The organism is Streptomyces physcomitrii (assembly GCF_012273655.1).
GTDB lineage: Bacteria > Actinomycetota > Actinomycetes > Streptomycetales > Streptomycetaceae > Streptomyces > Streptomyces physcomitrii.
Genome location: NZ_JAAWWP010000021.1, coordinates 19,882 through 75,528 on the forward strand (window position 1 = coordinate 19,882; position 55,647 = coordinate 75,528).

54 protein-coding genes (1 of these 54 only partly in view) are annotated in these 55,647 nt (G+C 73.4%); 21 read left to right on the top strand and 33 right to left on the bottom strand.

What is annotated here, in order from left to right; translation table 11 throughout:
- The coding region (locus tag HFV08_RS31210; protein ID WP_376770726.1) for a hypothetical protein at window positions 1–647 on the top strand (647 nt) is incomplete at its 5' end.
- Window positions 648–1,180: 533 nt separating this feature from the next.
- On the opposite strand, the gene HFV08_RS26275 is transcribed toward HFV08_RS31210, so the two are convergent.
- Window positions 1,181–1,942 (bottom strand): phosphoglyceromutase, encoded by a 762-nt coding sequence (locus tag HFV08_RS26275; RefSeq protein ID WP_168542948.1) that lies wholly within the window; start codon window positions 1,940–1,942, stop codon window positions 1,181–1,183.
- 398 nt (window positions 1,943–2,340) lie between these two features.
- On the opposite strand from HFV08_RS26275, the gene HFV08_RS26280 reads away from it, so the two are divergent.
- The 5 genes from HFV08_RS26280 (at window position 2,341) to HFV08_RS26300 (ending at window position 6,635) form a co-directional block, all read left to right on the top strand.
- Window positions 2,341–3,711, top strand: a complete 1,371-nt coding sequence (locus tag HFV08_RS26280) for an MDR family MFS transporter (RefSeq protein ID WP_168542949.1) — start codon at window positions 2,341–2,343, stop codon at window positions 3,709–3,711.
- 36 nt (window positions 3,712–3,747) lie between these two features.
- On the top strand, window positions 3,748–4,389 hold the full coding sequence (locus HFV08_RS26285; RefSeq protein ID WP_168542950.1) for an HAD family hydrolase: 642 nt from the start codon (window positions 3,748–3,750) through the stop codon (window positions 4,387–4,389).
- Window positions 4,390–4,408: 19 nt separating this feature from the next.
- Entirely contained in the window at window positions 4,409–5,590 is a 1,182-nt protein-coding gene (locus HFV08_RS26290; protein WP_168542951.1) for a helix-turn-helix domain-containing protein, read from the top strand.
- Window positions 5,591–5,730: 140 nt separating this feature from the next.
- Complete coding sequence (locus HFV08_RS26295) at window positions 5,731–6,150, top strand: ATP-binding protein (RefSeq protein WP_312885831.1); 420 nt, start codon at window positions 5,731–5,733, stop codon at window positions 6,148–6,150.
- Window positions 6,147–6,635 carry a hypothetical protein gene (locus HFV08_RS26300; RefSeq protein WP_168542953.1) on the top strand — a complete coding sequence of 163 codons (489 nt, stop codon included), beginning with the start codon at window positions 6,147–6,149 and terminating at the stop codon, window positions 6,633–6,635. Before HFV08_RS26295 ends, HFV08_RS26300 begins: the two co-directional genes overlap by 4 nt.
- 44 nt (window positions 6,636–6,679) lie before the next feature.
- Here HFV08_RS26300 and HFV08_RS26305 read toward each other — a convergent pair whose 3' ends face one another.
- On the bottom strand, window positions 6,680–7,246 hold the full coding sequence (locus HFV08_RS26305; RefSeq protein WP_168542954.1) for a type III secretion system chaperone family protein: 567 nt from the start codon (window positions 7,244–7,246) through the stop codon (window positions 6,680–6,682).
- Window positions 7,239–8,630: a D-inositol-3-phosphate glycosyltransferase gene (mshA, locus tag HFV08_RS26310; protein WP_168542955.1), complete on the bottom strand. Its 1,392-nt coding sequence runs from the start codon at window positions 8,628–8,630 to the stop codon at window positions 7,239–7,241. The genes HFV08_RS26305 and mshA overlap by 8 nt, the downstream gene beginning before the upstream one ends.
- Before the next feature lie 249 nt (window positions 8,631–8,879).
- On the opposite strand from mshA, the gene HFV08_RS26315 reads away from it, so the two are divergent.
- From HFV08_RS26315 to HFV08_RS26325, 3 genes are all read left to right on the top strand, one after another.
- Window positions 8,880–9,701, top strand: a complete 822-nt coding sequence (locus HFV08_RS26315) for a class I SAM-dependent methyltransferase (RefSeq protein ID WP_210430806.1) — start codon at window positions 8,880–8,882, stop codon at window positions 9,699–9,701.
- Between the two features lie 297 nt (window positions 9,702–9,998).
- Window positions 9,999–11,120 (top strand): NlpC/P60 family protein, encoded by a 1,122-nt coding sequence (locus HFV08_RS26320; protein WP_312885840.1) that lies wholly within the window; start codon window positions 9,999–10,001, stop codon window positions 11,118–11,120.
- A 310-nt stretch (window positions 11,121–11,430) separates the two neighbouring features.
- Window positions 11,431–12,714, top strand: coding sequence for a PP2C family protein-serine/threonine phosphatase (locus tag HFV08_RS26325; protein ID WP_168542956.1), 1,284 nt, complete (start codon window positions 11,431–11,433; stop codon window positions 12,712–12,714).
- A 55-nt stretch (window positions 12,715–12,769) separates the two neighbouring features.
- Here the strand turns inward: HFV08_RS26325 and HFV08_RS26330 are convergent, their stop codons facing one another.
- From HFV08_RS26330 to HFV08_RS26345, 4 genes are all read right to left on the bottom strand, one after another.
- Window positions 12,770–13,102, bottom strand: coding sequence for a DUF2516 family protein (locus HFV08_RS26330; RefSeq protein WP_078845457.1), 333 nt, complete (start codon window positions 13,100–13,102; stop codon window positions 12,770–12,772).
- Window positions 13,103–13,228: 126 nt separating this feature from the next.
- Window positions 13,229–13,981 (bottom strand): hypothetical protein, encoded by a 753-nt coding sequence (locus HFV08_RS26335; protein WP_168542957.1) that lies wholly within the window; start codon window positions 13,979–13,981, stop codon window positions 13,229–13,231.
- A 156-nt stretch (window positions 13,982–14,137) separates the two neighbouring features.
- Entirely contained in the window at window positions 14,138–14,671 is a 534-nt protein-coding gene (locus HFV08_RS31905; protein ID WP_246342076.1) for a helix-turn-helix domain-containing protein, read from the bottom strand.
- 337 nt (window positions 14,672–15,008) lie between these two features.
- On the bottom strand, window positions 15,009–15,398 hold the full coding sequence (locus tag HFV08_RS26345) for a hypothetical protein (RefSeq protein ID WP_168542958.1): 390 nt from the start codon (window positions 15,396–15,398) through the stop codon (window positions 15,009–15,011).
- Between the two features lie 142 nt (window positions 15,399–15,540).
- Here HFV08_RS26345 and HFV08_RS26350 point away from each other — a divergent pair, with 142 nt between their 5' ends.
- Window positions 15,541–16,395 (top strand): alpha/beta fold hydrolase, encoded by an 855-nt coding sequence (locus HFV08_RS26350; RefSeq protein WP_168542959.1) that lies wholly within the window; start codon window positions 15,541–15,543, stop codon window positions 16,393–16,395.
- Between the two features lie 55 nt (window positions 16,396–16,450).
- On the opposite strand, the gene HFV08_RS26355 is transcribed toward HFV08_RS26350, so the two are convergent.
- From HFV08_RS26355 to HFV08_RS26380, 5 genes are all read right to left on the bottom strand, one after another.
- Window positions 16,451–17,197: a class I SAM-dependent methyltransferase gene (locus tag HFV08_RS26355; RefSeq protein ID WP_168542960.1), complete on the bottom strand. Its 747-nt coding sequence runs from the start codon at window positions 17,195–17,197 to the stop codon at window positions 16,451–16,453.
- 126 nt (window positions 17,198–17,323) lie between these two features.
- Window positions 17,324–17,917, bottom strand: a complete 594-nt coding sequence (locus HFV08_RS26360) for a YbaK/EbsC family protein (protein ID WP_168542961.1) — start codon at window positions 17,915–17,917, stop codon at window positions 17,324–17,326.
- 127 nt (window positions 17,918–18,044) lie between these two features.
- Entirely contained in the window at window positions 18,045–20,366 is a 2,322-nt protein-coding gene (locus HFV08_RS31215; protein WP_246342078.1) for a S9 family peptidase, read from the bottom strand.
- Window positions 20,367–20,817: 451 nt separating this feature from the next.
- Window positions 20,818–22,290 (bottom strand): FG-GAP-like repeat-containing protein, encoded by a 1,473-nt coding sequence (locus HFV08_RS32175; RefSeq protein WP_312885832.1) that lies wholly within the window; start codon window positions 22,288–22,290, stop codon window positions 20,818–20,820.
- Window positions 22,291–22,428: 138 nt separating this feature from the next.
- The gene (locus tag HFV08_RS26380; protein ID WP_168542962.1) at window positions 22,429–22,920 is read right to left on the bottom strand and encodes a MarR family winged helix-turn-helix transcriptional regulator; all 492 of its coding nucleotides are present in this window, start codon (window positions 22,918–22,920) and stop codon (window positions 22,429–22,431) included.
- Window positions 22,921–23,149: 229 nt separating this feature from the next.
- Here HFV08_RS26380 and HFV08_RS26385 point away from each other — a divergent pair, with 229 nt between their 5' ends.
- Window positions 23,150–24,619: an MFS transporter gene (locus tag HFV08_RS26385; RefSeq protein ID WP_168542963.1), complete on the top strand. Its 1,470-nt coding sequence runs from the start codon at window positions 23,150–23,152 to the stop codon at window positions 24,617–24,619.
- On the opposite strand, the gene HFV08_RS26390 is transcribed toward HFV08_RS26385, so the two are convergent.
- The 6 genes from HFV08_RS26390 to HFV08_RS26415 all read right to left on the bottom strand — a co-directional run bounded on the left by HFV08_RS26390 (window position 24,603) and on the right by HFV08_RS26415 (window position 33,635).
- Window positions 24,603–26,039, bottom strand: coding sequence for a condensation domain-containing protein (locus HFV08_RS26390; RefSeq protein ID WP_168542964.1), 1,437 nt, complete (start codon window positions 26,037–26,039; stop codon window positions 24,603–24,605). The genes HFV08_RS26385 and HFV08_RS26390 overlap by 17 nt on opposite strands.
- The gene (locus tag HFV08_RS26395; protein WP_246342098.1) at window positions 26,036–27,493 is read right to left on the bottom strand and encodes a condensation domain-containing protein; all 1,458 of its coding nucleotides are present in this window, start codon (window positions 27,491–27,493) and stop codon (window positions 26,036–26,038) included. The genes HFV08_RS26390 and HFV08_RS26395 overlap by 4 nt, the downstream gene beginning before the upstream one ends.
- Window positions 27,493–28,917, bottom strand: coding sequence for a condensation domain-containing protein (locus HFV08_RS26400; protein ID WP_168542966.1), 1,425 nt, complete (start codon window positions 28,915–28,917; stop codon window positions 27,493–27,495). The genes HFV08_RS26395 and HFV08_RS26400 overlap by 1 nt, the downstream gene beginning before the upstream one ends.
- A 650-nt stretch (window positions 28,918–29,567) precedes the next feature.
- A complete protein-coding gene (locus HFV08_RS32435) occupies window positions 29,568–31,826 on the bottom strand; it encodes a phosphotransferase (RefSeq protein ID WP_312885833.1) in 2,259 nt (752 codons plus the stop codon).
- Window positions 31,827–32,010: 184 nt separating this feature from the next.
- Window positions 32,011–32,754, bottom strand: a complete 744-nt coding sequence (locus HFV08_RS26410) for an HAD family hydrolase (protein WP_312885834.1) — start codon at window positions 32,752–32,754, stop codon at window positions 32,011–32,013.
- Entirely contained in the window at window positions 32,754–33,635 is an 882-nt protein-coding gene (locus HFV08_RS26415; RefSeq protein WP_312885835.1) for a GntR family transcriptional regulator, read from the bottom strand. Before HFV08_RS26415 ends, HFV08_RS26410 begins: the two co-directional genes overlap by 1 nt.
- Window positions 33,636–33,823: 188 nt before the next feature.
- Here HFV08_RS26415 and HFV08_RS26420 point away from each other — a divergent pair, with 188 nt between their 5' ends.
- Both HFV08_RS26420 and HFV08_RS26425 read left to right on the top strand, forming a co-directional pair.
- Entirely contained in the window at window positions 33,824–34,012 is a 189-nt protein-coding gene (locus HFV08_RS26420) for a hypothetical protein (protein WP_168542967.1), read from the top strand.
- A 308-nt stretch (window positions 34,013–34,320) separates the two neighbouring features.
- Window positions 34,321–34,497 (top strand): hypothetical protein, encoded by a 177-nt coding sequence (locus HFV08_RS26425; RefSeq protein WP_163011122.1) that lies wholly within the window; start codon window positions 34,321–34,323, stop codon window positions 34,495–34,497.
- Between the two features lie 100 nt (window positions 34,498–34,597).
- Here HFV08_RS26425 and HFV08_RS26430 read toward each other — a convergent pair whose 3' ends face one another.
- Entirely contained in the window at window positions 34,598–36,070 is a 1,473-nt protein-coding gene (locus HFV08_RS26430; protein WP_168542968.1) for a cytochrome P450, read from the bottom strand.
- Between the two features lie 122 nt (window positions 36,071–36,192).
- On the opposite strand from HFV08_RS26430, the gene HFV08_RS26435 reads away from it, so the two are divergent.
- Together HFV08_RS26435 and HFV08_RS26440 are read left to right on the top strand one after the other, a co-directional pair.
- Window positions 36,193–36,801, top strand: coding sequence for a TetR/AcrR family transcriptional regulator (locus tag HFV08_RS26435; RefSeq protein ID WP_168542969.1), 609 nt, complete (start codon window positions 36,193–36,195; stop codon window positions 36,799–36,801).
- A gap of 241 nt (window positions 36,802–37,042) precedes the next feature.
- A complete protein-coding gene (locus HFV08_RS26440; RefSeq protein WP_168542970.1) occupies window positions 37,043–38,560 on the top strand; it encodes a glycosyltransferase family protein in 1,518 nt (505 codons plus the stop codon).
- A 34-nt stretch (window positions 38,561–38,594) separates the two neighbouring features.
- Here the strand turns inward: HFV08_RS26440 and HFV08_RS26445 are convergent, their stop codons facing one another.
- From HFV08_RS26445 to HFV08_RS26455, 3 genes are all read right to left on the bottom strand, one after another.
- Window positions 38,595–39,860, bottom strand: coding sequence for a GNAT family N-acetyltransferase (locus tag HFV08_RS26445; protein ID WP_168542971.1), 1,266 nt, complete (start codon window positions 39,858–39,860; stop codon window positions 38,595–38,597).
- Window positions 39,861–39,988: 128 nt separating this feature from the next.
- Window positions 39,989–40,975 carry an asparaginase gene (locus HFV08_RS26450; RefSeq protein WP_168542972.1) on the bottom strand — a complete coding sequence of 329 codons (987 nt, stop codon included), beginning with the start codon at window positions 40,973–40,975 and terminating at the stop codon, window positions 39,989–39,991.
- A 75-nt stretch (window positions 40,976–41,050) separates the two neighbouring features.
- On the bottom strand, window positions 41,051–41,710 hold the full coding sequence (locus HFV08_RS26455; RefSeq protein WP_168542973.1) for an RsiG family protein: 660 nt from the start codon (window positions 41,708–41,710) through the stop codon (window positions 41,051–41,053).
- Between the two features lie 202 nt (window positions 41,711–41,912).
- Here HFV08_RS26455 and dtd point away from each other — a divergent pair, with 202 nt between their 5' ends.
- Window positions 41,913–42,338, top strand: coding sequence for a D-aminoacyl-tRNA deacylase (gene dtd, locus HFV08_RS26460; RefSeq protein WP_168542974.1), 426 nt, complete (start codon window positions 41,913–41,915; stop codon window positions 42,336–42,338).
- A 27-nt stretch (window positions 42,339–42,365) separates the two neighbouring features.
- On the opposite strand, the gene ygfZ is transcribed toward dtd, so the two are convergent.
- From ygfZ to HFV08_RS26475, 3 genes are all read right to left on the bottom strand, one after another.
- A complete protein-coding gene (ygfZ, locus tag HFV08_RS26465) occupies window positions 42,366–43,331 on the bottom strand; it encodes a CAF17-like 4Fe-4S cluster assembly/insertion protein YgfZ (protein WP_168542975.1) in 966 nt (321 codons plus the stop codon).
- Window positions 43,332–43,346: 15 nt separating this feature from the next.
- Window positions 43,347–43,865, bottom strand: a complete 519-nt coding sequence (locus HFV08_RS26470; protein WP_168542976.1) for a Fur family transcriptional regulator — start codon at window positions 43,863–43,865, stop codon at window positions 43,347–43,349.
- 92 nt (window positions 43,866–43,957) lie between these two features.
- Entirely contained in the window at window positions 43,958–44,530 is a 573-nt protein-coding gene (locus HFV08_RS26475; RefSeq protein ID WP_168542977.1) for a heme-binding beta-barrel domain-containing protein, read from the bottom strand.
- A 326-nt stretch (window positions 44,531–44,856) separates the two neighbouring features.
- On the opposite strand from HFV08_RS26475, the gene HFV08_RS26480 reads away from it, so the two are divergent.
- A complete protein-coding gene (locus HFV08_RS26480) occupies window positions 44,857–45,219 on the top strand; it encodes a DsrE family protein (protein WP_168542978.1) in 363 nt (120 codons plus the stop codon).
- A gap of 55 nt (window positions 45,220–45,274) precedes the next feature.
- On the opposite strand, the gene HFV08_RS26485 is transcribed toward HFV08_RS26480, so the two are convergent.
- The 7 genes from HFV08_RS26485 to HFV08_RS26510 all read right to left on the bottom strand — a co-directional run bounded on the left by HFV08_RS26485 (window position 45,275) and on the right by HFV08_RS26510 (window position 50,388).
- Window positions 45,275–45,586, bottom strand: a complete 312-nt coding sequence (locus HFV08_RS26485) for a DUF3099 domain-containing protein (RefSeq protein WP_168542979.1) — start codon at window positions 45,584–45,586, stop codon at window positions 45,275–45,277.
- A gap of 332 nt (window positions 45,587–45,918) precedes the next feature.
- Entirely contained in the window at window positions 45,919–46,206 is a 288-nt protein-coding gene (locus tag HFV08_RS26490) for a DUF1416 domain-containing protein (RefSeq protein WP_040251982.1), read from the bottom strand.
- Between the two features lie 47 nt (window positions 46,207–46,253).
- The gene (locus tag HFV08_RS26495) at window positions 46,254–47,093 is read right to left on the bottom strand and encodes a sulfurtransferase (protein ID WP_168542980.1); all 840 of its coding nucleotides are present in this window, start codon (window positions 47,091–47,093) and stop codon (window positions 46,254–46,256) included.
- Between the two features lie 133 nt (window positions 47,094–47,226).
- Window positions 47,227–47,334, bottom strand: a complete 108-nt coding sequence (locus HFV08_RS32600; protein WP_376770727.1) for a putative leader peptide — start codon at window positions 47,332–47,334, stop codon at window positions 47,227–47,229.
- Window positions 47,335–47,600: 266 nt separating this feature from the next.
- On the bottom strand, window positions 47,601–48,374 hold the full coding sequence (locus tag HFV08_RS26500; RefSeq protein ID WP_168542981.1) for an LmeA family phospholipid-binding protein: 774 nt from the start codon (window positions 48,372–48,374) through the stop codon (window positions 47,601–47,603).
- Window positions 48,375–48,544: 170 nt separating this feature from the next.
- Window positions 48,545–50,128, bottom strand: a complete 1,584-nt coding sequence (locus HFV08_RS26505; RefSeq protein ID WP_210430809.1) for a hypothetical protein — start codon at window positions 50,126–50,128, stop codon at window positions 48,545–48,547.
- Between the two features lie 5 nt (window positions 50,129–50,133).
- On the bottom strand, window positions 50,134–50,388 hold the full coding sequence (locus HFV08_RS26510) for a MoaD/ThiS family protein (RefSeq protein WP_168542982.1): 255 nt from the start codon (window positions 50,386–50,388) through the stop codon (window positions 50,134–50,136).
- Between the two features lie 355 nt (window positions 50,389–50,743).
- Between HFV08_RS26510 and HFV08_RS26515 the strand changes: the two genes are divergently transcribed.
- A complete protein-coding gene (locus HFV08_RS26515; RefSeq protein ID WP_168542983.1) occupies window positions 50,744–51,187 on the top strand; it encodes an effector-associated constant component EACC1 in 444 nt (147 codons plus the stop codon).
- Complete coding sequence (locus tag HFV08_RS26520) at window positions 51,184–53,160, top strand: caspase, EACC1-associated type (protein ID WP_168542984.1); 1,977 nt, start codon at window positions 51,184–51,186, stop codon at window positions 53,158–53,160. The genes HFV08_RS26515 and HFV08_RS26520 overlap by 4 nt, the downstream gene beginning before the upstream one ends.
- A 118-nt stretch (window positions 53,161–53,278) precedes the next feature.
- On the opposite strand, the gene HFV08_RS26525 is transcribed toward HFV08_RS26520, so the two are convergent.
- On the bottom strand, window positions 53,279–54,262 hold the full coding sequence (locus tag HFV08_RS26525) for an alpha/beta hydrolase family protein (protein ID WP_168542985.1): 984 nt from the start codon (window positions 54,260–54,262) through the stop codon (window positions 53,279–53,281).
- Window positions 54,263–54,594: 332 nt separating this feature from the next.
- On the opposite strand from HFV08_RS26525, the gene HFV08_RS26530 reads away from it, so the two are divergent.
- On the top strand, window positions 54,595–55,419 hold the full coding sequence (locus tag HFV08_RS26530) for a winged helix-turn-helix transcriptional regulator (protein ID WP_040251974.1): 825 nt from the start codon (window positions 54,595–54,597) through the stop codon (window positions 55,417–55,419).
- 23 nt (window positions 55,420–55,442) lie between these two features.
- Window positions 55,443–55,647: the start of a LacI family DNA-binding transcriptional regulator gene (locus HFV08_RS26535; protein ID WP_040251971.1), read on the top strand. Its footprint extends 818 nt past the window's final position; only the first 205 of its 1,023 coding nucleotides appear in the window; it begins with the start codon at window positions 55,443–55,445; its stop codon lies off the right edge, out of view.

Here is a 55,647-nt window from a genome sequence, read left to right on the forward strand (position 1 = left end):
GCCTGATCGCCCTCGCCGACGACACCACCCTCGACGGCTTCATCCGCGCGCAGGCAGCTCGGGGACTGGCCGGGGTGGAGGGGTACCGGGACGCAGGTGCCGATCGCCTGATCGCCCTCGCCGACGACACCATCCTCTACGGCGTCATCCGCGCGCAGGCAGCTGAGGGACTGGCCGGGGTGGAGGGGTACCGGGACGCAGGTGCCGATCGCCTGATCGCCCTCGCCGACGACACCACCATCTACGGCGTCATCCGCGCGCAGGCAGCTCGGGGACTGGCCGGGGTGGAGGGGTACCGGGACGCAGGTGCCGATCGCCTGATCGCCCTCGCCAACGACACCACCCTCGACGGCTTCATCCGCGCGCAGGCAGCTCGGGGACTGGCCGGGGTGGAGGGGTACCGGGACGCAGGTGCCGATCGCCTGATCGCCCTCGCCAACGACACCACCCTCGACGGCTTCATCCGCAGGTGGGCAGCTGAGGCACTGGCCGAGGTAGAGGGGTACCAGGATCGCGCTGCCCAGATCTTCACACAGCTCGCTGACGACACCAGCTTCACTGGCCCCGAACGTGCGACATTAGCCGGGATTATTACCACCGTTCGTGGCATCATCCGACGGCTCCTGACCAATGGAGATGTTCGTTAGGCAATCCCTTGAGCCGTCTCCAACCTCGTGTCTGTGCTGGTCAACGGGCTACTGATAGCTGTGCGCACCGATCCGCAGCAAGGTCGTGCCCAGCGGATTCGTAGTCGGTCACGGCGGCCGGACAGTCCGCCGGCCATGGTCAGCGACGCTGATGGCCAGGTTGGAAAGGGCTCAGTCTCTGGGCCTGCCCGGTAAAGCATGACGTTGGGGCCATGATTTTCGAGGTTCGCGCCAAAGTGGCTCCGTAAAACCGTCGAACCGACCGCCCCAGCCGCGACGTACTCCTTCTCTGAGGTCTGGCGGCTGATTGCCGTAGGGCGCGGCGCGGGCAACGGCCGGGCTGGAGCGAGTCGGAGACAGGAGCGCAGGCCCGGCCGGGAGTCGGGCCGCGCGCGGGGAGCGGAGCGGGCGGCCTTGACATCCGCATCGGCCGCTGGCGTCGCCACACATGACGGCCCAGGGACGATCCCCAACACAACAACAAGCCCCCTGCCTGCGGATTATCCGCTGGTAGGGGGCTTGGTCAACGCGGTCTACTTCTTCTTCCCCTGGTTCTTCACCGCCTCGATCGCCGCCGCGGCCGCGGTCGGGTCGAGGTAAGTCCCCCCCGGGTTGACCGGGTTGAAGGCGGTGTCGAGTTCGTAGAAGAGGGGGATGCCGGTGGGGATGTTGAGGCCCGCGATGTCGGCGTCGGAGATGTTGTCGAGGTGCTTGACCAGGGCGCGCAGGGAGTTGCCGTGGGCGGCGACCAGGACCGTGCCGCCGGTGAGGAGGTCGGGGACGATGCCGTCGTACCAGTACGGGAGCATGCGCTGGACGACGTCCTGGAGGCACTCGGTGCGGGGGCGCAGCTCCGGCGGGATGGTCGCGTAGCGGGGGTCGTCGCTCTGGGAGAATTCGGCGCCGTCGGCCAGCGGGGGCGGCGGGGTGTCGTAGGAGCGGCGCCAGAGCATGAACTGCTCCTCGCCGAATTCCGCGAGGGTCTGGGCCTTGTCCTTGCCCTGGAGGGCACCGTAATGGCGCTCGTTCAGGCGCCAGGAGCGGCGGACCGGGATCCAGAGGCGGTCGGCGGAGTCCAGGGCGAGCTGCGCGGTGCGGATGGCGCGCTTCTGGAGGGAGGTGTGCAGGACGTCGGGGAGCAGGCCGGCGTCCTTGAGCAGCTCACCGCCGCGGACCGCCTCCTTCTCGCCCTTCTCGGTGAGGTTGACGTCCACCCAGCCGGTGAACAGGTTCTTTGCGTTCCACTCGCTCTCGCCGTGGCGGAGCAGGATCAGCTTGTACGGTGCGTCGGCCATGCGTCCGAGACTAATCGACCCCTTCCGGCGGGTGCGCGGGCCCACCCCGGCCCGCGCCCGCCGCCCGGCCGGCCGGCCGGCCGGCCGCCGACCCCGGCAGAGCGACGGGCCCAGGAGAGAGACGGGCCCGGCCGGTCGACGACCCCGGCAGGCAGACGCCGACCCCCGCAGAAAGACACCGCCCCCCGCAGGCAGACGCCGCCCCCCACAGAGAGACAACTCCCGTCACGCCGACAGGACCCACCAATGGGATGGCGCACCGGCGGGCGGCTTCGTAGGGTGTGCCTGCCGCTGGTGCCGCCTACTGCGGCGGCCGGGCGGGAGTCCTTCGCGCCACCGGCCAGGGGGGTGGGGACGCCGGGGCAGTGTGGCGTCGGGGAGTGACAGGGGGACACCTGATGGCATTCGCAGGTCTGCGGGCTTCGGTCAGAGCGAGCACCGGCGGTCTGCCGCGGGAGTTCTGGTGGCTGTGGACGAACACGCTGGTGAACCGGCTCGGCTCCTTCGTGGTGACCTTCCTGGCCCTGTACCTCACCCTGGAGCGCGGCTTCTCTGCCTCGTACGCGGGTCTGGTGGCCGCCCTCTACGGCCTCGGCGGGGTGATCTCCTCGATTGTCGGGGGTGTGCTCGCCGACCGGATCGGCCGCCGTCCGACGCTGATGATCGCGCAGCTGTCGACGGCCGTCAGCGTCGCCGTGCTCGGCTTCATGACGCATCCGGTGGCGATCGCGGTCCTCGCCTTCTGCGTCGGCATGGCGACGAACGGCTCGCGCCCGCCGATCCAGGCGATGATGGCGGACATCGTGCCGCCGAAGGACCGGGTGCGCGCCTTCTCCCTCAACTACTGGGCGCTGAACCTGGGTTTCGCGGTCTCCTCGGCCGGGGCCGGTTTCATCGCCGAGGTCAGTTACCACGCCGCCTTCCTCATCGAGGCGGGCATGACGCTGATCTGCGCGGTGCTGACCTGGAGCCGCATCCCGGAGTCCCGCCCGGTCGTCGAGGCGGTGAAGAAGACGACCGGGAGCGCCGGGGCCGAGAAGTCCGAGCCCGCCGCGGTGAACCTGGCGAGCGTGCTGCGGGACGGGCGCTTCATGGCCGTCGTCGGGCTGGCCTTCCTGCTTGCGCTGGTGTTCCAGCAGGGTTATGTCGGGCTTCCGGTGGCGATGGGCGAGGCAGGCTTCACCCCGGCCGACTACGGTCTGGCCATCGCCGTCAACGGCGTGCTCATCGTCGTCCTGCAGATCCCGGTGACCCGCTTCATCGAGCACCGCGACCCCGGGCGGCTGCTCCTGGTGTCCTCGCTGATCGCGGGGTACGGCTTCGGGCTGACCGCCTTCGCCGGGTCGGTCGGCACCTTCGCGCTGACGGTCTGCGTGTGGACGCTGGCCGAGATCGTCAACGCCCCGACCCAGACCGGCGTGGTGGTACGCCTCTCCCCTACCGAGGGACGCGGGCGCTACCAGGGTGTCTACGTGATGTCCTGGTCGGTGGCCGCCCTGGTCGCCCCGCTCGCCTCGGGCCTCGTCATCGACCGCTTCGGCGCCGACTGGCTCTGGGTCGGCTGCGCGGTCATCGGCACCGCGGGAGCGGTCGGGTACGGGCTGCTCATGCGGGGCCTGGAGGACGCAGAGGACACAGAGGACCCCGAGGACGCGGGGGCGACGGCCGTCCCCCATGTCCCCGTCGGGGCCGCACCGGTCGCCGACCCGGAGGCACCGTCCCCGCCCGGACCGCAGACCTCGCCGCCGTCGCCCACCGAATCGGTCTGAGGCTTCGGTAGCGCAAGGAACACGTAGCATGCCGACGTGATCAGGACCGTCGTATGCGACGTGGGCGAGACGCTCACCAGGGACGACCGCTACTGGGGTTCTTGGGCGGACTGGCTCGATGTACCTCGGCACACCGTGTCCGCGCTCGTCGGTGCCGTGGTGGTCCAAGGCCGGGACAACGCGGAGGCATTGCGGCTCATCCGGCCAGGCATCGACATCGAAGCCGCCTACCAGGCGCGCGAAGAGGCCGGACGCGGCGAGTACCTGGACGAGACGGACGTCTACGAGGACGTGCGCCCCGCCCTCGGAGCGCTGCGCGAGAAGGGCATCCGCGTGGTGATCGCGGGCAACCAGACGGTCAAGGCGGGCGCACTGCTGCGCGCCCTCGATCTGCCCGCGGACCTGATCGCCACGTCCGGCGAGTGGGGGCTGGCGAAGCCGGGAGCGGACTTCTTCCGACGGGTACGCGAAGTCTCCGAAGCGCCACCCGAGCAGGTGGTGTACGTCGGAGACCACCCTCAGAACGACGTGTTCCCCGCGAAGCGGGCCGGGCTGCGCACCGCGCATCTGCGGCGGGGCCCCTGGGGCCACCTGTGGGCCGACGAGCCGGACGTCGTGGCCGCCGCGGACTGGAGGATCGACAGCCTCCTGGACCTTGTGGCGCTCGTGGAGTCCTAAAGGGCAGTACTGTGCCGCCATGCCCGCCGACGCCATGCGTGCCGTAGGCCGCCGCATCGCCGCTACTCGCCGTGCCCGGCGCCTCACTCAGGATGAACTCGCCCGTGCTGCGCACATTTCCCCGAGCATGCTCCGCAAGATCGAGCAGGGGAAACGCTTCCCGAGCGATGACACCCTCGACGCCATCGCCGCCGCCCTTCGCGTGGATCCCTCACGGCTGGTCTCCGGTCGCCTCAATGTGGACAGCCGGGTAAGAGACGCGCTACCCGTGATGTCATCGGCCATCGCTGCCTACGATCTGCCAGGGGACTGCCCAGTACGGCCCCTGAAAGTACTCCAGGAAAAGGTGTGGTCAGCGGCGAACTGGCGCCTGTCGTCTCAGTACTTGCAAATCGCACGCCAACTTCCGCCCTTGTTGACCGAGTTGGCGTGCGCGTTCCACGATGCCCGCCCTGAGCACCGAGCTGAACTGGCCGAACTCCTGGTCTCGGCATACCGATCCGCTGACGCAGTCGCCTTCAAGTTCGGAGCACACGATCTCTCTGCTCGGCTCATCGAGCTCATGCGCTGGGCAGCACCTCATGCGGAGAGCCCGATCGTCAGTGCTTCCGTCGCCTACGTCCGCACAGAGACGTTCTTCGTCGCCCGCGCCCATAGACCTGGGCTTGTGGCCCTTGAGCGGGCGATCGATGCTGTCCCGCCACCACGCGACGCGTCTTCAGTCGCCGCCAGGGGTGCTTTGCACATGCGGGCCGCTGTGATCGCAGGTCGGGCTGACGCTGCCGACGCCGCCCGTACACACCTTGCTGAAGCCGGACGGTTGGCACAGCGGGTTCGTGAAGGCGTGTACGCGGGAACGGCGTTCGGCCCTGATTCCGTGCACATCCACGAGGTGTCCGTTGCCGTGAGTCTCGGCCGTGACCACGTACAGCGTGCTCTCGACGTAGCACGCAGATGGACGCCGCCCCTCTCGATGCCCGCCGAGCGCCGGTCCGGGTTCTATATCGAATTGGCCAGGGCACAGCTCTGGGCCGGACTTGCAGATGACGCGTTCGAGTCGTTGAAGACCGCGCGGCAGATCGCGCCGCAGCACACCCGCGAACATCGATGGGCCCGGGAGGATGCGGGAACTCTGCGCAGGCTCAAGCGCGCTGAGGCACAGTCACTCACGACCTTCGCCGAATGGATCGGCGCCGTCTGACGATGCGGTGACACAAGATGTGTCACTTGGCTCGTATTGGCTGACGCACTCTCTGTAACGCCCGTTGAATCGGGCAAACCGCGCTGCGTGCGTATCACCATCTTCCGCGCCCGAGAGGTCGAGCCATGCCCGGAACAGCCGTGTCCACACCCACCCCCGCCGACGCTGTCGCGTTCCAGTACCCGCGGCGGCGTCCGAATGTCGGCCGCGCCCGCCAGGCCCTGCGGCGCCAGCTCGCGCTGTGGCGGGTGGAGGGTGAAGTCGCGGACACCGCAGTCCTGTTGCTCTCCGAACTGGTGACCAACGCGATGGCCGCGAAGACGGCTCCCGGCCGCGAGATCCGGGTCCGCTTCGAGCTGAGCGGCAAGGAGCTTCGGCTCGAAGTCGCCGATGCGAGTGACGAGAAGCCCCAGCTCAGGAACGCGGGGCCACAGGACGAGTCCGGCCGGGGCCTGGCCCTGGTGAACGCCCTGGCCGACGCGTGGGGTGTCGCACCGCGGCTCGGCGTCGGCAAGACCGTCTGGGCGAGCCTGGTGCTGCCGGAGGTGGCCGCCCCGTGACACCGCCGACGCGCGAGCTTCCCGTACGGAGCGCGGGACCCGGTGCGTACAGTGCCCGGCTGGTCGCGCACACGCTCCGCCGCCCCCAGGTCCTGCTGGGCGAACACCGCGGCGACTCACCGCAGTCGGCCCTGCGCTGGCTGCTGCGGCGCGCCCAGGACGTGGCGGACCAGCTGGCCGCCCCGTACGCCCATCCGGTACGGGCGTGGACGGCCGACCGGGACGAACACACCTGGGCCCTGGGCTACTTGACCCTCGGCGAGCCCTACGTCTTCTGGGCCGCGGACGAGGACGGCACCCGCTACGTCTTCAGCACCCAGAAGACCGCGGCGCCGCAACCACCGTCCCCGGCACGGAAGTTCCCCACCGCCAGGACCGTACGGGGCCGGGGCTTCCTGCGGCTCGTCCGCATACCGGGCCGCACGGAGATACCGGGCCGCACCGAGACACCGGGCCGCACTGACGCGCAGACCCGGCGCCGCTGAGAGACGCAGGGGCGGCGGCTCCGGGACTCCGGCCGGGGCTCAGGTCAGGACGGGTCCTCCGGCCCTCCGGCCTCCTGTGCCGTCCCCGACTTCTCCAGGAGCTGGGCGAAGGCGTCCAGGTTGCGGGTGGACTCGCCGCGGGAGACCCGCCACTCGTACTCGCGGCGGATGGCGGAGGCGAAGCCGAGTTCGAGGAGGGTGTTGAAGCTGCCGTCGGCGGCCTCCAGGACCGAGCCGAGGAGGCGGTCGATCTCCTCGGGGGTGACGGCGGCCCGGGGCAGCTTGCCCACCAGGTAGATGTCGCCGAGCTTGTCGACCGCGTAACTCACCCCGTACAGCTTGAGGTTGCGCTCCAGGAGCCAGCGGTGGACGCCCGCCTCGTTCTCGTCCGGGTGGCGGATGACGAAGGCGTTGAGGGAGAGGGAGTGGCGGCCGAGGCGGAGCGAGACGGTGGTGGAGAGCTTGCGGGTGCCGGGGAGCTTGACGACGTAGCTGCCGGGCTCCGGGGACTCCCATTCGAGGTCGGCCTCGGTGAGCACCTGCTCGATGACCTGCGCCTGCTCGGCTTCGCTCGTGTTCCCAGCCGTCTTTCCAGCCGTCTTCTCAGCCATGGTGCGAGCGTACGCGACGGCGGTGTTCCTGCATGGCCTCGGTGTACACCTCGGCGGTGGCGGCGGCGGAGGCGGCCCAGCCGAAGTTCTCCGCGTGCCGGGCGGCGCGGGCGCCCATCTCGGCGGTGAGGCTGCCCGGCGCGTCCGGACCCGGCCGGTGGGTGTCGGCGAAGCGGCGCAGCGCCTCGGCGTAGTCGGCGGGGTCGTGGCCGTCGACGAGGAAGCCGGTGGAGCCGTCGCGCACCGCCACCGGCAGCCCGCCGACCCGGGCGGCGACCACCGGGGTGCCCGCGGCCTGCGCCTCGATGGCGACCAGGCCGAAGGACTCGCTGTAGGAGGGCATGACCAGGACCGAGGCGGCGCGGAACCACTCGGCGAGCTGCTCCTGCCCAACCGGCGGCCGGAAGCGGACCACATCGGCGATGCCGAGGCGGGCGGCGAGCTTCTGCAGGCGCTCGGGCTTGGCAAGGCCGCTGCCGCTCGGGCCGCCGACCACCGGCACGACCATCCGGGACCGCAGTCCCGGTTCGCGCTCCAGGAGGAGGGAGACCGCGCGCAGCAGGATGTCGGGGGCCTTCAGCGGCTGGATGCGGCCCGCGAAGAGGGGGATGAAGGCGTCCTGCGGGAGGCCGAGCCGGGCGCGGGCGGCGGCCCGCGGCGATCCGGCCGGGGCCGCGCCGAAGGCGGCCGCGCCCCGCGGCACGGGCCGGAAGCGGTCGAGGTTGACGCCGGGGTGGACGACGGCGACCTTGGCGGGGTCGGCCTCGTAGTGCCGGATCAGCTCGGCGGACTCCTCGGCGGTGTTGGCGATGAGGCGGTCGGCGGCGCGCACTATCTGCGTCTCGCCGATGACGCGGGCGGCCGGCTCGGGGCGGTCGCCCTCGGCGAGGGAGGCGTTCTTGACCTTGGCCATGGTGTGCATGGCGTGCACGAGCGGGACGCCCCAGCGCTCGGCGGCCAGCCAGCCCACGTGCCCGGAGAGCCAGTAGTGGGAGTGCACCAGGTCGTAGTGGCCGGGCCGGTGGTCGGCCCAGGCCTGCATCGCCCCGTGGGTGAAGGCGCAGAGCTGGGCGGGCAGCTCCTCCTTGGCCAGGCCCTCGTAGGGGCCCGCGTCCACGTGGCGGACGAGGACGCCGGGCGCCAGCTCGACGACCGGGGGCAGCCCGCCGGTGGTGGCGCGGGTGAAGATCTCCACCTCGACGGTGAGTTCGGCCAGGCGCTTGGCCAGCTCGACGATGTAGACGTTCATGCCGCCCGCGTCGCCGGTGCCGGGCTGGTGCAGCGGTGAGGTGTGCACGCTGAGCATCGCGACCCGGCGCGGCTTGCGGTGCAGGCGGAGCCGGGCGCCCCCGGGAGAACGGAGCCTGCTCCCGTACTGGCTCACGTGGCTTCCTCCTCGCGTCGGGCTCACCGCCGCTCCCGCGCCAGGACTGGGCGGGCACGGCTGCGTGGAGGTCAGAGGCCTCCGGTGCAGGAACAACACAAAGGAGCAACACATTTCCGCTTTGCTCAATCCTTACCTTCGCGCTCTCAACCTCGGGGGGAGTGCGCAGGTCAGGGACAAGGGGTGGGGTGCGGCCTCCGGGACCCGGCGGCGGGAGAGCGCCCGCCGCGCCCGCCTACCCTCGTACGCATGGCAGCCCGCACTCCCCCGCCCAGGCCCGTGGGCACGGTGACGCGCGGGACCACCCACCCGAACCGGCTGCGCCGCATGGACCGCTGGATCGCCGCGGTGCACGGACCGGTGCTGCGCCGCGCCGCCGAGCCCCTCGCCGTGGACCTCGGCTACGGGGCCGCGCCCTGGACCGCCGTGGAACTCCTCGTCCGGCTGCGGGGGGCCGCGCCGCGCACCCGGGTCGTCGGGGTGGAGATCGAACCGGCGCGGGTGGCCGCCGCCGCGCGGTACCTGCGGCCGGGGCTGGACTTCCGGCGGGGCGGCTTCGAGGTGCCGGTGCCCGGGCGGCCGCAGCTGATCAGGGCGGCGAACGTGCTGCGGCAGTACGAGGAGGAGCAGGTCGCCGGGGCGTGGGCGCGGCTCTGCGCGCGGCTGGCGCCCGCGGACGCGGCGGGCGGGGACCCGGGCGGGCTGCTCGTGGAGGGGACCTGCGACGAGATCGGGCGGCGGCACGTCTGGGTGGCGCTCGGCCCGGAGGGTCCGCGCACGGTGACCTTCGCGACCCGGCTCGCCTCCCTCGACCGCCCCTCCGACCTCGCGGAACGGCTGCCGAAGGCGCTCATCCACCGCAATGTGCCGGGCGAGCCGGTGCACGCCTTCCTCCGCGACTTCGACCGCGCCTGGGCCGCGGCGGCGCCCTTCGCCTCCTACGGGGCGCGGCAGCGGTGGATCCGCGCGGTACGGGACCTCGCGGCGGACTGGCCGGTTGTCGACGGTCCGCGGCGGTGGCGGCAGGGCGAGGTCACGGTGCGGTGGGAGGCGCTGGCCCCGCGCAACTGAGCGGGCGCGGCGCGGAGTTGACGCCCCGCCGGGTCCGTACGAGGGGCGTACGGGCGCCGGGCGAAGGGGTCGCGGAGGGGAGCCCGAGGGCTCACCAGCCGTGCCTGCCCACCCTTTTGGGTGACAGTGGAACGATCTGCGGGGCAGGATCGTCGATCAGTTCGAGAGGCGAACGGGACGGGACCGAGGCTCTGTCGCAGAAGCGCGAGTCGTGGCACCATCCCGTAAGCGGGGAGAAGTTACTGACGGTAAATCAGATGGCGACACAGTCCCGGCAGTAGCCGGATAGGGGGCTCGATCGTGACGGGGAAGCAGAGGTCGACCTGGGCTGCCATGGCCCTGGTCTGCACGATCACCGTGCTCGCCGTGCCGGCGGTGGCCGAGGCGGCGCCGGGGAGACCCACACCGCGGCCATCGGAAACCGGCCAGCCGGGCGGGGCGGACGGGGGCGCTCAGCCGGACGGGGCGGGGCGGACCGCCGGGTCCTCCGACCTGGACGAGGTCCGCAAGCGGCTCGACAAGCTCTACCACGACGCCGGGGTGGCCACCGAGGCGTACAACGCGGCCGAGGAGAAGGCCGACCGGCAGTCGCGGCAGCTCGTGGCGCTGGCCAAGCGCATCGTGGACGGGCAGACCAAGCTCGACGGGCTCCAGAAGAAGGCGGGCGCCGCGGCCCGCGCCCAGTACCGCGGCGGGGGCCTGCCGCCCGAGGCGAAGCTGATGCTGAGCGAGGACCCGCGCAGCTTCCTGGACGGCACCGACCGCGCCCGCCAGGGCCAGCAGGCCACCAAGGGCCTCCTCGGCGAACTCACCCGCACCCAGGAGGACTTGCGCCAGTACGCCGAGGACGCCTCGGCGCAGTGGAAGAAGCTGGAGGCCAACCGCAAGACGAAGGCGGCGGCCAAGAAGAAGATCAAGAAGCGGATCGCCGAGGCCGAGAAGGTCGAATCCCGCCTGGAGAAGGAGGAGCGGGCCCGGCTCCAGGCCCTGGAGAAGGCCGCCCAGTCCAAGGCCCAGGCCGCCTGGCTCGACTCCGGGATACTCGACGAGATCAAGGGCAAGGCCAGCGCCGCGGGCAGGAAGGCGGTCGCCTACGCGAGCGAGCAGCTCGGCAAGCCCTACGAATGGGGCGCCGAGGGCCCCACGACGTACGACTGCTCGGGCCTGACCTCACAGGCCTGGCTCTCCGCGGGCCGCACCATCCCGCGCACCTCGCAGGAGCAGTGGCGCCGCCTCCCCCGGATCGACATCCGCGAGATGCGCCCCGGCGACCTGATCATCTACCACGACGACGCCAGCCATGTCGGCATGTACATAGGCGGCGGCTCCATCATCCACGCGCCCCGGCCGGGGCGGCATGTGACCGTCGCGGGCGCGGGCTCGATGTCGATCCTGGGGGTCGTACGGCCGGACAAGTGACCGGCGCGCACGACCGCGGCGGGACGGCTCCGCCAGGAGGACCGATGCCGAAATACCCGCCATGGAACGGCAAAACGGTCAGCGGCGACTGACGCGGCGTGCCCCGCAGGAGGCGACGGCGGGGCACGTACGTGACCTTTCTCATCCTTCCCCGACCAAGCGGGCGCCAACTGCCCAGCTCGCAGGGGCATATGACAGGGGCCGGTTGCCCCACGCCATTCCCTTGCGGCCCGGCGCGGCGCTATGGTCCCCGTCGGCAGCGCGTCGACTGGCGCCCGCCGTGCCCTCGGGGGGAGGGAAGGAACCGACGATGACCGCATCCGTACCGCGGCAGAGGCAGGTCCCGGCCGCGGAAGGCGGTCCGGCGCCCTCCGACTCCGCACCCCCGCCCGCCCCCGGCGGCGGACTCACGCTGCTGCTGATCGACGACGACCCGGCGGGCTCCTTCGGCGTCCCCGAGATGATCGACGCCGAGGGCAGACCGGTCCGGGTCCGCACCGCCCGCAACCTCACCGAGGCGGAGCGCCTGCTCACCGAGGACGTGCACTGCATCCTCCTCGACCTCGCCCTGCCCGTCCCCGCGGGCCGCACCGCGGAGACCACCGGGGAGCTGGTCACCCTCAAGCACGTGCTGCGGCTCGCGCCCCGGCAGGCGGTGCTCGCGCTGACCTCCTCGGGCGACGCCGAACGCGGCGCCGAGGCGGTCCGGGTCGGCGCGCAGGACTACCTCGTCCGCGAGGAACTCGACGAGCGGCTGCTCAGCCGCGCCATCCGGTACGCCGTGGAGCGCAAGCGCGCCGACATCGCCCAGCGCCAGCTGACCGAGTCCCGGCTGCGCGCCGAGGAGAACGCCCGCCTGGAACGCGGACTGCTGCCCACTCCCCTGCTCCAGGGCTCCCCGCTCCGCTTCACCGCGCACTACCGGCCCGGCCGCTCCCGCGCCCTGCTCGGCGGCGACTTCTACGACGCGGTACGCACCCCCGACGGCACCGTGCACGCGATGATCGGCGACGTCTGCGGGCACGGCCCGGACGAGGCCGCCCTCGGCGTGGAGCTGCGCATCGCCTGGCGGGCGCTCACCCTCGCCGGGCTCTGCGGCGACCGGCTGCTCTCCACCCTCCAGGAGGTCCTGGAGCACGAGCGGGCCAGCGAGGAGATCTTCGCCACCCTGTGCACCCTCGACATCGCCCCCGACGGTCGCCGCGCGGGCCTGTGCCTGGCCGGACACCCGGCCCCGCTGCTCTCCCGGCCGGGCCACCGCGCCCAGCTCCTGCCGTACGAGGACGGCGGCCCCGCGCTCGGACTGCTCCCCGGCGCCCGCTGGCCGCGCCGCCAGGTGGAACTCGGCGCCCGGTGGAGTCTGATGCTCTACACCGACGGCCTGATCGAGGGCCGCGTCGGTGAGGGACGGCAGCGCCTCGGCCAGGACGGCATGGTGGAGCTGGTGGCCCGCAGCTTCGCGGCGGGCCTGGAGGGCGAGGAGCTGCTGGAGTCCGCCGTGAACGAGGTACGCGACCTCAACGGCGGCGACCTGACCGACGATGTGGCGGTGGTCCTCCTGGACCGCGGCTCCGGCGGAGGCGCGGGGCACTGAGCCCCGGGCTTTCGGGCTTCCGGGCTTCGAGTGAGCCGGTAGCGGGGCGGGCGCCTCAGCGACCGCCGTTGTACGGCCCGTACGGCCCGTCGCTGCTGGAGCCGCGGCGGCGGCCGCCACCGCCCGAGACGGCGCGTACCGCGGGACGGACATCCACCATGTACACGATGGTCGCGATGAGCCCGATGATCGGCAGGAACGACAGGATGCCGAAGATCCAGTTCACGATGAACGCGAGCGCGAGGATGACCAGCCAGAACGGCTTGGTCTTCTTGTCCGCCGCGCGGAAGGCGTCTTCCCGGCGGATCGCGGCGTCGACCAGCGCGAAGCCGCTGAAGAGGATCAGGGCCGTACTCAGCAGCCACATGAATCCCGCGAACCCCTGCATCAGCACAACGTCCACCACCAGACTCGGGTCATATCTACGCGGACACGGTAACCCGCCATGTCACCCCGCTACCCCGACAACGGGCCGGGCACTCGGGAAGTGCCCGGCCCATGACCACCGGCCTGCTCACTTGGCGGGCGGCGTGGACTTCTTCGCCGCGGACTTGCGCGGGGCGGAGGTGGTGGCCGGGGTGGCCTTCTTCGTGACCGTCTTGCGGGTCGGAGACGCGGCGGCCTTCGTACCGGAGGCGGCCGTGCCGGAGGCGGCGGGCTTGGCAGCCGTACCGGTCGCGGGCTTGGCGGTCTTCGCGGCCGGCTTGGCGCCCGCGGGCTTCGAGGTCACGGGCTTCGAGGTCGCGGGCTTCGAGGTCGCGGACTTGGCGCCGGCGGGCTTGGCCGCGGGCTTCTCGTCCTCGACCTTGACCGACTCCGGCTCGACCACGATCGCGATCTCGGTGAGGTCCTCGGCGGCCTCGCCGCGCCAGGTGCGCACGGTCTGCTCGCCGTGCTCGGCGACCTTCTCGTAGGCCTCGCGCGCCTTCACCGCGTACTCGAAGGCCACGCCGACACCGCGCAGCGCGGCGCCCTGGGCGCTCTCGCCGAGCTTCTTGACGTCGGAGTCGAGGGTGCCGAGCAGCTCGTTGACCTTGGCCTGGAGGGTGTCCTGCGCCTCCTTGGCCCGGGTGGCGGCCTTCTCCTGCACGGCCTTCGGGTCGGTACCGCGGACCGCCTCGAAGCGCGCGGGGGCCTCGGCGACCAGCTGGTCGACCAGTCCGGGCACCTTCCTGGCCTGCTGCAGCGCGAGGTCGGCGGTACCGGCCGCGAAGTAGAACGGCCTCGGGTCGGTGAACGTCTTACGCAGGTCGTCGGCAATGGCCATGACTGGTGTCCTCCCGGATCACTTCGGTTCGGTTCGCTTCGGTTCTCTTCGGTGTGACGGGTGGTGCGTCGTATCTCTTCGGTGTGGCGGTGGCGCGTAGTCGTGGGTGGGCGGTCGGCGCCCGCCCTCAGGCGAGCGGCCACCCGGGCGCGCTGTTCATCCGCGCTCCCCGCCCCTTCCGTCTCCTTCTGCTTCTGGTTCTGCTTCTCCCTCTACGTCGGCCCGTCCGGCGCCGGACTGAACCCCGGCTTCGGACGGAGCACCGGCGCCGGACGGAGCACCCGAGTCGGTACGGTCCTGGGCCGCCGCCTCGTCCGGGGGCTGGTCCGCGGTCTCGGGCCCGCCGCTGCCGTTCTCCTTCCGGAAGGATTCGTAGATCTGGAGGAGAACCTGCTTCTGGCGCTCGTTGAGCGAGGGGTCGGCCAGGATGACGGCGCGCGTCTCCAGCTCGTCCCGCTCCTTCTCGTCGAGGATCCCGGCCCGCACGTACAGCGTCTCGGCGGAGATCCGCAGCGCCTTGGCGACCTGCTGCAAGACATCCGCGCTCGGCTTCCGCAGCCCGCGCTCGATCTGGCTCAGGTACGGATTCGACACCCCGGCGGCATCGGCGAGCTGCCGCAGGGACAGCTGCGCCGTACGCCGCTGCTCCCGCAGATACTCACCAAGCCCGCCGACGTTGAGTGAAGCCATACGAACAGCGTGCCGCCCACCGCTAACTATTGCAAGCAGCCGCTTGCAATAGTGTGCGGGGTCACTCCGGCGGCCGGAGCCTGGGCATGACGGGTGACGTCTTCCCTTCCACGACATCTGTCGTCATCCGGGTCCGGGTCCGGCCTCTTGGCGCAGGTGCTCTCGGAGCGGGCTCCGCGGGCCACCGGAAAGCGGCGGTGTCGGTGGGCTCCGCCAGGGTGTCCGTCGTGGAGGCATTGGTGGAGCGTGTCGACGGTCAAGATCGCGCGCTGGGGGTGGTCAGCCGTCGGGAGGCCGATGGGCTGCCGGCCATGGTCGTCGAGGTGGCAGCGAACGGTCAGGCGTCAGGGTCGACTTCGGGGTGCGTGAACCGCACGGGCTTGCCCAGCGACCGGGCGTAGGCGATTTCGGCTCGGGTGCTGTCTCCGATGTAGTCGCCGACTACGAGTGCCTCGTCAGCGAGCCGGATCTTCGCTCGGTGCAGATCGTCGAGTCGAGCCTTCAGCGCCTCGGCCTCGGCAGGATCGGACGAGAGTCCGTCCGGCGACTTCATGTCGTACCCCGGCTTGACGACGATCCTTCCGACTCTGGTCTCTCGCAGGTCGGCCTGGGTCATCTCGCTCATGAAACGGGTGGAGCCGCAGATCACGACGATGTGCGGGAGGCTCAGCCGCTTCTTCGCGTCGGCGAGCTTCTCCTCGGGGGTGAGCAGGTGCGGGTGTGACACTGATTCCTCCTGGTGATCTGGTCCGCCTGGTGGTGTGGTCCGCGAAGAACGGCGGGCCGGTGACCTTGTGCCCGCCGATCTCCTCGCGAGCCGCCGGACCCCAGCGCCTTGCCCCGCAGATCGTCCTATTGGAGGCTGAGGCATGCACAATGCGCCGACCTTCGTCTTTGTCCATGGGGCCTTCGCGAACTCGTTCTCGTTCGCGCCGTTGCAGGCCGAGCTCGCCCTGCTCGGACACCGCTCGGCCGCGGTCGACCTTCCGGGGCACGGATTCGAGGCCACCTACCCCGCGGCCTACCAGGCTCCGCAGGATCTCGGTGCCCTCGCCGCGGAGCCGGGGAGCATCAAGGGCGTCACGCTCGCCGACAACGCCGCCCGCGTGATCGGCGTCCTGGAACGGGCCAAGCGGAACGGGCCCACCGTCCTCGTCGCCCACAGCAGGGGCGGCGTCACGGCCACCGCGGTCGCCAACGTGCGGCCCGAGCTGATCGACCGGATCGTCTACGTCTCCGCCTGGTGCCCCGTCGAGCTGGCCGTGGGCGACTACTACACCCAGCCGGAGATGGCGGGCGTCGACCCGGGGGCCTTCGCCGCCACGCTCGTCGGGGACCCGGGAGCGCTCGGTCTGCTCCGGACCAACTTCCGCACCGCCGACCCGGCCGCGCTCGCCGCGTTCAAGGACGCCTTCGCCGCCGACCTCACCGACGACGAGTTCCGGGTCTTCCTCAACACCTTCCAGCCCGACGAGAACCTCGACGCCGGTACGTCCGCCGACCGGGCGCAGGCCGCGAGTTGGGGCCGCGTGCCGAGGACCTATGTGCGCCTGGCCGCCGACGCAAGCCTGCCGCTCGCCGTGCAGGACCGCATGATCCGCGAAGCCGACGCGCTCACCCCGGACAACCCCTTCGACGTCCGGACCCTCGAAGGGAGTCACCTGGGCTGGCTCGTCCACCCCCGGCCCGCCGCCGAGTTGCTCGCGGACCTCGCGGCGCTCTGACCCTCCGCGAGGCGGCGGTCCGCGTCCGGCTGGCGGCCGTGGACCGCCGCGCTCCCTACCTCTCCCCCGGCGCCGGGTCCGGCCGCCGCGCGACGAAGACGAACTCCCTGCCCGGGCGGTCGGGTGCCTCGCGTACGTCCTCCAGCACATATCCCTGGGCCGTCAACTCGGCCTCGATCTCGTGCCGTTCGCGGAAGCGCAGGGTGGAGTCCGAGGTCAGGACCCGGCCGTCGGCGGCGAAGGCGTAGGTCGAACGGAAGGCCACCAGGGGCAGGTCGACCTCGGTGGTCTCCAGCCAGCTCTCCACGGTGCCGACACCCGGGATCTCCGTCACGCTGTACGAGGACTCGCGATTCCACTCCTCCCAGGCGCGTCGGGCCGGGTCCCGGGTCTCGAAGACCAGGTGGCCGCCGGGTCGGAGTGCCTCGTAGGCTCCTCGCAGGGTGCCCCGCCAGGTCGCGGGATCGGTGATGGCCTGGGCGACATTGGCCGTCATGGTGGCCAAGTCGACGCGCAGCGGCGGGAGTTCCGTCGCCTCGCCGCAGATCCAGCGCACCCGTTCGCTGCCCGGCTTGCCGCGGGCCACGTCCAGGGAGGCCCGGGCGGGGTCGACGCCGGTGACCTCGATCCCGCGGTCGGCCAGCAGGAGCGCGAAGACACCGGTGCCGCAGCCGATGTCCAGCACCCGGCGCGCCCCGAACTCCGCCGCCATCCCCAGGTACGCGTCGAGATCGCCGCGGTCCGGGTCGAGGGGGTCGTAGACCGCGGCGAGGCGGGGATGTCCGTAACACTCGTCAGCCATACGGCCGAAGGTAGCGGGAGGGGTTCGCCGATCCCCACTCCTTTACGGGGCTTTACGGGGCGCGGTTCGGTGTGCGGAGGCCGCGGGGTCGACGGCGATGCCGGCCGGGGTGGGGGCCGGTGCGCTTCATCCGGCCGCCGTGGCGAGCCCCTCCAGGACTTCCACGTACGGGAGTTGGGCGATCGCCTTGCCCGGCAGGATGAGTTTGCCGCGGCGGCTGCCGCTGCCGACGAGGACGTACGGGGCGGCGACGACCGCGGCGTCGACGAGCAGGGGCCAGTCGGCGGGGAGGCCGAGGGGGGTGATGCCGCCGTACTCCATACCGGTGCGGGAGACGGCGGTGTCCATGTCGGCGAAGGAGGCCTTGCGGGCGCCCAGGTGCTTGCGGACCGTCCTGTTGACGTCGACCCGGGTGTGGGCGAGGGCGAGGCAGGCGGCGAGGGTGGTCTCTCCACCGCGTCTGGCGGCGACCACGACGCAGTTCGCGGAGGCTTCGAGGGGGACCGCGTAGCTCTCGCTGAAGACGGCGGTGTCCGCCTTGCCGGGGTCGGTGTCGACGTAGCGGACCGACTCGGCGGCCTCCCGCGACTCCCAGGTGCGCAGCGCCTCGGCGACCGGGGCGGCGAGGGTGTCGGCGGCCTCCAGGGCGCTCCGGACCTGGGAGAAGTTCCCGAAGGGGAGGTGGGGGTCGGGGTGCGGGCGCGGCTGGTCGTCGGTCATGGGCGGACTGTAGCGGAGGCCGTCGCGGTCACCTCACCGCCGTCGCCGCGCCTCACCACCGTCGCCGCGCCCGCCTCGCCGTCACTGCCGCCGGCCTCGCCGGGCCGCGTCCGCTCCCCATACGCACTCAGACGCCCAAGTGCCGTCGCAGGAACTCCAGTTGGTGCACCAGTAGATTCTCCGCGACCTTCGTGTCGGTGGGCAGGTGGGTGGCCCGGGGCAAGGGCAGGACCTCGTGGGGGCGGCCCGCCGCGAGGAGGGCGGCGGACAGGCGCAGGGTGTGGGCGGCGAAGACGTTGTCGTCGGCGAGGCCGTGGACGAGCAGCAGCGGCCGGGTGAGCGAACCGGCCTCGTGGACGGGCGAGTTGTGCACGTACACCTCGGGGTGCCGGTCGGGGTGGCCGAGGTGGCGTTCCCGCCAGTGGGTGTCGTAGAGGCGCTGGTCGGTGACGGGGGCTCCGGCGACGGCGGCGTGGAAGACGTCGGGGCGGCGCAGCACGGCGAGCGCGGCGAGGAAGCCGCCGAAGGACCAGCCGCGGATGCCGACCCGGCCGGTGTCGAGCGCGGGCCGCAGCCGGGCCGCCTCGGTGAGCGCGGCCACCTGGTCGTCGAGGACCGGGGTGGTGAGGTCGTGGTGGATGGTCCGCTCCCAGGCGGGGCCGCGCCCCGGGGTGCCGCGGCCGTCCACCGCCAGTACCGCGAAGCCCTGTTCGGCGAACCACTGGGAGACATACGTCCACCAGGTCTGCTCCGCGCGGACCTTGCACATCGCCGGACCGCCGTACGGGTCCATCAGCACCGGCAGCGGCGCGTCGCCCGGGCGGTGCCAGGAGGGGAGGAAGAGCGCGGCGCGCAGGGCGCGCGGGCCGAGGGTCAGCAGCTCCATCCGCGGTTCCAGGGAGGGGAGTTCGGCATGCGAGGTGAGGGTGCGGAGCGGTGCGAGACCGCCGCCCGCGTACGCCTGCTCCGCCCCGCGCCGGTGCACCTCCTCGCGCCCCTGTCCCTGCCCCTGCCTCTGTCCTTCTCGTTCTCGTTCTCCTGCTCCCTCTCCGTCTACGTCTCCGTCCCGGTGGATCGTGGTCAGGGTGCCGGGGCGGTCCGGCACCCGGGAGGTGAGGACGGTGGTGCCGGCGCGCCTGGTGCCGTCGTACACGCCAGGCTGTCCGGGGCTCAACTGCCGTAGCCCGCTGCCGTGTTCGTAGAGCCAGAGGTGTGTCTCGGTCGGTTCGTACGCGGCGGTGAAGAGGACGGACTCGCCCTCCACCCCGCGCAGGGCGGTGAGTTGGAGGCCCGGAGGTGTGACGGCCTCGCCGTCGACGACCAGGCGGCGGGTGCTGACCACCGGGGCGTCCGGGGCCGCCGCGGCCTCCGGGGCCGGATGCTCGTCGCGCGGGGCCGGGTGCTCGGAGCGCGGGGCCGGGTGCTCGTCGCGCGGGGCCGGGTGCTCGTCGCGCCAAGTGACCAACTTTCCGGCGGTGGTTCGGGCGGGCAGGCCCGGTACGAGTTCCACCCAGGCGGAGTCGTCCAGCGCGGCGAGCGGGGCGGTGGTGCCGTCCGCGGGGTCGACGGCGAGTACGCGCAGCTCACACTGGTCGCGGCTCTGCACGGTGGCGCAGGGGCCGTGACCGTCCCAGTCCGCCGCGGTCAGATACTCGAACTTTCTTCTGTTCCAGTCGACTTGAACGGCTTCCGGGCCGAGACCGAGCTGCCCGGGGCCGAGGGCGCCCGCGCGCGCGTCGACCAGCCACAGCCGTACGTCGGCGTTGGCGGTCCCGGCGGCCGGGTACGGGAAGGAGACCGGTTCGCGGGAGGGGTCGGCGGGGTCCGCGATGTACCAGCGCCGCACCGGCGAGGTGTCCACCCGTGCCACCAGGAGGCGCTGCCCGTCGGGCGCCCACCAGTAGCCGCGGTGGCGCATCATGGACTCGGCGGCGACGTGTTCGGGCAGCCCGTAGACCACCTCGGGCCCTTCGGGGCGGGCGAGGGCGCGCTCGTTGCCGCCGTCGGCGTCGACGACCCGCAGGGCGCCCCCGGCGACGTAGGCGATTCGGGTTCCGGTGGGGTCGGGGCGGGGGTCGAGTACCGGTCCGCGGGTGTCGAGAGCGCGGACGGTGTCCCCGGCGGGGCGGTACGTCCACAGCCTGCCGGAGAGGGCGAAGGCGAACAGGGCGCAGTCCCGGTCCGCGGCGAAGCCGACGATGCCCGAGGCCGTCTGGCGGGCCCGTTCGCGCCGTACCCGCTCCTCCGCCGACAGCTCCTCCTCGGTGCCGTCGAGCAGCGTCCGCGGGTCGACGAGGAGGCGCTCGCGCCCCGAGGCGCAGTCGAAGGACCAGAGGCAGGTGACCGGGTCGTCGCCCGCCCGGCTGCGCAGGAAGTAGACCGTGCCGCCGTCCGGCGAGAGGGTGAAGTCGCCGGGGACACCGAGGCTGAAGCGCCGGGTACGGGCCAACTGCCCCGGCAGCGCACGGACATCGGCAGGGGTTGTTGCGGAGGCAGAGGTCGTTGCGGAGGCAGGGGTCGTTGCGGAAGCAGTGGCCGTGTCGGCGCCAAGGCCCTTGTCGGCAACGGAAGTTCCGGCAGTTTCAGGGCTTCCGGCAGTTCCCGCAGGGGAGTTCGCGGGCCGGGGGGCGGGAGCGGAGTCGTCGGGGCCGGGCGTGGCGGGTCCGGGCGTGGCGGGGCCAGGGGCATCGGGTGTGGGCATGGCGGACAGGCTGTCAGGCGAGCGGCGGGGACGCAGGTCAATTCCGGAGCCCCCGGCGCCCGGAGTTCCCGCCGTCCGGAGCCACCACCGTCCGGAGCACCACAGCAGCCCGCCCTCACCCACGGCTGGGCAGTGGGTGAGGGCGGGCTGCGGTGCACGGCTGCTGCGGACGGCTGCTCAACTGCCGTTCAGGCGTGGCTCAATGGCTGCTCAGCGGCTTGCCGTACTTCTGGGCCGTGGTCAGGTACGGGAGGCCGAGGGTGCGCGGCGAGAAGGAGGCCGCGGCCTTGACCGAGGCGCCGGGGAGGAGGAGGGCGGCGCCCAGGGAGGCGTTCTCACCCGGGGAGCCGACCGTGAGGTCCGGTACGCCGTCCGCGTCGTGGTCCCCGGCGGCGACGGCCGCGCCGAAGGTGTCGCCCGCCTCGGCGGTGCCCGGGACCCCGGCGGTGTCCTGGTTCCAGGCCACCGAGGTGGCGGCGCCGCTGTCGTCGAGGAGGCCCTGGGCGCCGCCGCGGAGCAGCCAGGCGGCGCCCGCCACCGCCTCGGTTCCGATGGCCTCGCCGGGAGCGCCCGCGATCAGGTCGTCGCGGCCGTCGCGGTCGACGTCGGCGACGGCGAGGGCGGCGCCGAAGCGGTCGCCGTCCTCGGCCACGCCCGGCACGCCCGCCGTGTCCTGGTTGAGGGTCTGGCTGCGGCTGCCGAACGAGCCGCTCGCCGGGCTTCCGTAGTGGAGGTGGATCCCGCCGCCCCGGGCGAGTTCCTCGGGGCCGCACGGGTCGTCGATGTTCTCGTCGGCGATCTCGCGGCATTCGCCGAGCGCCAGGTCGTCGTGGCCGTCGCCGTCGAAGTCGCCCGCGGCCAGGGCGGTCACGCCCGCGTTGTCCGTGTTCCAGAAGTTGGCCATCGCGGACTCCTCGGCGTCCCACTTCCACAGCCGCACATGGGACTGGGTGAAGGGCTCGCCCGCGGTCCAGTACGCCACGGCCAGGTCCGCCGCGCCGTCGCCGTCGAAGTCGCCGGTGGCGAGGACGGGGGCGCGGTCGCCCATGGAGTCGGCGACGACGGTGGTGACCATGCTGTCCTCGCCCTGGGCGACCCGGGCGACGACCTTGCCCGTACCGCCGATCACGATCTCCTTGTTGCCGTCGCCGGTCAGGTCGGCCGCCGCGACCGACTTCCCGTACGCGGCGGACGCCGAAGGCCCGGTGAGGACGGTCGACCCCGGCCCCGGACCGGACTTCGAGCCGCCGAGGGCGAGGACCGTGCCCACGTCGGTGCCGAGCCCGGTGATGTCCTCGCCGGGGGCGCCGGCGAGGAGTTCCGCGATGCCGTCGCCGTTGAGGTCCACCAGCGCCACCGAGGCGCCGAAGCGGTCGCCCGCCTCCGGGGTGCCGGGCAGATCGGAGGTGGACTGGGTGACCCGGAGGCTCCCGTGGGCGCCGACGCCCTTCGGGCCGCCCCAGACGAGGTTCACGTACCCGGCCTTGGCCCGGCCGTCCACGGTTCCGTCCGGGACGCCGACCGCGAGATCCGCGTACCCGTCGCCGTTGAAGTCGCTCGCGGTGCCGCGCGGTGCGGCGGGGGCGGCGGCCGCGCCGGACGGGAACACGAACCCGGCGGTGGCCGCGGCGGCGGCTATGGCGTACGTCAGGATGCGGCGGCGGTGCGGCACGGAGGCTCCCCCTCGTCGACGGGCACGGACTGTCAGGTGTGACCGCCGAGGGGCGTGGCTGGTTGTACGCGGACCCGGCCTGATCCGTGATCCCGTGCCGTCGAGCCCGGCCCGGAGCGCCCGGCCCGGAACAAGGGCCTACTGCTTCCCCCGCTGGCGGGCCCGCCGTACCGGTCGCGGGCTGTCGACGGGGGTCGCCAGATGGCCGCGGCTCAGGCGGTCGAGGGCGCGCAGGAAGGTCTCGCGCTCCTCGGCGGGCAGGGCGCCGAGGGCCTCCTCGTGCACCCCGTCGACGAGTCGCTGGCTGCGGGCGGCGACCTCGGCGCCCTGCTCGGTGACCGCGATGATCCGGGCCCTGCGGTCCGCGGTGGAGGGGCGGCGTTCGGCGAGGCCCGCCTGCTCCAGGGCGTCCACGGTGACCACCATCGTGGTCTTGTCCATGTCCCCGATCTCGGCGAGCTGGGCCTGGGTCCGCTCCTGGGCCAAGGCGTGCACCAGGACGCAGTGCATGCGCGGGGTGAGGCCGATCTCGCCCAGGGCCGCGGCCATCCGGGTACGCAGCACATGGCTGGTGTGGTCGAGCAGGAACGAGAGGTCCGGTTCCGTGCGCGGGGGCGTCATGGCGGTCATCCGACCAGGGTAGCCAGTGTCGTTCCGTAGGGGATTATCCGGTTCGGGAGGCTTGGGGACCTCCCCCGGCCCGCGGGGACGCAGGAGCCGCCCCCACTCCGGTTTCCCGAGGGCCGAACAAGGTCCGTGAAATATAGTCCGCAACAAAACCTTCTGCTACGGTCGACTTCAGGGGCCGTCACCTCGCCCTCGCCTCCACCCCCCGACCCGACCTCCGGCAGGAGAACCCATGTCCACCCTCGATCCCGCGCAGGCCCCGGCCTCCTCCCCACCCGGCCCGGACGGCGCTCCCCACCGGCCCCACCGGCCCCGTCTCGCGCTCGCCGTGCTCGCCGCGAACACGCTGATGGTCACGCTGGACGGGAGCATCGTGAGCGTGGCGATGCCCGCGCTCCAGCGCGATCTCGGCTTCGGCGCGGCCGGGCTCAGCTGGGTGGTGAACGCCTATCTGATCGCCTTCGGCGGACTGCTGCTGCTCGCCGGGCGGCTCGGGGACCTGCTCGGCCGCAAGCGGATGTTCCTCGCGGGGACGGGGGTGTTCACCCTCGCCTCGCTGCTCGCGGGCGCGGCGGGGTCGCCGGGGCTGCTCGTGGCGGCCCGGTTCCTGCAGGGCGTGGGCGGTGCGATGGCCTCGGCGGTGGCGCTCGGGCTGCTCGTCACCCTCTTCCCGGATCCCGCCGGACGGGCCCGGGCGATCGCGGTGTTCAGCTTCACGGGTGCCGCGGGCGCCTCCCTCGGCCAGGTGGCCGGCGGCGTCCTGACCGACGCGCTCAGCTGGCACTGGATCTTCCTGGTCAACCTGCCGCCGGGCCTCGCCGTACTCGCCCTCGCCGTCCGCTCGCTGCCCGCCGACCGCGGACTCGGACTGCGCGCCGGGGCCGATGTGCTCGGGGCGCTGTACGTCACGGGCGGGCTGATGACCGGTATCTACGCCGTGGTGCAGATCGAGCAGCGGGGCCCCGGCTCCGCGCACACCCTCGGCTTCGGCGCGCTCGCCCTGGTCCTGCTCACCGCCTTCGCGCGGCGGCAGTCGCGGGCGCGGACGCCGCTGATGCCGCCGCGGGTGCTGCGGGCGCCCGGGGTGGCCGCGGCCAATCTGGTGCAGGTCCTCGTGGTGGCGGCGATGTTCGCGTTCTCGATCATGGTGGCGCTCAACCTCCAGCAGGTGCAGGGCTACGGCGCCGCCCGCACCGGGGTCGCGATGCTCCCGGCGGCGCTCGCGATCGGCGCGGTCTCGCTCGGCCTCTCGGCACGGCTGATCGCGCGCTTCGGGGAGCGGCGGATCCTGCTCGCCGGTCTCGTCCCGCTCGGGGTGCTGCTCGCGCTGCTCGTCCGGCTGCCGGCGGGCGCCTCCTACCCGGTGGACCTGCTGCCCTCGATGCTGCTCGGCGCGGGCTTCGGCCTGGTGCTGCCCGCGCTGACCTCGCTGGGCATGTCCGGCGCCCGGGAGGACGACGCGGGCCTGGCCTCGGGCCTCTTCACCACCACCCAGCAGCTCGGCATGGCGCTGGGGCTCGCGGTCCTGTCCACCCTCGCCGCCGGCCGCACCGCACACCTCACCGCCGCGGGCGCCTCCTCCGCCGAGGCCCTCAACGGCGGCCACCACCTGGCCTTCGCCGCGGGTACGGTCCTGCTCGGCGCCGCCTTCCTCGCGGCACTGGTCCTGCTGCGGGCGCCCCGGATCAGGCGGTCGCGGTGAGGGCAGCCGCGTCCTCGGCCCCGCTCTCCTGCTCCAGGATCCCCCGTACCGCCTCCGTGAAGCGGTGGACCACGGCCGCGGCGCGGTCGGTGCCCGGGTAGCGGGCGCGGAGGAAGAGGCCCTCGTGGGTGCGGGTGAACCAGAACTGGGCCTCGTCGGCGGTGGTCGCGCCGACGATCTGGTGGGCGTCGGCGGCCGTGTGGCCCTCGGAGCCGGGCAGTCGGCGGTAGTCGAGGTACGAGACCATGAAGACGTCGTCCCTGGCGCGGCGCACCCGGTCGCCGAGGGCGGGCAGCACCTGGGCGACCGGCACCCCGGCGAGGCGGCGGCCCGCGGCGAAGGCCTCCTTGGTGCGGGCCGAGCCCGCCGCGGCGCCCTCGGCGGCGGTGACGTCCAGGGTGAGCGGGGCGACCGTGGTGAACCAGCCCATGGCGAGCGCCCACCGGTCCTCGTGGCGGGTGTGCAGGGGCGAGACCAGGCGCATCGGGCCCTCGGCGCCGAGGCGGCGGGCGGCGAGGGCGAAGGCGGTCAGGGCGCCGGTGAAGAAGGTGCCGCCGTGGGCGCGGCAGCGGTCCTCGAAGGTCCCGGCGGCCTCGGGACCGAGGAGTCGGCGCAGCTCGGAGCCCTGCGGGGCGCGGCTGCCGGGGGCCACGCCGAGGTCGAGCGGGAAGGCGGGCAGGGTGTCGCCGCAGCCCGCGAAGAAGTCGGCCCAGCCCGCGAGCAGCGGGTCCTCGGGGCCCGGCGGGCGCGCGCCGAGGGCGGCCTGCTCCTCGGCGCAGTAGTCGACGAAGCTGCCGGCGGGCGGCAGTTCGGGGGTGCGGCCCGCGGCGAACGCGGCGTAGCTCGCGCCGAGTTCGTGGACGGCGAGGGCGAGCGACCAGCCGTCCGTGTTGCCGTGGTCGAAGCCGCAGAAGACGGTGGCCGAGCCGGGGCGGACGATCGCCGAGAGCAGGTGCGGGGGCTCGCCGAGCGGGTGGCAGCGGGCCGCGAGGCGGGCGCGGAGCAGCTCGCGCAGTTCCTCGGGGGTGGCCGGTTCCCCGTGGTCCTCGCGGGCCAGCTCGTACGTCTCGGCGGGCAGCACGAAGCGGTCCACACCGGCGGGCGCGCCGTCCGGGCCCCGGCGCGCCCGGAAGCCGCTGCGCAGCCCCTCGTGCCGGGCGGTGAAGAAGGCGAAGGCGCGGTGCAGCGCGTCCAGGTCGACGGCCCCCGGCAGGTCGAAGGCGCAGCAGAGCCAGTGCCGGGGGCCTTCGGGGTCGCGGTCGGCGGTCGCCAGGTGGAAGAGCTGGTTGAAGGAGGGCGGCACCGGGCTCGGCGCCGCCTCCTCGGCCGCCGCCCGGGTGGCGGCCGAGCGCACGAACTCCACCAGGCGGCCGGGCGCGGGGCGGTAGCCGTCGAGCAGGGCGACCCGCACGGGAGTCACACCTCCGTCGGGGTGCGCTGCCCGGCCGCGGTGAAGCGGTAGTCGCCGTGCGCGGCGATCTCGCCGAGGACCCGCTTGAGGTGGGCGAAGTAGCGCGGGACGTTCTCCCGGGCCTCGGGGGTGTCGGGGTAGCGGGTCTTGAGGTAGGTGCGGTCCCACAGGCGGTTGATCCAGATCGGCACCTCGCTGCTCGGGCCCGGGCCGACCAGGGCGTTGCAGTCGGCGGCCTCCCAGTCGCGGGAGCCTGGGGCGTGCCGCAGGTCGAGGTAGGAGAGCATCGGCAGCACGGTCGAGGCGTCGGACTGGAGCGAGACGCCGGGGATCAGTTCGGCCACCCGCAGCGGGGAGACCGGGGCGAGTTCGCGGGCGGCGGCGTAGGCCCCGGCCGCGCCGCGCAGGATCTCGCCGAAGCCGAGCGCCGTGCCACCGGGGCTGACCGGGAAGGCGACCGGCACCAGGTTGATGAACCAGCCCTGGGTGAACTGCCAGCGCGGTTCGTCCCGGGTGTGCACGACCGCGAGGCTCCGATAGTCGGGGCGGCCCGCGAGTTCGCTCGCGGTGATGCCGAGCGCGGTGAGCAGCCCGGCGGAGAAGGAGGCGCCCTGCGCCTTGCAGGCCTTGGAGAAGGCCTCGGCCTGGTCCGCGGTGAGCAGGTCGAGCTCGATGGAGAGGCTGGGGCGGCTCTCGCCGGGCGGTACGCCGAGGTCGAGCGGGAAGGAGGGCATCGGGCCGCCGAGGAAGAAGTCGGTCCAGCTCTTCACCTCGGGCGAGTCCGGCCGGATCGCGGAGGCCCGCTCGCGGTCCAGGGCGCAGGCGTCCACATAGCTGCCGACCTCGGGCAACTCGGCCTCGGTGCCGTTGAGTTCGGCCTCGTAGAGGGCGCGCAGCTCGGCGAAGACGAGGATCATCGAGAAGCCGTCGGTGTGGGCGTGGTCGACGGCGAAGAAGACGGTGGAGGCGCCCTCCTCGCGGACCACCGCGGAGGCGGTGAACGGCGGCCACACCAGCGGGTCGGTGCGGCTGCCGAAGGTCTCGGTGACATGCCGGTGGACGGCCTCGCCGCTCTGCTCGCCGAGCGGGACGGCCTCGACGGCGACCGACTCCTCGGCGACCTCGTGCCGCCTGAGCAGCGGCGTGCCCTGGTCCGCGGTCTCGCTCTCGTGCACGGAGAAGAAGGTGAGCAGGGTGCGGTGGCGCAGCACCCAGGTGTGCAGGGCGGCGGCGAAGGCGGCGGTGTCCAGCCTGCCGGGCAGGTCGAAGACGATGCCGAGCCAGGGCGACTGGGGGCGGCCCGCGGCGGAGTTGGCGAGGCGGCGCAGGATGTGGTTCTCCTGCACATAGGAGGGCGGGGCCGGGTGCTCGGGCGCCTTCGCGGCGCGCTCGACGGCCTCCTCGGGGACGCGGAACTCGACCAGTTCGCCGGGCGCGGGGACGTACTCCGGCAGGGGGGTCATCAGCACGGTGCGGGTTCCTTTCCTCGGCTGCCGCTGGTGTGGGGCGCGGCGACCTGCTGGGCCAGGCGTTCGATGCCGGCCAGATAGGGCAGTACGGCGGCCCGGCCACGCGCGGTGTCCGGGAAGCGGTAGCTCAGGTAGGCGCCCTCGGGGGAGCGCATGATCCACAGGTAGACCTCGTGCGGGTTCATCCGGCGGCTGCGCAGCGCGGCGGCCTTCCAGTCGGCCCACTGCTCGGCGCCGGGAGTCCTGCGGATGTCCATGTACGAGACCATGAACCGCGGTTCGAGGGGCAGCCCGAGGAGTTCGGTGATCCGCGCGAAGGGCACCGAGGCCAGCGGCTTGGCGCGGTCCAGGGCGGCGTAGGCCTCCTTCATGACCTCGGCGAAGACCGCGTCGGGGCGTACCGGGAAGTGCACCGGGGCGAGGCCGACGTACCAGCCGAGGGACTGCTGCCACTGGGACTGGCTGCGGGTGTGGAAGGGCGTCATCACCCTGAAGTCCTCCAGGCCCGAGCCCTCGCGGGCGGCGAGGGCGAGGCAGGCGAGGATGCCGGAGGCGAAGTTGCCGCCCTGCTCCTTGCAGGCCCGGTGGAAGCCCTGGGCCTGCTCCCGGTCCAGGAGCCAGGTGATGCCGCCGCGCTGGGCGACCCGGCCGCTCTCCTCCTCCGGGGCGAGGGGGGCGGGGAATTCGGGCAGCCGTCCGCCGCAGGCCTGGAGGAACTCCCGCCACCGGAGCACGGTCTCGTGACCGCCGTGCACCAGGGCCGCGTCCTCGCGCTCCCAGCCCGCGAAGTCCAGGAAGCTGCCCACGTCGGTGAGTTGGGCCTGGCGGCCGTCCAGGGCGGCGGCGTACAGCTCGCGGATCTCGTGCGCGATGAGGAAGATCGAGTAGCCGTCGACGTGGTGGTGGTCGAAGGCCAGGTAGACGGTGGTGGAGCCGGGGTGCCCGACCGTCGCGAAGACGAAGGAGGGCCAGGCCAGCGGGTCGGTGGCGCCGTCCAGCAACTCCTCGATGACGCGGCCGAGTTCGCGGCCGTCGGTGAACTCGCCGCGCGGGTCGGCGGCGAGGTCCACGGCGCCGGGGCGCAGGGTCTCGCGGGACATCCGGCCGCCGCCCTCGCCGCGGCTCGGGACCAGGCGGCTGCGCAGCGACTCGTGGCGGTCGACCCAGCCGAGCAGGGCCGCGCGCAGGGCGGCGGTGTCGAGCGCGCCGGGCAGTTCGAAGGCGGTGGCGAGCCAGGAGGGCCCGCGCTCGCCGGAGTCGGCGGAGAGAAGGGCGTCGAAGAGGTGCGCTTCCTGGAGGTAGGAGGCCGGACGCTCGTCCGGGGTCCAGTGCGCCGGGGTGGGGCTGCCCGCGGTGGGCCGCCATACGGTGAGCCGACCGGGGCGGACGTCGAGGTCGCCTATGTCGATGAACTTCACGAGCCTGCCTCGCAACGGTGGTGCCTTGGGGGGTGCGCCGGAAAAACACCGGATCCGCTTTCGCTCCGTCGCCTCGGCGGATGTTTCCGATGTTTCCGAACGCTCATTACGGGGACATTTACGCGAGCTGACAAACCGATGCTTTTACAAGGCATCATTCTCAGCTTCCGCGGCAATCTTCCACGGCAATAGGGCCAGGGAAATGCGCCGCCCGATCACCGGATGCTATGCACGGCCCGAACAGCCGTGCAAGGTCGTTTTATGCGCACTCCGTCCGGCCCGCCCGATTCCTTCGCACTTCTCGGCCGAAAACCTCCATCCGGACCGCATACAGACCCGAAGACTCGCCCCACACCCCCTCCACCTGCGATTTTTACCGCCCCTTGAGACCCCCGATACATATCGGCCTTGCCGCCGTTACTTCCCGCCCACATATACGAAGCGAGTGTGCCTGGATTCACATCGAACCCGGGAAGAAGCGCCCGAGAGCCACTCCAGGCGCAATTCGGAAGTACACATTTCCGGCAAGTAACCGCCGCCATCCGGGGCGCTCACCGCGCGGTTGCCTCCCTCTGTCGAATTCTTCTGTGACACGCGACACGAAAACTTACGGAGGCCCTGGGAAGCGATGGAGAGCGGTGGGGCTCGAATCAATCGGTGACGGGGCCGAAAATACCGGCGGTCCGCTTTTTACCGCCCGGGCGGATCCCGGCGGGAAACGGAACTCCCGGCGGCCCGGGCGGCCCCGGCGGAAGCCCGAGGGCGGCCTTGGCCGCGGCCAGCGTCATGGCGTACGAGTCGACGGCCCGGGCGACGTTCGGGGCGTCGAGGCCGGTGCCGGTGTGCAGCCGGTCGAGGTCGATGTAGGCGGAGCGCACCAACTCGATCCAGCGGTAGACCCGTTGGTCCTCCTGCCAGCCCCGGGTGTACCGCTCGCCCAGCTTCTGCTCCCAGCGGCGGAACATCCGCTGCCGGATCTCCGCCCGCGCCGGGGTCAGGTGCAGATGCCGGACCAGGTCGTAGAGGGGATCGCCGATCATCGCCATCTCCCAGTCGATGACGGTGAGTTCACCGGGAGCGGGGCCCCGCACCAGGTTCCACGGGTTGAGGTCACCGTGCAGCAGGACGGGCTCGCGCGCGGTGACCCGGTGCCGGGCCAGGATCTGCCCGAGACGCTCGGCCCCGGGCAGCCCGAGCTCCCGCGCCGCCTCCTGCGACTCCGCGGGCAACTCGGCCACCAGACGCACCAGTTCGGCTCGTAGCCAGACGGAGAAGTCCGCCTCCGCGGCGGCCGGGTCGAGTTGCCGGCACTCGACCCGGGTAAGCGCTCCCAACTGGTCGACGAGGTGGTCCGCCTCGGCGGGCAGCAACCCGGCCACGGGGTGTGTCGGCGGGGCGCCGCCGGGCGGGCCGACGTAGGTGTGGATCGCGAAGGGCTCGGCGGGGACCTGGGCGGGCGGCACCCCGCGCCCGCTGACGCCGAGGGCGAGCACCCGGGGCGCGCCGACCCCGCTGGACTCCAGGGCGGCCAGCACCGCGTGCTCGCTGAGGAACCGGCGCTCGCGCGTCCCGGTACGGGGCAGCTTGCGGCGCACCACGACCGGCTCCGCCCGGCCCGGCAGCCGTACCACCGTATTGAGGTGGGCGGTGCCCTTGAAGACGTGCTCGGCGGGGGCGGCGCCCTCGGCGAGCAGCGCCCTGTGGACGGCGCCGGCCCCGAAGGCGGGCCCCAGGGGGAGCCGGGGGTCGGCCCGCCAGCCGGGGTGCGGCGCGGTGCCCTGCCGGGCGGTGGCCCAGCGGTGCAGGGCGCCGACGATCTCGCCGGAGCCCGGCAGCCGGGTCAGGCGCAGCGGCTCGGCGGCGGCCTCCAGGGCGCGCCGCACGGCGGTGGCGGCGGTGTCGAGGCGGGCGGGATCCGGCGCGGCGCCGAGGGCGTGGGCGGTCCGCATCACCTCGGTGTAGAGGTCCTGGGCGCGGGCGAGGCCGAGGTGGTGGGGCAGATCGCGGGCGAGTCCGTGCACGGCGGCGGGGCGCGCGGCGGCGAGGGCCGCGGACCAGGCCTCGACGACCGCGGGCTCCTGGGCGGCCGGGTACCGCGTCCGGACCAGGTGGGTGGCGAGTTCGTGCAGCGGGTCGCCCCAGGCGGCGGCCTCCCAGCCGACCAGGACGGGCCGGGGGGCGGCCTGGCCGGTGTCCGGACCGGAGTCGTGCCGGGTGTCCGGACCGGAGTCGTGCCCGTTGTGCACCCCGGGGCCGCGCCCGGTCTCGGAGCCGCCGTCCCACTCGGTGATCCGGACGGTGCCCCGGTGCAGTTCGGTGTGGAGCAGCTGGCCGGGGCGGCGGGTCAGTGCCGGGAGCCGTTCGGCGTACCGGGCCAGCGCGTCCCCGGGCACCCCGAGCGCGGTGAACAGGCCGCCGAACAGGGGCCAGTGGGGCCGCAGCACGGTCCGCTCGACCAGCGCCGCCCTGGCCCGCAGGAAGCCCCGCCCCTCGGGGCCCGGCTCGGCCGCGGCGGTCCGCGGCAGCCACTCCCGGCGCACCCCGGTCAGCCGGGCGGCGGTCTCGGCGAGGGCGGTGAGCAGGGCGGCGGCGACCGGCTCGCCGTCCGGGCAGAGGGCGGCGAGGGGGCGGCCGGCCGGGCTGGGCGGGGCGGCCTCGCCCGCCGGGGCCGGGGGCCGCGGGGCGAGCGGCGGCCCGTCGGTGAGCCGGGCCAGCGCCCGCAGGACCGCGCCCTCCTCGGGCCAGGTGCGCACCACCGGGGGCAGCGCCGTGCGGTGGGGGTCGTGGGAGCGCCCGGTGTGCGGTTCCCCGCGCGGGGCGGCCCGCCGCGCGAAGGCCTCGTACCCCTGGTCCCGGCGGAGTTCACGCGGTGAGGGGCGGAACCTCGAAGGCGCGGAAGGTGCGTCCACTGACCGCTCCTGCACGGTGATGACGCGGACCGCAGAACGATGACGATGCGGGCCGCTGAAAAGTGATGCACACCTTAGTGCGACGGCGGCCGGGCTTCACCCGGGGGCCGTCGCGATGTGCTCCTCCTGCCGCGCACTCCACTCCTGGGGGGCACGGTGTGCGACCGGCCCCCGGCGGCGGGGCTCAGGAGGACCGCCTGCCCCGGACCAGTTCCAGGAGGGGCTGGAGGGTGGAGACCAGGTGCTCGGCGCCCGCCTCGCGCAGCCGCCCCTCGCTGTCCTCGTTGCGGGCGTAGCCGAGGAAGGACACCCCGGCGCGCTCGGCCGCCCTCAGGTCGGTGGGAGTGTCGCCGATCATCAGGGCGGCCGAGGGCTCGGCGCCGAGCGCGTTGAGCGCGCGCCGCAGGCAGTGCGGGTCCGGTTTCAGCAGCCGCAGGTCCTCGGTACGGCCGTAGAAGTGCGGGCTGAAGCACTCCGCGAGCCCGCGCCCTTCGAGGTAACCGCGGGCCGCCTTGGCCGAGTTGTTGGTGGTGATCGCCAGGGGCACGCCGGTCGCCCGCCAGGTGCGGATCAGCGGATCGGCGTACGGGGTCGGCCAGGCGGTGGCGACGGCCTTCAGCTCCTGCTGGGTCAGCCGCTCCTCCAGCTCTGCCACCAGGTCGCTCTTGGGGTGGCGCGCCGCGACCGCGCGCAGCACCGACTGCGGGTCGGGCTCGGTCAGTTCCTCGGCGGTGAGCAGTCCGCGCAGTCCGCGCTCCTCCAGCCAGCGCACCTGCTCGGCGGCGACCTGCTCGGCGCGGTGCCCGGCGAAGAGGCGGCAGACGGGTCCGTCGAAGTCGAAGAGGACGAACCGCGCGGCGGCGACGAGTGCGCGCAGGGACTCGGAGGGCGTGGGCAGGGGAGGCGTCTGGGCCGTTTCGGAAGTCACTAGGAGAGTGTCAGCTCCGTGGAGATGGTTTCCCAGAGGGCGTCGAACCAGTTCTGCGACTCCCCCACGAAGGCCGCGTCCCGGCCGCCCGAGGCCTTCAGGTGCGAGAAGAGCAGCGACTCCGCGCCGAGGGTGTCCCACATCTCCAGGGTGGTGCTGTCCACCTCCTCCTGGCGGCGGGTCACCCGGTAGAAGGCGAACAGCGCCTCCGAGCCGTTCAGCAGGTACAGCTTGACCGGCGGGGTGAAGGGAAGCGCCCGGAAGGTGACCGAGACGTCCACGCCGTGCGAGGTGCGCAGCGCCCGCAGGTTGTGCCGCAGCACCTGGCCCTGGGCGTTGCGCTGGAGCAGCCAGCGGTCGTGCACCGGGTCCTGGGCGGGTTCGGCGCGGCCGTGCTCGACCGAGACCGGGAAGGCGAGGTCGATGTTGCGGCTGGGCAGCAGGATGCGCACCTCGACCGAGCGCGGGCGGATCCGGCCCTCGTGGATGAGCCGCACCGGCTCGCCGAGCGCCATCATCAGGCTCTGCGCGGTCAGGCTGAGCGCGTCGATGCGCACCTGGGGGCTGGAGAAGGCGTCGGTGAGGCGGGGCGCGAGGGAGACCATGGTCGGCTGGGGTTCGCCCGTCTCCCGGCGCTGCTCCGCGACCCGGGGCGGGCTGCCCTTGGAGACGTGCGCGAGCAGACCCTCCTCCTGGAGGGCGCGCAGCGCCTGGCGTACGGTGCCGCGTTCCACGCCGAACTCGGAGGCGAGGCCGGCCTGGGTGGGCAGCCGGTCGCCGGGGCGCAGGGTGCCCTCGCGGATACGGGCGCGCAGGGCGTCGGCGATCGCCCGGGCGGAGTGACGGGGGCCCTCGTTCACCACGGTGTTCTCCTGGGTCACGGCGAGACCGTACAAGCCTGCGCCATCTCACGGCAGTTGTATGAGGTGTTTATGGACATCCGCCAAGCGGGGACAACTTCAGTGTAGTTGGTTGCCAACTCTCTAAAAGTTGGCTGAGCGCCTCCCGGGCGGGCCCGTCCGCCCGGAGGCCGGGACCCGCACACCCTCCCCGTGAAGGAGGATCCACCATGGCCCTCTTGGCCCTGATCGGGGGCGCCTTCGTCCTGGGCGTCCAGCAACTCGCGGCCTGGCGGTACGGCCCCGTCGGCATTCTCGGCGTGCTGCTCTTCACCCTCGGCCTCCGCACCCGCCACCACTCCTGCACCGTCGCGGGCGCCGTGCTCCTGGCGCTGATGGTCGCGCAGCCGGCGCACTGACCCGCGCCCGCGCGCCGAGCACGGCGCCGGGGCTCCGCCCTCAACCCTACAACTCCCCGCCATCTTGCGGGAGTTGTCGGGATGATGGTTAGAAGAAGTCTCGATGTGGAGATAAATAACGTGAAGTTGGCAGCCAACTTGAGCCGGTTGGAAGACCTGGTCGGAGAAAGAGAAGTTGGCGGACGCGGAACGGCAACGGCGCCGTCCGGCCGACGACTTCGCACCCGCGGCCCGCGCACCCCCGAACTGCCCCGGCCCGCCCGCGCCACCGGCGCCGGTCGGTGCCCGCCTCGCAGGAAGGACCGAGCATGCCGTACTTCGCACTCGCCGCCGCCATCCTGGCCGTCGGCTTCGAACAGATCGTCCAGTCCCGGTTCGGCGCCACGGGCATCGTGGCGTTCCTTCTCCTGACCATCGGCGTCAAGGCCAAGAGCCCCGCGATCGGCGGGGTCGGAGCGGTACTCCTGCTCCTGCTGATGAGTTAGGGTCAGCGCCCTCGCACAGCCGCACCGCGACCGGCGGTCCGGGCTCCCTCCGGAGGGGAGGGGGAGCCCGGACCGCCTCGCCGTGCCCCGCCCGCGCGCCCTACGCGCCCGCGCCCGTCCCCGCGCTCCGGCGGTTGAGCCGCAGCCGCAGGCCCTGCGGCATCAGCGTCAGCCGCTCGGCCACCTTCAGCCGGTAGCCGGGCTCGGGGAGCAGGTCGTAGCGGCGCAGCAGCAGGCCGAGGACGAGGGTCGCCTCGTGCAGCGCGAACTGCCGCCCGATGCAGGCCCGCGCCCCGGTGCCGAAGGGCTTGAAGACATGGGCGGGCCGGGACCGTACCGCCTGCGGGGCGAAGCGGTCCGGGTCGAACTCCTCGGCGTCCTCGCCCCAGGCCTCCGGGTCCCGGTGCAGCGCACCGGCGAGCACCAGCGCCCAGGCGCCCCGCCGCATCGGGTGCACCCCGCCGAGCACGGTGTCCTCCCGGGCCTCGCGCGCGAAGCCGGGCGCGGTGGGCCACAGCCGCAGCGACTCGTCGAGCACCCGGCGTACGTAGCGCAGCTTGGCGACCTGTTCGTAGCCGGGCTCCCCGGTGGGCCCCCAGACGCGGTCCACCTCCTCCTGGGCGCGGGCGAGGACGGCCGGGTGCTGGGCGAGGTAGTGCAGGGCGAAGGAGAGCGCGCCGGAGGTGGTCTCGTGCCCGGCGACCAGGAAGGTGATCACCTGGCGGCGGATGTTCTCGGCGGACAGCCGCTCGCCGGTCGCGGGGTGGGCGACCTCCAGCATCCGGTCGAGCAGATCGCCCTGCCCGCCGCCGTCCCGGGCGCGGGCCGCCACCACCTCGTCGACGGTGCTGTTGAGCAGGGCGGTGTCCGCGGCGTTGCGCCGCTCGGCCCCGCGGAGCAGCAGCGGGGCGAGCGCGACCGGCACGGTGTTGCGGCGCTGCGCGAAGGCGAGGGTGCCGACCATGGCGGTGACGAAGGGGTGCGGGCGGTCCCGCTCGAAGGAGCCGAAGTCGTGCCCGAAGCCGGTGCGGGCGATGGTCTCCAGGGTCAGTTTGGTCATGTCGCCGGGCACGTCCACCGCGGTGCCCGCCCGCTCGCCCTCGTCCCAGTGCGCGAGCAGCTGCCGGGCCACGTCCAGCATCAGCGGGTGGTAGCCGCCCATCGCCTCGCGGCTGAAGCCGGGGGCGAGCACATCGTGCGCCAGCTGCCAGTTGGGCTCGTGGTTGTACGCGGTGAACAGCCCGTCCCCGGCGACCGGGCGGAGGTTGGCCACCCCCACGCCGACATGCTTGGCGAACCGCGACTCGTCCGCCAGATCGGCGGTGAGCCCGGCCCCCCAGACGAAGACGAACTCCTTGCCGAAGGCGCGCCGCCGGAAGATCGGCCCGAGCCGGGCCGCCATGGCCACCGAGTCCTGGACCGGGGTGCGCGGATGGACCCCGAGCACATCGCCGAGCAGCGGCAGCCGCCGCGGCGGGTGCGGGATGCGCTCCAGCCGCGGCCAGCCCAGCTCCGCGCTGCGGAAGCCGCTGACCCGCCCGGCAGTTCCGGCCGGCTCCGTCGTCTGCGCCATCGCCCCAGCCCTCCGCCCGCCACCACGCCCGGGCACTGCGCACCGGCACGTGTTGTACGTGGATTCAATAACACCGCCAGTCTGGTCCCGCTGCTGAACTCACGTCAAGTAAGGTGCCGGGCATGGCCGCCAAACCCGAGCAGCGCACCCGGCGCCGCCTGAGCACCGAGGAGCGCCGGGAGCAACTGCTCTCGGTGGGCGCGCGGCTCTTCGCGCAGAGCCCCTACGACGACGTCTGGATCGAGCAGGTCGCCGAGATCGCGGGCGTCTCCCGCGGGCTGCTCTACCACTACTTCCCCACCAAACGGGACTTCTTCGCCGCCGTCGTCCAGCACGAGAGCGCCCGCATGCTGCGCCTGATGGCCGCCGTGCCGGGCATCCCGGTACGCGAGCAGATCGACACCGGCATCGACCGCTTCCTGGCCTATGTGGAGAACCACGCCGAGGGCTTCCGCGCCTTCCACCGCGCGGAGGCCGCGGGCGACCCGGTGGTGCGCGAGGTCTACCGCACCGGCATGGCCGGACACGAGCGGCAGATCATGGACGCCGTCCTCACCGACCCCGCGATGGCCCCGCTCGTCGGCGACACCCCCGCGCTGCGCCTGGCCGTGCACGGCTGGCTCGCCTTCATGGTCGCCGTCTGCCTCGACTGGGTGGAGAACCCCGAACTCACCCGCGCCCAGGTACACGCCCTCTGCGCCCGGGCGCTGCTGGGGGCGCTCACCCCGTAGACCCGGGGCCGCACGCGACCGCAGCCCGGGCCTCCGCACGACCGCAGCGCGACGGCGGGCCCCGGGCCCCGCGCGCCGCGACCGCGGGTCCCGGACGGCCCGCCGCCCCCGCGGTACGGCCGCTCGCCCGGCCGCGCCCCCCGACCCGCCCCGACCCGCCCCGCCCCGCGATCCCCGCCCCCTGTCCCCCGTCCGCCCGGCTGAATGGCGGCCCGCCCGGGGCCGGGGCACCGTGGTCGGCATGACGCAGACTCCGGCGGCGGCCCGCGCCCTGCGCGTGCCGGGGTACCGGGCGTGCGGGCGCCGCCGTACCGGCCGCGACCTGTGGTGGCTCACCGGTGTCTGCGCCGCCTACACGCTGGCCCAACTCGCCTTCGTGGCACCGGGTTCGGGGCTCGGCTGGGACGAGACCGTCTACGTCAGCCAGGTCAGCCCGGACGCGGCCACCGCCTTCTTCAGCGCCCCGCGCGCCCGCGGCATCAGCTACCTGGCCGCCCCGGTCACCCTCTGGACCTCCTCCGTCCCCCTGCTGCGCCTCTACCTCGCGGTCCTCACCGGCGCCGCGCTCCTCGGCGCCCTGCTGATCTGGCGGCGCCTGCTCCCGCCGCCCGTACCGGCGCTCGCGGGCGCCCTGTTCGGGAGCCTGTGGATCACCCTGTTCTACGGACCGCAGGTGATGCCGAACCTCTGGGTCGCCCTCGGCGCCCTCGCCGCCACCGGCTGCTTCCTGCGCGCCGCCCGCGACCCCCGGGACCGGGCCGCCCTCGCGGGCCTCGGCGCCGCCCTCGCCCTGGTCGCGCTGATGCGCCCCTCCGACGCCCTCTGGCTCGGGCTCCCGCTGGCGCTCGCCGCGCTCTGCGTACGCCCCTGGCGGCGCCCGCTGCTGCTGCTCGCCCTCGCGGCGGGCGCGGCGGCCGGCGGCGCCCCGTGGGTGATCGAGGCCTATGCGGCGTACGGCGGGCTCGGCACCCGTCTGGAGCGGGCCAGCGAGATCCAGGGCCACCTCCGCCCGCACCTGGCCTTCGGCCACCAGCTGCGCTCCCTCGGCGGGCGGGCGCTGTGCCGCCCCTGCGGCGGCCCCTGGAAGCAGCCGGTCACCGGCGTCTGGTGGCTGCTGCTGCCGCCGCTCGTCCTCGCCGGGGTGGTGATGGCGGCCCGCAGACGCCTCACCGCGCCGGTGCTCCTCGCCACCCTGACCGGTCTCTCGCTCGCCGTGCCCTACCTCTTCTTCATCGGCTACGCCGCCGCCCGCTTCCTGCTCCCCGCCTACGCCCTGCTCGCGATCCCGGTGGCCCTGTGCCTGACCGGTCTCGCCCGCCGCGCCCGCGCCCGTACCCTGACCGCCCTCGCGCTCGCGCTGCTGCTCGCCGGGCATCTGGCGGTCCAGTTCGCGGTGCTGCACAGCGCGGCGGACCGGGTCCGCACGATACGGACCGCCCTCGGCGACACCGCCGCCGAACTGCGCCGCCAGGGCCTGCGTCCCCCGTGCGTGGTCAGCGGCGAGGAGGCGGTACGGATCGCCTACCGGACCGGCTGCGCCTCCCGCCAGACCAGCGGCCACGACCGCAGCACCAGCGAGGCGGCGATGCGGCGGCTGGCCCGCGCCCGCCCGGTGGCGGTGATCCTCGACGCGGGAGCGACCCCGCCCGGCTACGCCCGCACCTGGCGCACCCACCGCCTCCCCGCACTGACGGGCCTGGACGCGCCCCGGGCCCTGCTGTCGCCGGGCGCGGGGGCGGCGGGTCCCAGGGAACGGTGAGACACCCGGCGGGCTCTGCTCAGGACACGTCCGCTCAGAACACGTCCGGGCACCAGGCCCGCCGCTCGGTGCGGAAGAGGCTGTCCGCCGCCGCGGCCGCGCCCGCCCGCTCCTCCCGGACCCGGCCGAGCGCGAGCAGCCGGGCCGCCGAGACCTCCCCGGTCCACAGCGAGGCCAAGTCGCCCAGTTCCACGGTGAGTTCGGCCGCCTCACGGGTACGTACGCACTCCGCGCCCGAGCCGTCGGCCGTCAGCCGGTAGCGCCCGGCGCCGCCGAGCCCACTGGCATCGGTGACCTCCAGGGTGAGGGCGCCGGAGGCCGCGTACGTACGGGAGGCGAGGGCGCCCGGCACGTCCAGGAGCCGGATCCACAGCCAGTCGGCGAGGGTGGTGATCCTGGCCGCGCGGACGTCCGGCAGGAAGTCGGGCAGCAGGTCGTCCGGCGCGCGGAAGCCGGTCCTGACCCGGGTGATCCAGTCGACCGAGCAGAGGTACTGCCACAGCGCCCGCTCGGCGACGGGGGTCACCGCGATGAGGTCCACCACGGTCGCCGTCTCCAGCGGCTGCTTGTTCTCGTGCCAGGTGTCCTCGGCGGTGTAGGCGGCGTATCCCTCGACCTCGCCGCGCGCCGAGCGGTAGAGCACGTGGAAGGGTTCCTTCCAGGGCTTGTCCGGCGGGTTGCTCTGCCCGGTCGCCTGCTGCCACCAGCGCTCGTCGCGGTCGACGACACCGTGCCGGAAGGAGCGCAGCCGCTCGTGGAGCCCGGGCCCGTGCGCGCGGATCTCCGCGGCGTCCACCAGGTCCAGGCGCCCGCCGCCCTCGGGCCGCGACCAGCGCGGGTCGAGGCCGGTGCGCGGCACCTGGATCTCCCAGCGGGCGACCGAGGCGGCGGGCCCGAAGCCGTACCGGCCGTAGATCGGGTACTCGGCGGCGATCAGCGTGGCCACCGTCTCGCCGCGCTCCCGGGCGGCGGCGAGGTCGGCGGCCATCATCCGGCTGAGGATGCCGCGCCTGCGGTGGGTGGGCGCGACGCCGACATTGGTGATCGCGTCGGCCCGCACCTCGGCGCCGCCCACCGCGGTCAGCCGCTGGGTGAAGGAGCGGAAGTTCCCGACCATCCGGCCCTCGTCGAAGGCGGCCTGGGTACGGGCCAGGTCGGTGCCCCTTCTGCGGTGCGCGACGGTCTCGGGGGCGGGGGTGGGGGTGAGCAGAAACCCGGTGTTGACGGCCCGCACCCACGCGGCGAACTCGTCCTCCCGGATGCTGCGGATCTCGATCCCGGCTCGGTCTGGATGGCTCATGGCCTCACGCTATGCCGGTGACCGGAAGGTGTCGTCCGGATTTCGGTCCCGCTCCCCCGGGCCGTACGGGACCGGCGCGGGCGCAGGCGCACGGGCCCCGGGAGCCCGCGCACCGGCCCGGCCCCGGCTCAGAACGCCGCCCGTACCTCCCCCACCGGGACGCCGCCGCCGAGCAGCGGGGCGCGGCCGATGCGGGCCAGGACCGGGTCCCGCACCCCGGCCAGCTCCAGGGCGCGGGCGAGGACCGGGCCGAGTGCCCGCAGCGAACCGTCCTCGATCTTGAAGGCGAGGGCGCGGCCGTCCGCCAGGGCCACCACCTGCACCGCCTCGGCGCCCATCTTGGACAGGGTGCCCGGCAGCGCCCGCATCAGCCAGGTGTCGGGGCGGCGGCTGCCCGCGACGTACTCGGGATGCGCCCGCATCGCGTCGGCGACCCGGCGCTCGGCGGTGCCCGGGGCGGCGGTCACGAAGTGCCGGAAGGCGCGGGCGAGGCCGGTCAGCGAGAGCGCCATCAGCGGGGCGCCGCAGCCGTCGGTGCCGACCGCGGGGACCTGCTCGCCCGCGGCCTCCTCGATCACGGTGCGCACCAGGAGCTGGAGCGGGTGCCCCTCGTCGAGGTAGTCCTCGGTGGACCAGCCCGCCCGGCGGCAGACGGCGAGCATCGCGGTGTGCTTGCCGGAGCAGTTCATCGCGAGGCGGTCGCGGACCTTGCCCGCGGCGAGGTAGGCCTCGGCCTCCTCGGTGTCCAGCGGCAGGTCGGGCGGGCACTGGAGCTGCTCGGCGCTCAGCTCGAACTCGGCCAGCATCCGCCGGACCAGCTCCAGGTGGAAGGGTTCGCCGGAGTGGCTGGCGGCGGCCAGGGCAAGCCGCTCGTCCGCGAGGTCGAGCCCGGCCCGCAGCACCGCGGCGGCCTGCATCGGCTTGTTGGTGGAGCGCGGGAAGACCGGCGCCGCGGGCTCGCCGAGCGCGAACTCCACCCCGCCGTCCGGGTCGAGGAGGACCAGGGAGCCCCGGTGGCGCCCCTCGGTGAAGCCGGACCGTACGACCTCGGCGAGCACCGGAGCGGCCTCCGGTATCACGGGACCTGCGGAGCCTGCGGCGGGCGACTCGGGCATGGGTGGCCTTTCGGGGCGGGGACCCGGGGGTCCGTGGGGACCGCGGGCACCGCCGCCGGGGTCACCGGCACCGGCTCAGGCCAGCAGGTCGTCTACTCGGGCTTCCCCTTCACGGTACCTGCGGGTGATCTCCGCACCGCACCGGTCCGCGGTGCGCTGGACCCGCTGCCTGCGGCCGGAGACCACGTGCTCGTACCGCCCGAGCCGGCGCCGCGCGGCCCGCAGCTCCTCGTCGGTGCGGGCCTCCAGGTCGGACAGCTCGACCTCGGCCAGCATCTCCCCGGCCAGCCTGCGGTACTCGGCGCTGCGCGGGGTGCCGAGGGTGAGGTGCCGGGCCGAGGAGCGGGGGCGGCCCGTCTTGTCGGCGAGGATCTGCGCGAGCTGCGCGGACAGCCGGTCGGCGCCCGCCCCGGCGCCGGGGGCGTCCCCGGACCGGCGTGCCAGCTCGGCCCCGAGGATGTCGATCCGGCCCTGGAGCAGCCGCCGCAGATAACTGAGGTCGGCCTCGTGGTGCTGGGCCTGCTGCCGCAGCGCGCGCAGTTCGGCCAGGCACAGCGCGCCGAGCGGGCCGCTGCCGCCCGCCGCCTCCGGTGCCTGCCGGGCGGCGGGCGGCCGGGGGCTGCCGGTGCGCTGTTCGGGGGGCTGCTGCGCGGCGGTCCGCGGGCGCCCCGGTGCGGGGGCCGTCGCGGGAAGGATGGGGGTGCCCGCCTGCCACCCGGTGCTCGGTCTGCTCATTGCGGTCCTACCGTCCCCTCCGCCCGGTGTCCGAACGCCGGGTGTGAGCATGGTGCCACCCCAAGTGCTCCCCATGTGTCCGAGTAGCCCGGATCCGCCCCGGATGGGCGCTTCTTGTACCCGGTATGCGGCCGTACGGGCGGTACGGGGGCGCCGGGACGCACGGCCGGGGCATCGGGGGGCGCACGGCATGATGGGGCCCATGCGAGCAGTGGTACAGCGGGTGGACGGCGCGAGCGTCGTGGTCGAGGGCGAGACGGTCGGCGGGATCGAGGGCGAGGGGCTGTGCGTCCTGGTCGGCGTGACGCACCAGGACACCCGGGAGAAGGCGGCCCAACTGGCCCGCAAACTCTGGACCTTGAGGATCCTCGGCGAGGAGCGGTCCTGCTCGGACACCGGCGCGGGACTCCTGGTGGTCAGCCAGTTCACCCTCTACGGGGACGCCCGCAAGGGCCGCCGCCCCACCTGGAACGCGGCCGCCCCGGGCCCGGTCGCCGAGCCCTTGGTCGAGGAGGTGGTCGCCCGACTCCGGTCCCTGGGCGCCACGGTGGCCACCGGCCGCTTCGGCGCGCAGATGCGGGTCTCGCTCACCAACGACGGGCCGTTCACCGTCCTGCTCGACATCTGAGCGGGGCCGGGGCCGCGCGCCGCGGCCTCAGGGCTCGACGACGACTTCCTGCGCCGCCGCCGTGGTGTCCGCGAGGAGCGGGGCGTCAAGCGGGACGTTGCGCTTGACCAGGGCGAGGGCGATCGGGCCGAGTTCGTGGTGGCGCACCGAGGTGGTGACGAAGCCCAGCTTGCGGCCCTCGGTGCCGTCGGCGGCGAGCCGGACCTCGGCGCCGTGCGGCGGCAGGTGCACCTCGCTGCCGTCCAGGTGCAGAAAGACCAGGCGGCGCGGCGGCTTGCCGAGGTTCTGCACCCGGGCCACCGTCTCCTGGCCCCGGTAGCAGCCCTTCTGCAGGTGAACTGCCGTGTCGATCCAGCCCAGTTCGTGCGGGATGGTGCGGTGGTCGGTCTCGAAGCCGAGCCGCGGCCGGTGCGCCTCCACCCGCAGTGCCTCGTGCGCGAGCAGACCGGCGGCGGGACCGTGCGCCGCCGCGAAGGACTCCAACTCCCCGCGCGGCAGGAAGAGATCACGGCCGTACGGGGTCTCGCGCACCGCGGCCCCGGCGGGCGCCTCGGCGATGGAGCCCGCGGGCAGGTGCACCACCGCGAACTCCGCGGTGCGGTCGGCGACTTCGACCCGGTAGAAGAACTTCATCGACTCCAGGTAGCCGATCAGCGCCTCCTGGGTGCCCGGCTCGGCGTGCATCCACACCGTCTCGCCGTCGTCGACCAGATACAGCGCGTGCTCGATGTGGCCGTTGGCGGAGAGGATCAGCGCCTCGGTCGACCGGCCCGCGGGCAGCTCGCTGACGTGCTGGGTGAGCAGCAGATGCAGCCAGCTCAGGCGGTCCCCGCCGGTGACGGTGACCACGGCGCGGTGCGAGAGGTCGACGAAGCCCGTCCCGTCGGCGAGCGCGCGCTGCTCGCGGAACAGGTCACCGTAGTGCGCGGCGACACCTTCGTCCGCGCCTTCGGCGGGCACCGCACCGGGCAGGGCAAGCAGAGGGCTCTTCATATCCACCCACCCAGACTACGACTCGGCGTCCGCGGCCGGTACGGCACGGGCCCGCCCGCCGTCCCCGTCCGCCTCGGAGCCCTCGGCGGCCTCGGCGGACGCCTGGTCCTGCTCCCGGGTGGCGGAGCAGCGCGCGCAGCGGCCGAAGATCGCGAAGTGCTTGAGGTCGGTGTCGAAGCCGAACTCGGCCCGCAGCTTCGCGGTGAACTCGGTGGCGACCGCGGTCTGCGCCTCGATCACCTCGGAGCAGTCCCGGCACACCAGGTGCAGATGGTGGTGGCGGGCGGCCAGGTGGTAGGTGGGCGCCCCGTGCCCGAGGTGGGCGTGGCTGACCAGGCCCAGCTCCTCCAGGAGCTCAAGGGTGCGGTACACGGTGGAGATGTTCACCGCGGAGGCGGTCCTGCGGACCTCGACGAGGATGTCGTCGGGCGTCGCGTGCTCCAGGGTGTCCACGGCTTCGAGCACCAGCTGCCGCTGCGGGGTCAGCCGGTAGCCGCGCCGCCGCAGATCGCTCTTCCAGTCGGTGCTCACCACGGGGACAGTGTAGGAGGCCCGCGGCGGTTACGTCCCCGTACAGCCGTACGGGCCCTCGCCCGGGGACCCTCCCCGCCCGGCCCGGCCTCTACTTACTTGAAGAAGGCGATCCCGTCGTCCGGCAGGTCGCCCATGTCCTTCGCCCAGGCGGCGACGTCCTCGGGGGTGACGACCTTCTTCAGCTGCGCCGACATGTACGGGCGCAGCGGGACCTCGGGGGTCTGCTTCTCGCCGACCCACATCAGGTCGCTCTTGACGTAGCCGTACAGCCGCTTGCCGCCGCTGTAGGGGCCGGCGGTCGAGGTGCGGGCGACCGCGTCGGTGGCGAGGTCGATCTGCGGCTTCTGGTCGGCCAGCTCACCGTACCAGACCTCGACGACGCCGGAGTCGCGCACCATGACGACCTCGACCTTGCGCTCCGCGTCGATGCGCCAGAAGCCGGACTCGGACTCCAGCGGCTCCACCTTCTCGCCCTCGGAGTCGAGGACCCAGGTGTGCGAGCGGTACTCCAGAAAGTCCCGGCCGTCGTGGGTGAAGGCGACCTCCTGGCCGAAATTGCACTTCTCGGCGCCGGGGAAGTCGAAGACACCGGCACCGGCCCAGTTCCCGAGGAGGAAGGCGAGGGGCACCAGGTTCTTGTGGAGGTCGGACGGGATCTCGATCATCAGGGCTCAGTCGTTCCTGCAGTGGCCGGACAGGGGGCGGGGGCTCAGCGCTGGCCCTGGTACAGCTTCTTCACGGTGAGACCCGCGAAGGCGAGGACGCCCAGGCAGACCAGGACCAGCAGAGCGGAGAAGAATGCCTCAAGCACGGGGGCTCCGTAACGTCTCGCGGTGCGGCCCGGACGGAGGGGACCCGGACACACGGGATTCAGCCGTCGCCCAGCTTAATGGCCCCGGGCCCGCCTTTCTCCCGGAGGTCCCCCGTACGGGGAGCCGCCCGGCGGGCGGGCGCACGGCGTCCCCGGCGGGCGGTTGACTACGATCCGCGCATGGCGAAGAAGCTCGTACTCAAGGTGACCGCGGGGGCCGACGCCCCCGAGCGCTGCTCGCAGGCCTTCACGGTGGCGGCGGTGGCCGTGGCCAGCGGGGTGGAGGTCTCGCTCTGGCTGACCGGGGAGTCGGCGTGGTTCGCGCTGCCCGGCCGGGCGGCCGAGTTCGCCCTGCCGCACGCGGCCCCGCTGCCGGACCTGCTCGACTCGATCCTCGCGGGCGGCCAGGTCACCCTCTGCACCCAGTGCGCGGCGCGGCGCGAGATCACCGAGCGGGACGTACTGGAGGGGGTGCGGATCGCCGGGGCGCAGGTCTTCGTGCAGGAGGCGATGGGCGACGAGGCGCAGGCGCTCGTCTACTAAGCGTCTGCCGGGGCCGGGTGAGCGCGTGCCCGGCGACGGGCGGGCCCCGCGGTGCTCACCGGCCGCGCTTCCTGCCCTTCTTGCCGTCGAGTTCGGCCCACCACTCCTCGGACTGGACGTCGCGGGAGCCGCTCGGCCGCAGCTTGTCGGGGGAGCCGGGGGTCGGGGGCTGCTCGTCCCACCATCGGTCCTCGGGGCCCTTGCGGTTGGCGACCACCGCGGCCACCGGCGGGATGACCATGGCCACCAGGCACATCGCGACCGCGGCCGGGATCGACCACATCGACACGACCGCCCAGGCCAGGACGAAGAGGGTGAGGCAGACCCCCATCATGGCGAAATACACATGGCGCCTGCGGGCGTACATGTCTCCAGGGTAGGGCCGCCGGGCGCCTCGCGCGGCCGGAGCGGACCGGCCCGCTCCCCGCGGCTCCGGGGAGCAACTCGCGCCGGGCGCAAGGGCGGCCGGGCGGGAAGCCGCACGCGGAAGGCGCACGGGCGAGGGACGCACGCGCGGAAGGCGCACGGACGGGCAGACGGGCAGACGGGCAGACGCGCGAGCGCACCGCTCAGGCGCCGCCCGCGCCACCCCGCCGCCCGCTCATGCCACAGGACCGCACCCCGCCAGGCGTCCAACCCTGGGGTGCGGTCCTGTGACCGTTCTGTGGGACGCGGCCGCCGCTACGGGCCGCGGCGGGCTCAGACCGCGATCGCGACCTCGGAGAGGCCACCGGTCTGGGCGACGACGGTGCGGTCCGCGGTGCCGCCCGGCACCAGGGCGCGCACGGTCCAGGTGCCCTCGGCCGCGTAGAAGCGGAACTGCCCGGTCGCCGAGGTGGGCACCTCGGCGGTGAACTCGCCGGTCGAGTCCAGGAGGCGGACGTACCCGGTGACGGGCTGGCCGTCGCGGGTCACGCTGCCCTGGATGGTGGTCTCACCGGGCTTGATCGTCGAGGGGTCCGGGCCGCCGGCCTGCGCTCCGCACATGTGCTGTCTTCCGTTCTTCCGGTGTTCGTGTCAGGTCGGTTCGGGGGTCAGGAGTTGGCGCCGAGCTCGATCGGCACGCCGACCAGGGAGCCGTACTCGGTCCAGGAGCCGTCGTAGTTCTTGACGTTCTGGACGCCGAGGATCTCGTGCAGCACGAACCAGGTGAGCGCGGAACGCTCACCGATGCGGCAGTACGCGATGGTGTCGGTGCCGAGGTCGACCTTCTCGTCCTCGTAGAGCTTCTTCAGCTCGTCGTCGGAGCGGAAGGTGCCGTCGTCGTTGGCGTTCTTCGACCAGGGGATGTTGCGGGCGCCGGTGACGTGGCCGGGGCGCTGCGACTGCTCCTGCGGCAGGTGCGCCGGGGCGAGCAGCTTGCCGCTGAACTCGTCGGGCGAGCGCACGTCGACCAGGTTCTGCTTGCCGATCGCGGCGACCACGTCGTCGCGGAAGGCGCGGATGGAGGTGTCCTGGGCCTTGGCCTTGTAGTCGGTGGCCGGGCGGGAGGGCACCTCGGCGACCAGCTCGCGGGCGTCCAGCTCCCACTTCTTGCGGCCGCCGTCGAGCAGCTTCACGGAGTCGTGGCCGTAGAGCTTGAAGTACCAGTAGGCGTACGAGGCGAACCAGTTGTTGTTGCCGCCGTAGAGGATCACCGTGTCGTCGTTGGCGATGCCGCGCTCGGACAGCAGCTTCTCGAAGCCGGCCTGGTCGACGAAGTCGCGGCGGACCGGGTCCTGGAGGTCCTTCTGCCAGTCGATCTTGACGGCGTTCTTGATGTGGTTCGTGTCGTACGCGGAGGCGTCCTCGTCGACCTCGACGAGGACGACCTTCGGGTTGTCGAGGTTGGCCTCGACCCAGTCGGCGTCTACCAGGACGTCGCTGCGGCTCATGCTTCTCTCCTCCGGGGCAGGTACGGCGGGGTGTGCGGAACGGGGGGTGTACAGGCCGGGCGGAGCGCGCGGCGGCGGCTGTACAGGGGGTGGCCGGGCAAGGGCCGGTGAGGGCGCGGAACCGGAGGTCCGCTCAGAAGGTGCGACAGAGCATGGCGGCGACGCGGCACAGGTCCACTGCCCGCCGCTTCGTGAGATCCGCCTGTCCCCGGTGGTGGGAACGGCTCTGGGTGCACCGCATGACTGCGATCGTAGGGACGGACAGGCGGCCGTGTCACCGGCGTGTCAAATGATGAGACGCGATCATCCGGATACTGGAATCTGCACACCTCCCCGCCTCGATCGGGCACCGCGCGGCCGTACTGCGGCGCACCTCACATCTACGGTACGGACGGGTGCGTCTCGTATGGCGGACTTGGCAGGTGACACGCGGGCGGGGGACGGGGCGACCGCCTCCCGGGAGCGGGCGCCCCCGGGAGCGGGCCTCGCCAGGAGCCGGGCGGGCCCCTACGAGCCCAGCTTCACCCCGGCGCCCGTCACGGAGACGTCGACGCCGTCCTTCGCGGCCTCGACCTTGTCCAGGTGGATGCCCGCGGGCAGGCCGCTGATCTGCTGCTGGAAGTCGGTGATCTCGCGCACCTTGTCCTCGGCGACCTTCACCGGGATCTTCGGCAGCGCGTCGGCGTGCACCTTCACGATGTCGCCGTCGACCCGGGCGCTGCTCATCACGTACACCGGGTCCGGCAGCGCCCGCCCGAGCACGGTGGCCCGCACCTCGACCTTGATCCGGCCGTTGCCGCCGTCCGAGAGCCCGGTCACCTTGGCGGTGACGCCGGGGGCCAGCTCCATCGGCTCGACCTGGGCGGCCTTGAGGAGTTCGGCGTAGGAGACGGTGGCGGTGCCACTGGCGCGCTTGGCGGTGGCCGAGCTGTAGTCGCCGGAGAACTCCACGTCGTGCAGCGTGGCGTCGAGGCGCTCGATGAGGACGGAGTCGGCGCCCTCGCGGGTGGAGTCCTGGCCGTCCTGCGAGCCCGCCGGGGTCTCGGTCCGCGCGCGGTAGTCGTCCATCCGGATCTCGACCTCGTCCAGGGTGCCGCCCGCGGCCTGGGTGAGGAAGGGGAAGCCCTTGATCGAGACGTCCGGGTTCTTGTCCAGGCCCTCGCTCTCGCGCACCTTGTCCGCCGCCTTGCCCTCGGCGTAGTTGACGGCGATCCGGTCGACCGCCACGAAGAGGCCCCCGAGGACCACCAGGACGATCAAAGTTATTCGCAGTGCGCGCATTCTCCGTGAATCCCCCACCTCAGAGGTCAGTGCCGGCCGAGCCTAACCCGCGCGTACGCCCCGCTCCGGATGTACCGGATGTTGTCGACCAGCTGTGACGGACCGGCACGGGGCGTACGGCCGCGGGCACGGGGTGTGGCACGGGGACCGGAGCGGGCGTCCGGGCGGGCTCAGCCGAGGAGTTCGCCCGCCAGGTAGACGGCGGGTGCGGCGGCGGCCAGCGGCAGGGCCACGCCCGCGGTCATGTGCACGAAGCGGGACGGGTAGTCGTAGCTCGCCGCCCGGTGCCCGACCAGCGCGCAGACGCCCGCCGCGAGTCCGATCACCGCGCCCTCGACGGTGCTCGCGTCCCCGGCGAGGGCGCTCACCCCGGCCGTCACCGCGCCCATGCCCGCGGCGGCCAGCAGGGCGAGCAGCGCGGAGGGCGCGGTCGGCAGCGGCAGCGCGCGCACCAGCATCGCCAGGGCCACCGCGGCCCCGCCGACACCGACCGCCTCGGGCGGCGCGGCGAGGTGACCGGCGGCGACCACCGTCAGGGCGGCCGAGGTCAGGGTGGCCATCAGCGCCGTCATCCGCTCGTCGGCCGAGGCGGTGCTGCGCAGTTGCAGGACCAGGGTGCCGAGCACCGCGAGCGCGATCGCGCCGAGCAGCGCCACCGGGGCGTTCCCGCGCCCGCCCGCGAGCACCGCCACGTCCGCGGTGAGCCCGGCGGCGAAGGCGAGCAGGATCCCCTGCCGCGCGGGCCACATCCCGTTCAGCCGGAACCAGCCCGCCGCGGTCACGGCCTGCAGCAGCACCAGCGGCACCACCAGCCCGTACGCGCCGGCCGCCGAGGCCCCGCAGAGGATCAGCGCGAGCAGCGCGGTCAGCCCCGCGGGCTGGAGCCCCGGCTCGATGACCGGCGAGCGGCCCTCCGCCCGCGCCCGCTGCGCCGCGGTGAGCGGCTCGTCCCGGGGCGGGACCGGCGCCGCCCCGTGCCCCGGCGCCGCGAAGGCCGCGGGGGCGGGCTCCCGCCCGGCGGCCCCCCGCGCTCCGGGCTGCTGCCCGGCCGCCGGATACTCCGCGGACTCCGCCTGCTGCTGCGGAAGCGGAAAGGCCGTGTCGGTGTCCGTCGCCTGCGGCTGTGACTGGGGCTGGGGCTGGGGCTGTGACTGTGACTGGGGCTGTGACTGCGGGAGCGGCTGGTCGTACGTCCCGTAACCGGGGTGCCCGGCGTGGGCGGCGGGCTGCGCGTCGTACGCCCCGCCGCCGTCCGGGGTGTACCCGCCGGAGGCGCCGGGTGCCGCGCCGTACTGCCCGTTTCCGTCCGGCCCGCCGTACTGTCCCGGCCCGTCCGGGGCGCCGGGCGCCGCGCCGTACGGCGCGCCCGGCCGGCCCTCGTACGGCTGCTGCCCCGGGTAGCCGTCCTGTCCGGCGTAGGGCTGCTGACCGGTGTAGGGCTCCTGTCCGGAGTAGGACCGCTCACCGGAGTAGGACTGCTGTCCGCCGTACTGCTGCGGGTTCTCGTAGGCGTACGTCCGCGGGTCGGGGCCGGGGTAGGCCTGCTGCCCGGGGTACTGCTCCTGTCCCGGGTACGACTGCGGGTCCCCGTAGGCGTAGGACTGCTGTCCGGGGTACGCGGGCGGCTGCTCGGCGGGGGTGCCCGGGTCGGCGGCGTACGGCTGCTGCTCGCCGTAGGGCCGCGGGTCCTCGTCTCGGGGACGGCGGGGGGAGGAGTGCTCGTAGGCGCCGTCCTCGTACGGCTGGTGCGTCATCGTGCTCATCCTCCTGCGAACGGCGGGAGCACTTCGACGGTGCCGCCCTCGGCCAGCCGTACCGTCTCATGTCCGCGGGTGCCCACGGGCAGCGAGTCGACCAGGAAGGAGCAGCGCGCGAGGACGCGGACCAGTTCGCCCGGGTGCCGCTCGCGGGCCGCGTCCAGCGCCTCCGCCAGCGTCGCCGCCTCGTACGGCTCCTGGTCCACCCCGGCCGCGGACTTCGCCGCCGCCCAGTAGCGGATCGTGCCGATCGCCATCCGGTGCTCCCTTTCCGGTTACTCGGCTGATGCTCCCGGGCGCGCCGACGCCCGTGGCGCGGCCTTCCGCGAGGTGCCGGTCCACTGTGCCACGACCGGCCCGGGCAACCGTCCCGTACGGGCTGCGGGCAGGCACCTACGCGGCGGGAGGCACGGACAAGGTGCGCCGGTGGCAGTCCGATGGGCGGCCGTCCCCGGTACCGGCCCGACTCCGACCGACCGCGCGCCAACTCCGTGCCGCACGGCGGGAGATGGCTGGAGAACTCCGCACCTTCACATTAATTCCGTTCATCAGGACGGAAGTTGTGCCACCTTGAATCTGGATGTGCATGCACACGAGGGAACGGGGAGAGGCATGCGGATCACGTTCACCACACCGGGCATGGAGCGGGCGAAGGACGCGGAGGACCTGGAGTCGCTGGCGGACTGGCTGGCCCGGGACCGCGCGCTGCGCCTCGGCGGCGTCCGGGTAGAACCCCTCGCCGGACCGCCCACGGGCACGATGAGCGCACACACCGATACCGTCCAGGCGGTGTGCGCGGCCGTGTCGACAGTCCTGCTCCTCGCCGAGAGCGTGCGCTCTTGGTACTCCTCGAGGCGGGACCGGGAATCGGCGCCCCGAGTGATCGTCCAGGTGTACGGCGCGGGCAGCGAGGCCGGACAGATCCGGGAACTCCTGCGCGCAACAGGCTGTGAACTCGGGGAACCGGCGGCGGAGTCCGCAGCGGACGGAACGACCGAAGGCGGCACCACCGGAACCGGCGGGCCCGCCTCCGCGGACGACGAGGACGCCCGGTGACCGGCGTGCCCGCCCCCGGCCAGGACAGTGCGGACGTCGACAAGGGGCGCGTAGATCCGGCACGCTCTGTCTGCCTGCTCGTCGGCGTGGACGACTACGAGACGCTGGAGCGCCTGACGAGCGTCATACACAACCTTGCCCGCCTCGCGGAGATCTTCCGCGACAAGGACATCGGCGGCTTCCCCGAGGACCGGGTGATCCTCCTCGCCAACCCGCGCGAGGCCACCGACCTCACCGACGCCATCGAGCGAGCCGGGGAGCGCGCCGAGGACACCCTGCTCGTGTACTACGCGGGGCACGGCCTCCTCAGCACGGAGAACCGGCTCTACCTGACCCTGCCCAAGTCGCGCCCCGCCCGCCCTGAGGGCTGGGTCAACACCACGCACATAAGAGACGCCATCGAGCGCAGTGCGGCCCGGCGGATCGTGCTCATCCTGGACTGCTGCTTCAGCGGCGGCTGGGTGCGGCAGGGTGAGGAGTACTCCGGGATCAACGGCGCCGACCTCGCCCTCGGCACCCTGGACGAACTCAGCACGGGCACCTACACCCTGGCCTCCGCCCCGCACAACCGACGCTCCCACGCACCTCACGCGGACCGCCCCTCGGCCTTCACCGGCGCCCTCGTCGACACCCTGACCACGGGCGACCCCGAAGGGGGCGAGACACTCAGCCTGGGCAGCATCTTCGTACAGGTGCGGCGCCGGGTGCTGGCCATGCGCCTGCCCGAGTCGCAGGAGCCGCAGGCCCGCGACGAGAACGGCCTCGCCGACCTGGGGCTCGTCCTGAACGCCGCCCGCCGCCCGGCTCCGCCGCCACCGGAGCCCGTGCACCCACCGGCGCCTCTCGCCCGCCGCAAGCTGCTCCTCTGCGCGACTGCCGGGCTGGCCCTGGGGGTCCTCGGCACGCTCTTGGCGCCACCGCTCGCGCACCGGCTGGACCCCGGCACCCCGCAGCACGCCTACGGGGACTGCTCCCCCGACGCCGCGCTGCTCGACCACTCCGACGCACTGGACAAGACGGAGACCGACAGCGAGGCCGTCGAGGGCCTCTCCGGGCTGAGCTTCGCCCCGGGGCAGCCGGGGAAGCTGTACGCCGTCACCGACAACGAACCGACGCGGATCTTCCCGCTCGGCTTCGGCACCGCCGAGAAACTGACCCCGAAGGCCGGGCGCGCCCGTACGTTGCGGGGCGGCGAGGGCAGCCAGGGGCTCGGCTGGCTCGACGCGGAGGCCCTCGCGGTGGAGAAGGGCGCCAGGACCGCGCTGGTGGCCGCCGAGACCGGGCCGACCCTACGGCGGTTCAGCCTGGAGTCGGGCCTCCAGGTCGGGAAGGCGCTGCCACTGCCCTCCACCCTGAGCACCTGGCCCGAGGGCGGTGCGCAGACCGGACGGACCCTCGAGTCCCTGGCGATCACGCCGAAGGCGGAGCACCTCTACCTCGCCACCGAGGCACCGCTGGCGCAGGACGGCGACGAACGCGGCAGGGGCCTGATCCGCATCCAGCGCTTCACCGGCACCCCGAACGGCGACTACCGGGCCGACGAGGAGTTCGCCTACCGCACCGACCCCGGACTGAACCTGGTGGAGCTGGTGGCTGTGGACGAGGACCGTCTGCTCGCCCTGGAACGGCAGTACACCGAGGGTCTGGGAAACGCGATCCGGGTCAAGGACATCTCGCTGCGGGGCGCGGCCGACGTGTCCCGGGAGAAGTCCCTCTACCAGGCACCCGCCGACGTCTTCCTGCACAGCACCCTGCTCTTCGACCTCGCGGACTGCCCGGCGGGCAGCCCGGGGGAGGTCGCACCCGCAGGCGTCCAGGCCAACCCGCTGCTCGGCAACGTGGAGGGGATGGCCCTGGGCAGCACACTGACCGACGGCCCCCACGAGGGCCGTCGCTCCCTGTTCCTGGTGACCGACGACAACGGCAGCAAGGCCCAGATCACGCGGCTGTACTCGATGGCCGTAGCGCTCTGACGCGCTGCACCTGGACTCTGCGGCTCCTCGGTTCACCGACTGTGCGGCTCCCCCGGCCGGGTCACCGTGCCCCACGGCCGCGGGTGCCGCACGCGCTGGAGCCGTCCGAGGCGCGCGCTCATCCGTCAGGAAGGTCGCGGTCGTCCGCGCTCACCGTGGCACGGCGCACGATCCACTTCCCGATCCGGTCGAGGACCGCGTCCGGGGCCGCGTTCTCCGCGTGGCCCATGCCCGGCTCGATCCACAGCTCGGCGTGGCCGTCCGCGGCCCGGGCCAGCATGTGCGGATGGTCGAGCGGGAAGTAGGGGTCCCGGTCGCCGTGGACCAGGAGCAGCGGGACCGGCGCGATGTACGGGACGGCCTCGGCGGGCGAGGGCGGGACCGGGTTCCAGTCGCGGGAGTGGATCCGGGTGCGGAAGCCGAGGCGGCCGACCAGGCGTCCCTCGGGCCGCAGCACCAGCCAGTGCAGCCTGCGCATGGGTGCCGTGCCCCGGTAGAACCACCGGGCGGGGGCGCTCACGGAGACCACCGCCACCGGTCGCGCTGCCGTGCGCCCCTTGTGCGCCCCCTGCGCTGCCGAGCACTCCCCTGCTCCCCCGGCCTCGGCGGCGGCACGGCCGCTCCCGGCCAGGGCCTCGTCCGCCGGGTCCGCCGCCTGGGCCGCCCGGTCCGCCTCTGCCCGCGCCTCCGCCGCGTGCCGGAGCACCACCGAGCCGCCCATGGAGAAGCCCACGGTCGCCACCCGCCGGTAGCCGAGCGAGCGGGCCCACGCCACGACGGCCGCCAGATCGAGCAGCTCCCGGTCGCCGACCGTGGAACGTCCGCCGGAACCCCCGTGACCGCGAAAGGAAAACGTGACCACGGGCGCGTAACGCGTGAGAACCCGCGCGGCGCGGCGCAGATGCGGGCGGTCACGCGAACCGGTGAATCCGTGCGCGAGGACGATCACAAGATCATCCGGGGCGGTCCCGGACCCCGGACCGGGCGCGTGGGCGGCCTCCAGGGCCACTCCGTCCGAGGTGTGGACGGTCCCGAGCTGGGCAGGCGCCGTGACGGGCCGCACAGAAGAGCCATGGTTCCGACCTGCCTCATCACCACTCATGTGGGCTATTCTGCTGGGAATGAGGATCCGGGCAGCGACGCCCCCGGGTCCTTTTGTGCTTCGGGTGGCGCTGCCACCGCGTTGTATACGAACGGCCCTCCGCGATTCCCCCCGGGGAACCGCGGATAAGAGCACTCTGGCCGTCCGACGGCAACGGCGCCGTCGGACGCGCGGCACACTGCTTCCCCGGAAGCGGTGCCGCACCGTACGAAGCAGTGCCGCATGACCCGGGCCCCCGGGGCCCGGAGGTACCCCCATCGAAGGGACCGAGGAGGAACCGACGAAATGGGCGAGCGAACCGTGCACACGACGCGCAGGGCAGGTGGAGTCCGATGAGCTCCCTGCTGCTGCTGACCAACGCCCTCCAGCCGTCGACGGAGGTGCTCCCCGCGCTCGGCCTGCTGCTGCACAACGTGCGGGTCGCCCCCGCCGAGGGCCCCGCACTCGTGGACACCCCGGGCGCCGACGTCATCCTGATCGACGGCCGCCGGGACCTGCCGCAGGTCCGCAACCTGTGTCAGCTGCTGCGCTCCACCGGACCCGGCTGCCCGCTCGTGCTCGTCGTGACCGAGGGCGGGCTCGCCGCGGTCACCGCGGACTGGGGCATCGACGACGTGCTGCTGGACACCGCGGGACCGGCCGAGGTCGAGGCCCGGCTGCGGCTCGCGATGGGCCGCCAGCAGATCGCCACCGACGACTCCCCGATGGAGATCCGCAACGGCGACCTCTCGGTCGACGAGGCCACCTACAGCGCCAAGCTCAAGGGCCGGGTGCTCGACCTCACCTTCAAGGAGTTCGAGCTCCTGAAGTACCTGGCCCAGCACCCGGGCCGGGTCTTCACCCGCGCCCAGCTGCTCCAGGAGGTCTGGGGCTACGACTACTTCGGCGGCACCCGCACGGTCGATGTGCACGTGCGAAGGCTGCGCGCCAAGCTCGGCCCCGAACACGAGTCGCTGATCGGCACCGTCCGCAACGTCGGCTACCGCTTCGTCACCCCGGAGAAGCCGGACCGCGGCGCTTCCGCAGGTGAGGGGAGCTCCGGCAAGGGCGCCGGGAAGTCCGCGAAGAGCGGGGCAAAGCAGGACGACTCGGACGAGGACGCGGCGGCGAGGGTCGTCGCGGAAGCAGAAGCAGCGGTACGCCCTGCAAAGAGGTAGGGGTGCCCGCGTAGACTTCGCGGGTGGCCAAGGTGACGCGGGACGACGTGGCGCGACTGGCGGGTACTTCGACCGCGGTCGTCAGCTATGTGATCAACAACGGACCCCGGCCGGTCGCCCCGGCCACCCGTGAGCGGGTACTCGCCGCGATCAAGGAGCTGGGGTACCGGCCGGACCGTGTGGCGCAGGCGATGGCCTCGCGCCGCACGGACCTCATAGGCATGATCG

Bases quoted from the DNA above. Each gene is read 5' to 3' on its own strand.
- HFV08_RS26330 (WP_078845457.1), bottom strand. From the start codon at position 13,102: ATGCAGGGGTTCGCGGGATTCATGTGGCTGCTGAGTACGGCCCTGATC.
- HFV08_RS26335 (WP_168542957.1), bottom strand. From the start codon at position 13,981: ATGGCCATTGCCGACGACCTGCGTAAGACGTTCACCGACCCGAGGCCG.
- HFV08_RS26485 (WP_168542979.1), bottom strand. From the start codon at position 45,586: ATGTACGCCCGCAGGCGCCATGTGTATTTCGCCATGATGGGGGTCTGC.
- HFV08_RS26475 (WP_168542977.1), bottom strand. From the start codon at position 44,530: ATGATCGAGATCCCGTCCGACCTCCACAAGAACCTGGTGCCCCTCGCC.
- HFV08_RS26430 (WP_168542968.1), bottom strand. From the start codon at position 36,070: ATGGCGCAGACGACGGAGCCGGCCGGAACTGCCGGGCGGGTCAGCGGC.
- HFV08_RS26510 (WP_168542982.1), bottom strand. From the start codon at position 50,388: ATGGCGATCGGCACGATCCGCTACTGGGCGGCGGCGAAGTCCGCGGCC.
- HFV08_RS26275 (WP_168542948.1), bottom strand. From the start codon at position 1,942: ATGGCCGACGCACCGTACAAGCTGATCCTGCTCCGCCACGGCGAGAGC.
- HFV08_RS26440 (WP_168542970.1), top strand. From the start codon at position 37,043: ATGACGCAGACTCCGGCGGCGGCCCGCGCCCTGCGCGTGCCGGGGTAC.
- HFV08_RS26290 (WP_168542951.1), top strand. From the start codon at position 4,409: ATGCCCGCCGACGCCATGCGTGCCGTAGGCCGCCGCATCGCCGCTACT.
- HFV08_RS26385 (WP_168542963.1), top strand. From the start codon at position 23,150: ATGTCCACCCTCGATCCCGCGCAGGCCCCGGCCTCCTCCCCACCCGGC.
- HFV08_RS26490 (WP_040251982.1), bottom strand. From the start codon at position 46,206: ATGTGCGGAGCGCAGGCCGGCGGCCCGGACCCCTCGACGATCAAGCCC.
- HFV08_RS31905 (WP_246342076.1), bottom strand. From the start codon at position 14,671: ATGGCTTCACTCAACGTCGGCGGGCTTGGTGAGTATCTGCGGGAGCAG.
- HFV08_RS26425 (WP_163011122.1), top strand. From the start codon at position 34,321: ATGCCGTACTTCGCACTCGCCGCCGCCATCCTGGCCGTCGGCTTCGAA.
- HFV08_RS26315 (WP_210430806.1), top strand. From the start codon at position 8,880: ATGGCAGCCCGCACTCCCCCGCCCAGGCCCGTGGGCACGGTGACGCGC.
- HFV08_RS32600 (WP_376770727.1), bottom strand. From the start codon at position 47,334: ATGCGGTGCACCCAGAGCCGTTCCCACCACCGGGGACAGGCGGATCTC.
- HFV08_RS26420 (WP_168542967.1), top strand. From the start codon at position 33,824: ATGGCCCTCTTGGCCCTGATCGGGGGCGCCTTCGTCCTGGGCGTCCAG.
- HFV08_RS26445 (WP_168542971.1), bottom strand. From the start codon at position 39,860: ATGAGCCATCCAGACCGAGCCGGGATCGAGATCCGCAGCATCCGGGAG.
- ygfZ (WP_168542975.1), bottom strand. From the start codon at position 43,331: ATGAAGAGCCCTCTGCTTGCCCTGCCCGGTGCGGTGCCCGCCGAAGGC.
- HFV08_RS26280 (WP_168542949.1), top strand. From the start codon at position 2,341: ATGGCATTCGCAGGTCTGCGGGCTTCGGTCAGAGCGAGCACCGGCGGT.
- HFV08_RS26395 (WP_246342098.1), bottom strand. From the start codon at position 27,493: ATGACCCCCCTGCCGGAGTACGTCCCCGCGCCCGGCGAACTGGTCGAG.
- dtd (WP_168542974.1), top strand. From the start codon at position 41,913: ATGCGAGCAGTGGTACAGCGGGTGGACGGCGCGAGCGTCGTGGTCGAG.
- HFV08_RS26355 (WP_168542960.1), bottom strand. From the start codon at position 17,197: ATGGCTGACGAGTGTTACGGACATCCCCGCCTCGCCGCGGTCTACGAC.
- HFV08_RS26350 (WP_168542959.1), top strand. From the start codon at position 15,541: ATGCACAATGCGCCGACCTTCGTCTTTGTCCATGGGGCCTTCGCGAAC.
- HFV08_RS26480 (WP_168542978.1), top strand. From the start codon at position 44,857: ATGGCGAAGAAGCTCGTACTCAAGGTGACCGCGGGGGCCGACGCCCCC.
- HFV08_RS26325 (WP_168542956.1), top strand. From the start codon at position 11,431: ATGACCGCATCCGTACCGCGGCAGAGGCAGGTCCCGGCCGCGGAAGGC.
- HFV08_RS26360 (WP_168542961.1), bottom strand. From the start codon at position 17,917: ATGACCGACGACCAGCCGCGCCCGCACCCCGACCCCCACCTCCCCTTC.
- HFV08_RS26450 (WP_168542972.1), bottom strand. From the start codon at position 40,975: ATGCCCGAGTCGCCCGCCGCAGGCTCCGCAGGTCCCGTGATACCGGAG.
- HFV08_RS26525 (WP_168542985.1), bottom strand. From the start codon at position 54,262: ATGAGTGGTGATGAGGCAGGTCGGAACCATGGCTCTTCTGTGCGGCCC.
- HFV08_RS26530 (WP_040251974.1), top strand. From the start codon at position 54,595: ATGAGCTCCCTGCTGCTGCTGACCAACGCCCTCCAGCCGTCGACGGAG.
- HFV08_RS26500 (WP_168542981.1), bottom strand. From the start codon at position 48,374: ATGCGCGCACTGCGAATAACTTTGATCGTCCTGGTGGTCCTCGGGGGC.
- HFV08_RS26515 (WP_168542983.1), top strand. From the start codon at position 50,744: ATGCGGATCACGTTCACCACACCGGGCATGGAGCGGGCGAAGGACGCG.
- HFV08_RS26380 (WP_168542962.1), bottom strand. From the start codon at position 22,920: ATGACCGCCATGACGCCCCCGCGCACGGAACCGGACCTCTCGTTCCTG.
- HFV08_RS26435 (WP_168542969.1), top strand. From the start codon at position 36,193: ATGGCCGCCAAACCCGAGCAGCGCACCCGGCGCCGCCTGAGCACCGAG.
- HFV08_RS26505 (WP_210430809.1), bottom strand. From the start codon at position 50,128: ATGACGCACCAGCCGTACGAGGACGGCGCCTACGAGCACTCCTCCCCC.
- HFV08_RS26305 (WP_168542954.1), bottom strand. From the start codon at position 7,246: ATGGCTGAGAAGACGGCTGGAAAGACGGCTGGGAACACGAGCGAAGCC.
- HFV08_RS26455 (WP_168542973.1), bottom strand. From the start codon at position 41,710: ATGAGCAGACCGAGCACCGGGTGGCAGGCGGGCACCCCCATCCTTCCC.
- HFV08_RS26495 (WP_168542980.1), bottom strand. From the start codon at position 47,093: ATGAGCCGCAGCGACGTCCTGGTAGACGCCGACTGGGTCGAGGCCAAC.